Annotated in this window: 50 protein-coding genes, 1 tRNA gene and 1 pseudogene (1 of these 52 cut by a window edge); 24 read left to right on the top strand and 28 right to left on the bottom strand. The window is 59.1% G+C overall.

Translation table 11 applies throughout. From position 1 onward, the window contains the following. Positions 1-194: 194 nt before the first annotated feature. Positions 195-1187 (top strand): helix-turn-helix domain-containing protein, encoded by a 993-nt coding sequence (locus tag ACR0MV_RS20525; RefSeq protein ID WP_480703531.1) that lies wholly within the window; start codon positions 195-197, stop codon positions 1185-1187. Positions 1188-1301: 114 nt separating this feature from the next. On the opposite strand, the gene ACR0MV_RS20530 is transcribed toward ACR0MV_RS20525, so the two are convergent. The 5 genes from ACR0MV_RS20530 to ACR0MV_RS20550 are packed head-to-tail and all read right to left on the bottom strand — an operon-like array spanning position 1302 to position 7060. Continuing rightward, positions 1302-2309: an Ldh family oxidoreductase gene (locus ACR0MV_RS20530; RefSeq protein WP_480703532.1), complete on the bottom strand. Its 1008-nt coding sequence runs from the start codon at positions 2307-2309 to the stop codon at positions 1302-1304. Positions 2310-2321: 12 nt separating this feature from the next. After that, on the bottom strand, positions 2322-2951 hold the full coding sequence (locus tag ACR0MV_RS20535) for a DUF3726 domain-containing protein (RefSeq protein WP_480703533.1): 630 nt from the start codon (positions 2949-2951) through the stop codon (positions 2322-2324). After that, positions 2948-4636 carry a hypothetical protein gene (locus ACR0MV_RS20540; RefSeq protein WP_480703534.1) on the bottom strand — a complete coding sequence of 563 codons (1689 nt, stop codon included), beginning with the start codon at positions 4634-4636 and terminating at the stop codon, positions 2948-2950. The genes ACR0MV_RS20535 and ACR0MV_RS20540 overlap by 4 nt, the downstream gene beginning before the upstream one ends. Before the next feature lie 4 nt (positions 4637-4640). Further along, positions 4641-5615 carry a membrane dipeptidase gene (locus ACR0MV_RS20545; protein WP_480703585.1) on the bottom strand — a complete coding sequence of 325 codons (975 nt, stop codon included), beginning with the start codon at positions 5613-5615 and terminating at the stop codon, positions 4641-4643. Next, positions 5615-7060, bottom strand: a complete 1446-nt coding sequence (locus ACR0MV_RS20550; RefSeq protein ID WP_480703535.1) for an aldehyde dehydrogenase family protein — start codon at positions 7058-7060, stop codon at positions 5615-5617. Before ACR0MV_RS20550 ends, ACR0MV_RS20545 begins: the two co-directional genes overlap by 1 nt. Positions 7061-7159: 99 nt before the next feature. On the opposite strand from ACR0MV_RS20550, the gene ACR0MV_RS20555 reads away from it, so the two are divergent. After that, a complete protein-coding gene (locus ACR0MV_RS20555; protein WP_480703536.1) occupies positions 7160-8032 on the top strand; it encodes a LysR family transcriptional regulator in 873 nt (290 codons plus the stop codon). Positions 8033-8285: 253 nt separating this feature from the next. Continuing rightward, complete coding sequence (locus ACR0MV_RS20560) at positions 8286-9104, top strand: DUF2189 domain-containing protein (protein ID WP_480703537.1); 819 nt, start codon at positions 8286-8288, stop codon at positions 9102-9104. Between the two features lie 347 nt (positions 9105-9451). On the opposite strand, the gene gph is transcribed toward ACR0MV_RS20560, so the two are convergent. Next, the gene (gene gph, locus ACR0MV_RS20565) at positions 9452-10126 is read right to left on the bottom strand and encodes a phosphoglycolate phosphatase (RefSeq protein ID WP_480703539.1); all 675 of its coding nucleotides are present in this window, start codon (positions 10124-10126) and stop codon (positions 9452-9454) included. Between the two features lie 220 nt (positions 10127-10346). Between gph and hemP the strand changes: the two genes are divergently transcribed. Both hemP and ACR0MV_RS20575 read left to right on the top strand, forming a co-directional pair. Then, complete coding sequence (gene hemP, locus ACR0MV_RS20570; protein ID WP_082637147.1) at positions 10347-10514, top strand: hemin uptake protein HemP; 168 nt, start codon at positions 10347-10349, stop codon at positions 10512-10514. Further along, a complete protein-coding gene (locus ACR0MV_RS20575; RefSeq protein ID WP_480703540.1) occupies positions 10511-10987 on the top strand; it encodes a hypothetical protein in 477 nt (158 codons plus the stop codon). Before hemP ends, ACR0MV_RS20575 begins: the two co-directional genes overlap by 4 nt. 51 nt (positions 10988-11038) lie before the next feature. Here the strand turns inward: ACR0MV_RS20575 and ACR0MV_RS20580 are convergent, their stop codons facing one another. From ACR0MV_RS20580 to ACR0MV_RS20610, 7 genes and pseudogenes are all read right to left on the bottom strand, one after another. Continuing rightward, positions 11039-14104 (bottom strand): aminotransferase class III-fold pyridoxal phosphate-dependent enzyme, encoded by a 3066-nt coding sequence (locus tag ACR0MV_RS20580; protein ID WP_480703541.1) that lies wholly within the window; start codon positions 14102-14104, stop codon positions 11039-11041. Positions 14105-14116: 12 nt separating this feature from the next. Beyond that, a pseudogene (locus ACR0MV_RS20585) lies at positions 14117-14992 on the bottom strand (NAD(P)-dependent oxidoreductase); the annotation flags it as partial. Positions 14993-15087: 95 nt separating this feature from the next. Next, positions 15088-15477, bottom strand: coding sequence for a Cu(I)-responsive transcriptional regulator (gene cueR, locus ACR0MV_RS20590; protein ID WP_170427336.1), 390 nt, complete (start codon positions 15475-15477; stop codon positions 15088-15090). Beyond that, complete coding sequence (locus ACR0MV_RS20595; RefSeq protein ID WP_480703543.1) at positions 15474-17942, bottom strand: heavy metal translocating P-type ATPase; 2469 nt, start codon at positions 17940-17942, stop codon at positions 15474-15476. The genes cueR and ACR0MV_RS20595 overlap by 4 nt, the downstream gene beginning before the upstream one ends. Positions 17943-18039: 97 nt before the next feature. Continuing rightward, positions 18040-18201: a hypothetical protein gene (locus tag ACR0MV_RS20600; protein WP_170427334.1), complete on the bottom strand. Its 162-nt coding sequence runs from the start codon at positions 18199-18201 to the stop codon at positions 18040-18042. Between the two features lie 43 nt (positions 18202-18244). Beyond that, positions 18245-18865, bottom strand: a complete 621-nt coding sequence (locus ACR0MV_RS20605) for a pyridoxamine 5'-phosphate oxidase family protein (RefSeq protein ID WP_480703544.1) — start codon at positions 18863-18865, stop codon at positions 18245-18247. An 11-nt stretch (positions 18866-18876) separates the two neighbouring features. Further along, positions 18877-19341, bottom strand: coding sequence for a nuclear transport factor 2 family protein (locus ACR0MV_RS20610; RefSeq protein ID WP_480703545.1), 465 nt, complete (start codon positions 19339-19341; stop codon positions 18877-18879). A gap of 299 nt (positions 19342-19640) precedes the next feature. Here ACR0MV_RS20610 and ACR0MV_RS20615 point away from each other — a divergent pair, with 299 nt between their 5' ends. Together ACR0MV_RS20615 and ACR0MV_RS20620 are read left to right on the top strand one after the other, a co-directional pair. Then, complete coding sequence (locus ACR0MV_RS20615) at positions 19641-20204, top strand: TetR/AcrR family transcriptional regulator (RefSeq protein ID WP_480703547.1); 564 nt, start codon at positions 19641-19643, stop codon at positions 20202-20204. Between the two features lie 126 nt (positions 20205-20330). Next, the gene (locus ACR0MV_RS20620) at positions 20331-21488 is read left to right on the top strand and encodes an acyl-CoA dehydrogenase family protein (protein ID WP_170427330.1); all 1158 of its coding nucleotides are present in this window, start codon (positions 20331-20333) and stop codon (positions 21486-21488) included. A 90-nt stretch (positions 21489-21578) separates the two neighbouring features. On the opposite strand, the gene ACR0MV_RS20625 is transcribed toward ACR0MV_RS20620, so the two are convergent. Then, on the bottom strand, positions 21579-22469 hold the full coding sequence (locus ACR0MV_RS20625) for a LysR substrate-binding domain-containing protein (protein WP_170427329.1): 891 nt from the start codon (positions 22467-22469) through the stop codon (positions 21579-21581). Positions 22470-22565: 96 nt separating this feature from the next. On the opposite strand from ACR0MV_RS20625, the gene ACR0MV_RS20630 reads away from it, so the two are divergent. Genes ACR0MV_RS20630 through ACR0MV_RS20645 form a run of 4 tightly spaced genes read left to right on the top strand, consistent with a single transcriptional unit; the run spans position 22566 to position 28291 of the window. Further along, entirely contained in the window at positions 22566-23732 is a 1167-nt protein-coding gene (locus tag ACR0MV_RS20630) for a pyridoxal phosphate-dependent aminotransferase (RefSeq protein WP_480703548.1), read from the top strand. Between the two features lie 24 nt (positions 23733-23756). Then, positions 23757-25949, top strand: a complete 2193-nt coding sequence (locus ACR0MV_RS20635) for a dehydrogenase E1 component subunit alpha/beta (protein WP_480703549.1) — start codon at positions 23757-23759, stop codon at positions 25947-25949. After that, positions 25946-26980, top strand: coding sequence for an ACP S-malonyltransferase (locus ACR0MV_RS20640; RefSeq protein ID WP_480703550.1), 1035 nt, complete (start codon positions 25946-25948; stop codon positions 26978-26980). The genes ACR0MV_RS20635 and ACR0MV_RS20640 overlap by 4 nt, the downstream gene beginning before the upstream one ends. A gap of 39 nt (positions 26981-27019) precedes the next feature. Further along, a complete protein-coding gene (locus ACR0MV_RS20645) occupies positions 27020-28291 on the top strand; it encodes an NAD(P)/FAD-dependent oxidoreductase (RefSeq protein ID WP_170427325.1) in 1272 nt (423 codons plus the stop codon). 2 nt (positions 28292-28293) lie between these two features. On the opposite strand, the gene ACR0MV_RS20650 is transcribed toward ACR0MV_RS20645, so the two are convergent. Further along, the gene (locus tag ACR0MV_RS20650) at positions 28294-28995 is read right to left on the bottom strand and encodes an SDR family oxidoreductase (protein ID WP_480703551.1); all 702 of its coding nucleotides are present in this window, start codon (positions 28993-28995) and stop codon (positions 28294-28296) included. A gap of 103 nt (positions 28996-29098) precedes the next feature. Between ACR0MV_RS20650 and ACR0MV_RS20655 the strand changes: the two genes are divergently transcribed. The 6 genes from ACR0MV_RS20655 to ACR0MV_RS20680 all read left to right on the top strand — a co-directional run bounded on the left by ACR0MV_RS20655 (position 29099) and on the right by ACR0MV_RS20680 (position 37237). Beyond that, a complete protein-coding gene (locus ACR0MV_RS20655) occupies positions 29099-29950 on the top strand; it encodes a LysR substrate-binding domain-containing protein (RefSeq protein WP_480703552.1) in 852 nt (283 codons plus the stop codon). A 106-nt stretch (positions 29951-30056) separates the two neighbouring features. Beyond that, on the top strand, positions 30057-33269 hold the full coding sequence (locus ACR0MV_RS20660; protein WP_480703554.1) for a reductive dehalogenase: 3213 nt from the start codon (positions 30057-30059) through the stop codon (positions 33267-33269). A 129-nt stretch (positions 33270-33398) separates the two neighbouring features. Continuing rightward, positions 33399-34265: an FAD binding domain-containing protein gene (locus tag ACR0MV_RS20665; RefSeq protein WP_170427321.1), complete on the top strand. Its 867-nt coding sequence runs from the start codon at positions 33399-33401 to the stop codon at positions 34263-34265. Continuing rightward, the gene (locus ACR0MV_RS20670; RefSeq protein WP_170427320.1) at positions 34262-34741 is read left to right on the top strand and encodes a (2Fe-2S)-binding protein; all 480 of its coding nucleotides are present in this window, start codon (positions 34262-34264) and stop codon (positions 34739-34741) included. The genes ACR0MV_RS20665 and ACR0MV_RS20670 overlap by 4 nt, the downstream gene beginning before the upstream one ends. Further along, positions 34741-36999: a xanthine dehydrogenase family protein molybdopterin-binding subunit gene (locus ACR0MV_RS20675; RefSeq protein WP_480703556.1), complete on the top strand. Its 2259-nt coding sequence runs from the start codon at positions 34741-34743 to the stop codon at positions 36997-36999. Before ACR0MV_RS20670 ends, ACR0MV_RS20675 begins: the two co-directional genes overlap by 1 nt. After that, positions 36992-37237 (top strand): MoaD/ThiS family protein, encoded by a 246-nt coding sequence (locus ACR0MV_RS20680; protein WP_170427318.1) that lies wholly within the window; start codon positions 36992-36994, stop codon positions 37235-37237. The genes ACR0MV_RS20675 and ACR0MV_RS20680 overlap by 8 nt, the downstream gene beginning before the upstream one ends. Here the strand turns inward: ACR0MV_RS20680 and ACR0MV_RS20685 are convergent. After that, positions 37234-37938, bottom strand: a complete 705-nt coding sequence (locus tag ACR0MV_RS20685) for a lysophospholipid acyltransferase family protein (protein ID WP_480703558.1) — start codon at positions 37936-37938, stop codon at positions 37234-37236. The two genes, ACR0MV_RS20680 and ACR0MV_RS20685, sit on opposite strands and share 4 nt — an antisense overlap. A 143-nt stretch (positions 37939-38081) precedes the next feature. Here ACR0MV_RS20685 and ACR0MV_RS20690 point away from each other — a divergent pair. The 3 genes from ACR0MV_RS20690 to lptF all read left to right on the top strand — a co-directional run bounded on the left by ACR0MV_RS20690 (position 38082) and on the right by lptF (position 39938). Continuing rightward, positions 38082-38157 (top strand) — tRNA-Trp (locus ACR0MV_RS20690). 307 nt (positions 38158-38464) lie between these two features. Then, positions 38465-38608: a hypothetical protein gene (locus ACR0MV_RS20695; protein WP_170427297.1), complete on the top strand. Its 144-nt coding sequence runs from the start codon at positions 38465-38467 to the stop codon at positions 38606-38608. Between the two features lie 193 nt (positions 38609-38801). Continuing rightward, positions 38802-39938, top strand: a complete 1137-nt coding sequence (gene lptF, locus ACR0MV_RS20700) for an LPS export ABC transporter permease LptF (RefSeq protein ID WP_480703560.1) — start codon at positions 38802-38804, stop codon at positions 39936-39938. Here lptF and ACR0MV_RS20705 read toward each other — a convergent pair. After that, positions 39929-40765, bottom strand: a complete 837-nt coding sequence (locus ACR0MV_RS20705; RefSeq protein ID WP_480703562.1) for a LysR family transcriptional regulator — start codon at positions 40763-40765, stop codon at positions 39929-39931. The two genes, lptF and ACR0MV_RS20705, sit on opposite strands and share 10 nt — an antisense overlap. Before the next feature lie 101 nt (positions 40766-40866). Between ACR0MV_RS20705 and ACR0MV_RS20710 the strand changes: the two genes are divergently transcribed. Next, positions 40867-41457: an HD domain-containing protein gene (locus ACR0MV_RS20710; protein WP_480703563.1), complete on the top strand. Its 591-nt coding sequence runs from the start codon at positions 40867-40869 to the stop codon at positions 41455-41457. Here ACR0MV_RS20710 and speB read toward each other — a convergent pair. The 10 genes from speB to ACR0MV_RS20760 form a co-directional block, all read right to left on the bottom strand. Beyond that, positions 41454-42296 carry an agmatinase gene (gene speB, locus ACR0MV_RS20715; protein WP_480703565.1) on the bottom strand — a complete coding sequence of 281 codons (843 nt, stop codon included), beginning with the start codon at positions 42294-42296 and terminating at the stop codon, positions 41454-41456. The two genes, ACR0MV_RS20710 and speB, sit on opposite strands and share 4 nt — an antisense overlap. Further along, on the bottom strand, positions 42293-43462 hold the full coding sequence (nspC, locus tag ACR0MV_RS20720) for a carboxynorspermidine decarboxylase (RefSeq protein WP_480703566.1): 1170 nt from the start codon (positions 43460-43462) through the stop codon (positions 42293-42295). Before nspC ends, speB begins: the two co-directional genes overlap by 4 nt. An 88-nt stretch (positions 43463-43550) precedes the next feature. Beyond that, positions 43551-44774: a saccharopine dehydrogenase family protein gene (locus ACR0MV_RS20725; RefSeq protein WP_480703567.1), complete on the bottom strand. Its 1224-nt coding sequence runs from the start codon at positions 44772-44774 to the stop codon at positions 43551-43553. Positions 44775-44799: 25 nt separating this feature from the next. After that, positions 44800-46689, bottom strand: coding sequence for a biosynthetic arginine decarboxylase (speA, locus tag ACR0MV_RS20730; protein WP_480703568.1), 1890 nt, complete (start codon positions 46687-46689; stop codon positions 44800-44802). A gap of 100 nt (positions 46690-46789) precedes the next feature. After that, positions 46790-47875: a DUF1513 domain-containing protein gene (locus ACR0MV_RS20735; RefSeq protein ID WP_480703569.1), complete on the bottom strand. Its 1086-nt coding sequence runs from the start codon at positions 47873-47875 to the stop codon at positions 46790-46792. 3 nt (positions 47876-47878) lie between these two features. Next, positions 47879-48889 carry an imelysin family protein gene (locus tag ACR0MV_RS20740; RefSeq protein ID WP_480703570.1) on the bottom strand — a complete coding sequence of 337 codons (1011 nt, stop codon included), beginning with the start codon at positions 48887-48889 and terminating at the stop codon, positions 47879-47881. Positions 48890-48892: 3 nt separating this feature from the next. Continuing rightward, complete coding sequence (locus ACR0MV_RS20745; RefSeq protein ID WP_480703571.1) at positions 48893-50350, bottom strand: di-heme oxidoreductase family protein; 1458 nt, start codon at positions 50348-50350, stop codon at positions 48893-48895. A 43-nt stretch (positions 50351-50393) separates the two neighbouring features. Next, positions 50394-50879, bottom strand: coding sequence for a bacterioferritin (gene bfr, locus ACR0MV_RS20750; RefSeq protein WP_170468789.1), 486 nt, complete (start codon positions 50877-50879; stop codon positions 50394-50396). Beyond that, on the bottom strand, positions 50827-51120 hold the full coding sequence (locus ACR0MV_RS20755) for a (2Fe-2S)-binding protein (RefSeq protein ID WP_480703572.1): 294 nt from the start codon (positions 51118-51120) through the stop codon (positions 50827-50829). The genes bfr and ACR0MV_RS20755 overlap by 53 nt, the downstream gene beginning before the upstream one ends. A 70-nt stretch (positions 51121-51190) precedes the next feature. After that, positions 51191-52465 carry an imelysin family protein gene (locus ACR0MV_RS20760; RefSeq protein ID WP_480703574.1) on the bottom strand — a complete coding sequence of 425 codons (1275 nt, stop codon included), beginning with the start codon at positions 52463-52465 and terminating at the stop codon, positions 51191-51193. A 239-nt stretch (positions 52466-52704) separates the two neighbouring features. On the opposite strand from ACR0MV_RS20760, the gene ACR0MV_RS20765 reads away from it, so the two are divergent. Then, positions 52705-53226, top strand: coding sequence for a ZrgA family zinc uptake protein (locus ACR0MV_RS20765; RefSeq protein ID WP_480703575.1), 522 nt, complete (start codon positions 52705-52707; stop codon positions 53224-53226). Between the two features lie 26 nt (positions 53227-53252). Here the strand turns inward: ACR0MV_RS20765 and ACR0MV_RS20770 are convergent, their stop codons facing one another. Then, positions 53253-54152, bottom strand: coding sequence for a LysR substrate-binding domain-containing protein (locus tag ACR0MV_RS20770; RefSeq protein ID WP_480703577.1), 900 nt, complete (start codon positions 54150-54152; stop codon positions 53253-53255). 93 nt (positions 54153-54245) lie between these two features. On the opposite strand from ACR0MV_RS20770, the gene ACR0MV_RS20775 reads away from it, so the two are divergent. Next, entirely contained in the window at positions 54246-55766 is a 1521-nt protein-coding gene (locus ACR0MV_RS20775) for a trimethylamine methyltransferase family protein (protein ID WP_480703578.1), read from the top strand. A gap of 118 nt (positions 55767-55884) precedes the next feature. Further along, a protein-coding gene (locus tag ACR0MV_RS20780; protein WP_480703579.1) for a GcvT family protein crosses the window boundary here: on the top strand, positions 55885-57079 show its 5' portion. It continues 1256 nt past the right edge of the window; only the first 1195 of its 2451 coding nucleotides appear in the window; the start codon lies at positions 55885-55887; the stop codon falls past the right edge of the window.

The following is a 57079-nucleotide window of genomic DNA, read 5'->3' on the forward strand; positions in this document are numbered from 1 at the left end:
CCCCGTCAACCGCGTCGACAACGCATATGGCGACAGAAACCTAATCTGCACATGCCCACCAATGGACGCATACCAAGAAGCCGCTGAGTAAACCTCGGTGCAAACAAGGCCCCGCCAAGCAATTTGGCGGGGTTAACCAACAGCAGCAGGGAGTTCCTTTTCCGGCGCTGAGCAAACCGGAAGTGTTGAATGAAATGAGACACTACGTCGTACAAAATGATCGCTCAGACAAGGCTGAGACCTTTGCCCCGGTGTCCGAACGTATTCGGCACATTGATGTCATTGTGCGAAACGGTGCCGACAAAGCGTCTGCTGAAATCGTCAAAGAATTCTACCGAGCTTTGAACAGCCTGACAGAAAACGACACTTACATCGTTAACGTGCGTAGTCTGGCCGAGGACAAGGTTGGTGGACCGCTTTATTGGGCGGGGCGAACGGCGATCTTCTGGGGTGATCTTGAGCATAACTGGGGTCTTGAAGGTGAACACAAGGTTTGGACCGCGCAGGTTTTGAACCTGGCACCCCGAACTCTTCTGGTCGGAAGTGCCGTCATGCTGTTGGCACAACCCGGGCGTTCTGATCGCCGGGTCGCGGCAATACACCCATGTTTGGAGCCTGCCGCTTCAGAATTGGGAATAACAAATTGCGGTGCTTCCACACATATGTGCCCGAAAGGCCGTCTGCATAGTGCGAACTCTCGCATCAGCTCATTAAGGTTGCTGGCTGCGCTGGTTGCGTCGGATCACGGTGAGTATCTTGCAGATGAATTGCGCAGATATGTCGGACTGGAAGAGCCGCGGCAAGCGACAGAAAGCCAGATTGCAAATCGGCTGATCCGCAGGGCCAATGGGGATGAACTGGTCACTCTTACCTTGGCGATCATGTCGGAGAACATCGAAGAACCACTGAGCATCTCTGATCTGTCAGAAAAAGTTGGGACGTCGATCCGACAGCTGCAAAGAAGGTTTCAACTCAGGACAGGTGCCAAGCTTTTGGGGTCGTACAAAGAGCTTCGGTTGGAAAGGGTTCTGAGCCTGCTCAAGCACACGGATATGCCCTTGGTGGAGATTGCCGCTGCAACTGGTTTTTCTTCCCGGCCAGCGATGGCGCGCGCCTTTTTTGATCACTACAGATCCAGACCCGAAGAGAGCAGGAAAAGGCGCTATCTTGGCAGCGCGGCCAACTAGAAAACCGGGCCGCGCTGTTGGTACGCGTTCTAGGTAACGCGCGACCGGCACATTCAGATCAGGTGCTCAAACCGCCGTCGGCGCGCCAATTCGCGAACCCACCTCGGTGTTGTTTCACAAAATGCTTTCAATTTTGGCGAGTGTTGCGGAGTTAACAGCGACACCCTGCACGCGCGCTGCAAGGCGTTTGGCACTTCGCCCGTCGCCCGGCAAATGAGAGCCGTCTTGCGCGCGGATCGCCGCAACCAGGCCGGAAACTCCGGTCTCAAACGCGCCTTGCGCCGTCGCGCCGGGGTCTATCGCGATGAAAAACTGCCCCGTTTTTGGCGGACCACCTGCCGTACCCGAGAAGGGTGAGGCGTTGATGCCCAGGGTGGCTCCTGTCAAAGCAGCGGCCAAAAGCTCGACCATCAAAGCAACGCCAACGCCCTTGTAACCGCCCGAAGGGGCCATCGAGCCCTTCAGTCCGACCTCGGGATCAGTGGTTGGGTTGCCGTCGGCATCCAGTGCCCATCCGACCGGGATTGGTTTGCCTTCGCGCGCGTGTTTCATAACCTCACTTTTCGCGATTGTACTGGCACTTTGGTCGATCAGCAGCGCAGGCTCACCGTCCGGTCCGGGCGCGGCGACGGAAAACGGATTGGTGCCCACGACAGGTTTGGACCCGCCGGACGGCGCGATTGAGGCGGGCGCGTTGGTGAAACCAAGACCAACCAGCCCGGCCTGCGCCAGCCGATAGGTGTGATACCCCAAAACGCCACAGTTATAGCTGTTTTTGATAGCCAGAACCGCCACGCCTTGTTCACGCGCGGCAGGGATCAGGGCTTCGAACCCTTTGTCGATAGCCGCATGCGCAAAGCCTGTTGCCGTATCGACGGTCACAACACCCGGTTTGGGACGGGCTAGAACGGGCTTGGCCAATCCATCGACCTTGCCGCATTGGACATGCTCACAGTAGATCGGGATGTAGGCCAGACCATGGCTTGCAACCCCATCTGCTTCAGTCGCCGCCGTGGCTATCGCCAACGGTCTGGCATTCTCCTCCGAGGTGCCGGCCGCCACCAATGCGCGGAAGGACAGGTCTTCGATTTCGGCGAGTGTCAGGGTTCGGGTGTCGGTCACGTGCGTTTCTCTTCAGTCATTGTCGGAAAGCCCGGCACCTGCCCCAAGCAGGCGGGATTCCTCGGTTGCAGGGGCGTATGTGCGGTGGGCGAATTGGTTCAGAACCGCCCAGTCATCCGCGTTCGGATGCGCACGGGTTTTCTGTTCGCGGGGCAAGCTCTGCGTGGCAGTTTTCGAGATGATGACCCTTTGCGCCTTTTCCGGGAAGCTGCCGGGTGACGACAGGTGTGTGCCATCTGTCACGGCGTGCATATCGTCGAATTCGATTTGCAGCGCGCATTTCTGAATGCGGGCTGCGTTCGACACAAAGGGCAGCAGCAGGGCAGGGGCAGCAACCCGCTGCATTTTGATTGCACCGGCGCCCTGAGTTTGGGCGGTGTCAGATAGCAACGGGCCAACCGAAAGAGGGCAGAGGTCGCCCTCTGCATGCCACAAGTCATCCAGATTGTGAGGCCGATGAGAGGCAGGGTCCGCTGCAAATCCAAGAGCCAGAAGCCGCGCCAGCGTCTCTACGCCGTCCAAGCCTTGCGCGCATAACCAACGTGTCGCTTTGCCCGCTTCTTCGGCCTGCCCCCAGGAGTATCCCGCGCCACGTGTGGCGCGTTTGGCGGTGGCCTCGATCTCGTTCAATGACAAATTCATGCCGTAACCTGCGGATAGACCCAAAGATCAGCGTTTTCGCTGGTCAGTTCTTCGGGGTACGGCGCACCGGAATACATGCAGATTCGGACCCAGCGGTCGGAACGTGGATCGAAATGCGTCGCGCCAAAGAACGATAGCTTTGCGCGTAACATGTCGATGGGCAGCACCTTGTCGCTGATCGTGTTGTCACGGATTTCGCCATAAGGTGCGGTTCTGGCCACCTGAGCGCGCCGGATCGTATGTCGGTGCTCCGGATGGCGCAGCAGGAATTCAGCCACCGATTTGGTGCCCTCCCACTCACTTAAAGCCGAATAGGCGGCAGCGGCATCGCGCGCAGGGGCCAAGGGTTGTTCATAATCCTCAATGGGTTCCTCGAACCTTTCCCCCATGCGGGGTTCAAGCTTTTCTTCCGATACGTACCAGGCACGGGCGCAGTTTTCGGGCGCTGCCCAGTCCAGATCGAGGGCCCAGTCGTGCGTATTCCGGATCAACTCGCGCACTTCCCCAATGGGCATTTTCCCATCGATGACAAATGCCTCGGATCGGCTGTCCGCCATGCAACCCGCCAAGCCGTCCGCAAGGTCTTCGTAAGGTTCAAGGATCAACGAGGCCAGATATTCCTGACCTTCTTCGGAGAGCGCTGTTTCTGACCAGTTGATCAGCGCGTCCCAAGGGTAAGCCTCGGCCAGTCCCTTTGTCGCCAGATAGCTGGAAATCGCGTGCAGGTCGGCGTTTAGATCCGCAAGCTTGCTAACCTGTATCGGATGCTCGGATCGCCACCAAGAAATCGAAAGCTGGCTGCGCTGAAAAAGCTCTTGGAACTTGTCGATCTCAGCAGGGCTGGCGATTTCAACGGACCGAACGCGGGCCAGCGCCTCTTCCCGTGCCATCACCCAATTGTTGAACAGAACAGGGTGGTTGACGATGAACGGAGCCATTCCGAGGCCGGTGGAGTTCCCGATCCCCAGCCAGCGCGCGATATCCGGATCCAGCTTGGCGGTGTGATCGCCACCCTTCACGGCGGCCATATGCTGGACAAGGTCCCGCACAAAAGTCCGCGTCAGATAGACTGATAACATCTCGACCTGAAAAGGGGCCTGTGTTTCAGGCCGGTCCGCAACCTTTTCGCGATCAGCGGCCCCGAACTTGCCCGACCCGTAAACGGCCGTTGTACGCATCAGGTAGCCGACCTGATAGATCTGGTTCAAATCAGGTTGCTGCCCTGCTGCCAACGCGTCCACGACATGTTCCCACAGCCGGACCGAGCGGTTGGCGCGGGACAAGGACAGCTCGGTCTCGCTGACGCGGCCAGCCTCTTGCAAGGGTACATTTTTGGACAGTCGCTCTATGTCGGCCTTGGTGGGGATCCCGTCAAAGAGTGCAAAAGTCGCATCCCATGCATCGGCAATCACACGATCCGAGCGTTTTTCCGGGGGCAGGTCATGAGCGAATGCCACCAGTGAGTATGCCCGGTCCGGCCCCTGCGCCGTGTAGACCGCTGTGCCAACACCCGTGTCATCAATATCAAAAACCGGGCGTGAGAAAGACCAGTTCTCGCGCGCCATGCGGCGGGTCAACTGGCGCATGAAACTCAGCCGACACTGATGAAACGATCCAAGCCGCGACAGCCGCATGACATTTGCGGGGTCTCGCCTTTCGATCCGTGTCTGCGTCTGTGCTTCCATTTGGTTACCCTTGCGCGACAAAATTTTCGGCAAAGAACCTGTACCAGTTCCCACCCATGATCCCGGCGACTTCGTCGTCATTCAGGCCGGTTGCACGCAACCCACTTTCGATATTCCCAAAGTCCCGGTTGTCCCGGAACCATGCTGGCATTGGCGGGAAGCCTGGATTGCTGGCTGACCCCTCGCCATAGTCGATCTGTTTGGTCCAGCGCCCGACACGCATCCATTCGACCACGCTGTCAGGCTGATCCTGACACAAGTCCGTACCGATCCCGAGGTGTTCTGCGCCATATTTCTCGGCCGTCCGTGCGATCATTTCGCAAAAGCTGGTCAGCGTGCAGCCCGACTTGTCCTTCAGGTGATGAGGATAGACCGAAAACCCCAACATCCCACCGTTTTCCGTGACCGCCCGGATCACCACATCACGCTTGTTGCGCAGGGCAGGGGCCCAATCGTGCGGGTTCGCATGAGTGATCGCGATCGGGCGTTCGGACAGTTCAGCCGCTTCGATGGTGGATCGGTCCCCCGAATGACTCATATCCACCACAAGCCCGACGCGGTTCATTTCTTTGATGACTTGGCGACCCATGCGGGTGATGCCGGTATCTTCGGCCTCATAACAGCCAGTGGCCAGCAGAGACTGGTTATTGTAGGTCAGCTGCATGAACCGGGCACCCAGTGTGTGCACGATTTCGACCAGTCCGATGTCGTCTTCGATCGGCGATGGATTCTGGAATCCAAAGAATACAGCCGTGCGCCCGGTTTCGCGCGCTTTGTCGATATCGCTGGCCCAGAGACCCTTCATGATCAGGTCCGGGTATTGCTCGAACCATCTGTTCCACTGCTCAAAGTTCAGGACGGTTTCACGAAAATTCTCATGATAGGCGATTGTGACATGGATCGCGTCCACGCCACCTTCACGCAATTGCCGAAAAATCTTTTCGGACCAGTTGGCGTATTGCAGCCCGTCGATCCGCATCACATCGGGTTTCCGGCGCTGATATAGGCAGTTTTCACCGTGGTATAGAACTCGGCCGCGGCCTTGCCCTGTTCACGCGGGCCATACGAGCTGTCGCCGCGCCCACCAAACGGCACATGATAGTCAGTCCCGGCAGTGGGCAGGTTCACGGTCACGACCCCGGTGCGCGCGTTGCGGCGGAAATGCGTGGCACGGGCCAGACTCTGGGTCACGATGCCCGATGTCAGGCCGAAATTGGTGTCGTTAACGGTGGCGAGTGCCTCATCATAGCTGTCGACTTTGATGACCGAGGTCAGCGGTGCGAACATTTCTTCACGATTGATGCGCATCTGGTTCGTGGTGTTCAGGAACACGCCGGGGCTCATGTAATAGCCGTCATGGGGCATGTCCAAACGCTGTCCGCCGCAGGCCAGCTCTGCCCCTTCGGACTTACCCAGATCGACATAGGCCAGGTTTTCCGCAAGTTGCTGCGCGCTGACGACCGGCCCCATCTGGGTGCCCTCTTCCAGCGCGTGGCCCACTTTCATCGCTTGCGCGCCAGCCACCAGTTTTTCAACGAAAGCATCGTGTATGGCAGAATGAACCACCAGCCGCGACGAGGCGGTACATTTTTGGCCGGTGCCGCCGAATGCACCACCCAAGGCCAGCGTTACAGCAAGGTTAAGATCGGCGTCATCCATTACGGCCAACGCGTTTTTCGACCCCATCTCCATCTGCACCTTGGTCAGGTTTTGAATGGCCGCCGCCGCGATGCCCTTGCCAACCGGAACAGAGCCGGTGAACGAGATCGCGTTGACCTTGGGGCTTTCCACCAGCCTTTGCCCGATGGACCGGCCGGACCCCATGACAAGGCTGAAGAGGCCTTTGGGGATATCCTGACGGTTGATGATCTCGGTCAGGGCCACAGCAGAAGCCGGAGTGATGTTGGCGGGTTTCCAAACCACGGCATTGCCATAGCAAAGCGCCGGAGCGATCTTCCAGGACGCGGTCGCTGTCGGAAAGTTCCAGGGGCTGATAACAGCAACAACGCCGACCGCCTCGCGCCGCACATCGACTTCGATGTCTGGGCGTACCGAGTCCGCGTTCTCTCCTATCTGGCGCAGACACTCGGCGGCGTAATAGGTAAAGAACTGCCCGGCGCGATAGACCTCTCCCTTGCCTTCGGCCAGTGGTTTGCCTTCTTCGCGACTAAGCAGAGTGCCAAGTTCTTCCGCGCGCGTCATCAGCTCGTTGCCGATGTTCATTAAGACTGCCTGCTTGCGTTCCAGTCCGTAGGCCGCCCATTCGACCTGGGCTATGCGGGCCTGATCCAGTGTCGCTTCCAGCTGATCTGCGCTGGCCTGTGCGAAATGACCGATCAGGTCGCTCAGGTCTGACGGGTTTCGGTTTTCGATCTCGCTTTCGCCAGCGACCCATTCGCCAGCGATCAGGTTTAGTTTGGTCACAATAGGCCCCACGACAAAGCTAGTTGCGGGCACAATGGACTCTGACTGCAATATCAGTCAAACTCAAACAAATTAACTCAACTTCAGAAAATCTGAAATATGGCAATCAAGATCGAAATGCTGCGCTGCTTTTGTGCCGTCGCGCAAACCGGCAACCTGTCCGAGGCCGCTGACCGCCTTGGTCGAACGCAATCCGCAGTGTCCATGACCCTGAAACACTTCGAAAGTCATCTGGGCAAAAAGCTGTTCGTCGGAGAGCGAAAGAACCACCTGTCCGCTTTGGGCGAGCAAGTGTTCGAGATGTCCCAGAGGCAGGTGCGCCAGTTCGACCAGACCGTGCAGTCCATCGAGGCCACGGCCCATTCCGCCAACGGCCTGATCCGCATCGCATCTGTCCCGTCGGTCGCTGCACTGGTATTCCCGTCAGTTCTTGAGCATATGACCCAGCGGTTTCCCGGCCTCAAGGTCGAGTTGCGGGATACAGACACGCAACAGGTTTTGGACGCTCTTGCCGAAGGAAAAGCGGATCTGGGGATCGTGTCCGGGCTTCACCCAATGAAAGGCGTCCAGACGATCCCCTTGTTCGAAGATCAGTTTGGTCTGGTTTGCGCCGCTGATCATCCCCTCATCACAAGGCCCGAGCCGCCGACCGTAGAGGATGTAATAGCGTCTTCTTTCGTTAGAAATGCCTTGTGCGACCTGATCCAAACCCCAAGTTTTGTTCAGGCGATCGAAGATGCGGATGTCACCATTCACAACACGCACTCGCTGATAACGATGGTCCGCACCGGTAAATGGGTAACGATATTGCCGCAAACCGTCGCGCGTTTCATCCCGCAGAGCACCGCGTTCCGGGCTTTTTCTGACCTGCCCGACAAGCGGCAGGTCTATCTGTGCGTCAAGGAACGTCCTCGTTTCCAGGACCAGATAGACGAGTGCAGCGCGTTCATTCTGAGCAGAAAGCTGGTCTGAACGCGTAGGATACCCCTTTTTGTAAGGCGGTCGATCTAGGTTTTCGTTCCATGTTATGATGCATATAGCCCCCGTGCCGTTCGCTGGAGGAAGCTTTTGCTCCCACTCGAGATACACTTGCAGCGCTTTTGACCTGCCTTAGCTACCTCTTGTCGATATGCCCTTGTTGATGCACACTTATACCAGAGGAGGGATGTCTGCCTCATTCCGGGCTCTGTTGGCAGACGGACCGGCGCTTTGGGAGGAGTGCGTGATGACATCCAAGACTGCAGGCTCCAAACCACCAGACAATCTGACGCCGCAACGGAATACCATTCCCGAGGTCAACAGAGTTTCGGCGGATGACATTACCGCCTCTTTAAAAGCGGGCTTCTCCGACTTTCTCGCCCGCCCGGTCATGAGTGGCTTTTTCGGATTGTTCTATGCGGCTTTTGGCCTGCTGTTTGTGTGGGTGCTGGTCTGGTTGGGCAAGATTTGGATGATCATCCCGGCCGCAGTCGGCTTCCCACTGGTTGCGCCCTTTGCGGCGGCAGGCCTTTATGAAATGTCACGCAGGTTGCAAAACTGTCAGAGTTTCGGCTGGTCAGACATCCTGACTGTCATGGCCGATCAGCGCAAGCGCGAGATGGGCTGGATGGCATTTGTCACCCTGTTCATATTTTGGGTGTGGATTTACCAGGTCCGGCTGTGGCTGGCGATCCTGCTGCAGGATGCGTCTTTTTCAGATTTCGGTGGGTTCATGCACACAGTGTTCTTTACCCCCAAGGGCTGGACTTTCCTTACAATTGGCACCGGCATCGGCGCGTTCCTGTCGTCGGTTCTGTTTTCGGTAACGGTAATCGCAATGCCTATGCTGCTTGATCGAGAAACAGATTTCGTTTCGGCCATGCTCACATCCATTCGCGTGGTCACCGAAAGCCCGGTTGTCATGCTTCTGTGGGGGGCGATCATTTCGGTCACCATGCTATTGTCGATGGTGCCAGCGTTTCTGGGCCTGATCTTTACGCTGCCAATCCTGGGCCACAGCACATGGCACCTTTATCAACGGGCCGTGCCGCCAGTCGAAAGCTGATTGACGTTCAAACAGTGATCCTGTGAGGGTTTGCGGCTTAGGCTCTGATGATTCCGATGGTTGGTACGCGGAAATGTGCCTGGTTTTCCGCCTCAATCCGGCTGATTTGTCACGAAACTGTCAGGTTGAGCCGTTAGCCCTGTGCTCGGGTCGAAAAAAATCGCTCTTTTTCAATCGTTTGAAACGGCCTACGGGAAACCCCCAATTCCTTCGGGCGAAGCGATTCATTAACTTCGAATCATCCAAGGAATTACTGCGGACAATACCACTTTTCCCCGTGAGGGGCTGGCTACTTACCCCCTCGGCCGGCCCCTCAATAACCCCCCGACATGATACCGAGCCGACGCTTAGGTCTGTGTTTCCAGCTGATGCACTGCCGTACGCACCAGTGCGGGTAATTCGTGGGTGTCGCTGTAACTGTGGGTATGAGGGATCTCTGCCAACGGCGTTTTTCGGTACCCTTCGGAGAACAACAGGAATGGTACTTTGGCCCGGTCGGCGGTTTCTGCATCGACTTCGCTGTCGCCCACATACAGGCGCGGGCCTGCGGACGTTACCGCATCGAAACTGGCAAACAGCAGCTTAGGGTCCGGTTTGCGCACCGACAGCGTGTCGCCGCCAAACACAGTGTCGAAATGATGCGCAAGGTCCAGTGCCTCAAGAACGTGACGGGCGGGGCCTTCGGGCTTGTTTGTGCAGATACCAAGAACACAGCCCATTTCGCGCAGTTGCGTCAGCGCCTGTTGAACGCCGGGGTAGGGAACAGTTTTGTCGCTGGAAGCCGCGTTGTAGTGCGCAAGTGTCAGCTGGGACAGTTCGGCGTGGCGTTCCATTGGCAGGTCACAATGTTCTATGACGCGCGCAACCAGATTGGGCAAGCCCTTGCCCACGAACTGTTTGATTGTGTCTTGCGACAATGGTGCGGTGTCGACGTCCTGCAACATCCGGTTGGCCGCTGCGGCGATATCCGGCAGGCTATCGATCAGCGTGCCGTCCAAATCGAACATGATAGTGGCGGTCATCACAGTCCTCGCAAAGTACCTGCGTCGGACCTAACCCGCTTGTTTTCGTTACGCAATCACCTGCGACACCGTGATGTTTTGTATTGGCCTTGACATACCTGACTAAATTAATCAGATTACCTGAAAGACCCCCGCAGCCAACCCAATTCGGGTCAGCCAAACATTTGAAAGCGCGAACGAAACAAGGCCTTTCGCCCGAGAACCCATTGGAGTTGTCCTGATGAATGTGCAGAACCCGAATCCCAGCCAGTCCTACGCGGTGTCCATGCTTCCGGCTCATAAGGCCGAAGATCTGACCAAGGGCGGCAATCTGGCCCATATCGAGTTGGGTGACCAACTGTACACCCTGCGTATCACGCGTGCCGGCAAGCTGATCCTGACGAAATGAGCACACCTTCCTCGCGCGGCGGGGCTGCGGTTGGGCGTTTGTCCGACCTTGGTCCGATTGAAGCTGGTGCCGTGATGTACCTGCGGCTTTGGAGTGAAAGCCCCAAAGCCCGTGCGGATGCGGCCAGCGATTTCGAGATTGCGCTTGGCTTGGATCAGGGGCGTGCCGCCATGATGACGCTGGACCGCCTCTGCGGGCTGTGCGCCCATCACGGTCGCCGCCCTCTGGTGCGTCATGGGCTGGGCTGTTCCTGCCTTGGAGCGGATGAGAACTGTTTTGCGCAGATGATCGCTGCCGCATCCGAAGGTGCCCGCGAAGACGCAATGATGATGGCTTCACTGATCGTTCGGCCGGATTACGCTCCGGCTCTGGCATCTTTGTCCGAGGAGATGGGTATGGTGCTGCGCCGCATGACCGCGTCGGTGCCACTGTCGACGACCGGCCACAAGTCCCCCTCTGCCGTGCTGCACTGAGCAGCGCGCAGGTACAAAACCCCGGCACCCTCGGGCCGGGGTTTTGTCATTTCAGCAGCACCCGCAGCCCGCGTGATGATGATCGTGGTCGCAGACCGGGGCAGGGGCGTAATCGCCAACTTCGGACAGCACTGCGCGTAGCGTCGATAGGATCATGTCGACGTCTTCGGCTTCGATTGTCAGGGGTGGCCGGATTTTCAGGATGTTGTCCTTAGGCCCTTCGCTGCCGATCAGAATCCGATGATCGCGCATGCGGTTCTTGACGTATTTGCAGATTTCGGTGCTTTCCGAGCTATCCGGATTGATCAGTTCGACCCCGACAAAAAGGCCCATACCCCGCACATCGCCAACGCAGGCAAAATCGGATTCGATCTGGCGCAGCCCATCCATCAGACGTGCGCCCATAACCCGGGCATTGTCCTGCAATCCTTCGTCATCGACAATATCCAGAACTTCCTTCCCGATCCGGCAGGACAGGGTCGAGCCGCCGAAGGTCGAAAAGAATTCGATCCCGTTGTCAAAACTTTCTGCAATGGCCTTGGTTGTGACCAGAACACCCAGCGGATGGCCGTTTCCGATGGGTTTGCCCATGACAACGATATCCGGCAGCGCGCCTTGGTGTTCAAATCCGAAATAGTATTCACCCAGACGACCAAGGCCGGTCTGCACCTCATCGGCGATGCAGACGCCGCCTGCTGCCCGGATTTTTTCGTAGACTGCGGGCAGGTACCCCTTTGGCGGAATGATCTGACCGCCGACGGATGGGAAGGTCTCGGCTATGAAACCGGCGAGGCCGTGGCCTTTGGCCTGCAACGCGGCGATTGCGGGGTCCACCAGATCTGCAAACTTGTTCGCGCGTTCCGCATCACCGCGCTTGAATGACCCGCGATAGTCGTCGGCGACCTCGACCAGTTCGACCCAATCGGCCTGACCGATCCCGCCTGGTTTGTTGAATTTGTAGGCCGAGATCGCAACAGCCGCGTTGGTATTCCCGTGATAGCCGTGGTCCGGCGTCACGATCCCCTTGGCCCCTGTATGGGCGCGGGCCAGACGCAAGGCTAACTCATTGGCCTCGGTGCCGGAATTGATGAAGAAACAGACCTCGAACTGGTCTGGCAGCTTGGACAAGACTTTGTCGGCAAAATCCGTCTGCGCCGGGTGCAGATAGCGCGTGTTCGAGTTCATGCGCTTAAGCTGGTCCGCCGCAACGGCCTGAATGCGCGGATGCGCATGGCCCACATGCGGGACGTTGTTATATGCGTCCAGATAGGGCCGTCCCCATTCGTCGAACAGGTGATGCTTCCAGCCACGCACCAGCATGACCGGATCGTCGTAGGTCAGGCTGAGATTCCCACCGAAATGGTCATGCCGCCCCTGCAAGATCGCGTGCTTATCGGTCGGGCGATAGAACACCTTGTCGTCTGGCAGGTTCAGCAAAGCCGCGGGGTTGGGGCAAACAGCGTGCCACAACTCCATCTCATCCGGGTCGCCAACACCGGGCCAGTCGTTCTGCATACCGTCGGTTGTCAGGGCCAGCTGGAAATGCACATGCGGGGCCCAGCCGCCATTTTGCGTGGCGTCGCCCAGCCGTGCGAAGGCCGCGCCCTGCGCCACCGGGTCGCCCGGCTTCAGGCGATCGCAGACCTCGGGGTCGAGATGGCCGTAGAGCGTATAAAACGGATCACCCTCGGGTGTTTCGTGGTGCAGAATCACCACGCCGCCATAGTCCAGATGCGCATCACGGTTTTCGACGGCCTCGACCCGGCCGCTCACGGGGGCATGCAGCACAGTTCCGGCTGGGGCGAATACATCCACGGCCAGATGAACCGTGCGACGGTCCGATGCCTTCCAAGGCCCTTTGCGGAACGCCGGCTCGGCATAGATAAGGCGGGGTTCGTTGTAGTAGCCCAGCCAGAGGCCCTCTCCGAATTCCTCGCCCACGCGCGCGGCTTCATCCAGCGGCATGTGGAACGGGTTCTGCGGCCAGGTCGAGTTTTCGACTGACAGCGATCCCATGGGAACTTCGCTAAGGTCCTGATCGAACATCTCAGCGAACTGACCGCGATGCTCGGACAGGTAGGCGTGGATGCGTTCAGCCCCGTCAGTCACGGGCAACCCACATGCCGCACGCAGCCGAGCGGACATCAGGCTACCATTGACCGCATCGTTCTCAAGAAACCGCCATGCCGGGGCCTGGCTGATGGTCACGTAAGGATCATCAGGGTTCTCGGCTGCCATCAAGGTCGAGTTCACCACGGACACAGCCAGCCGCATGCGCAGCAGGGGCCAGATCAGATCAACCTCGTCAGCCCGCAACCGGTTGGCCGCGTGATAGCCGCGTACCAAAGCGGTCAACGCCTGTTCGGGTTTTGGATGGTCCAGCACGATATACGCCCCGGCAATCGCCAGATCGCAGATGCGCGGGGCGGCACACATATCGCCCAGATCAATCAGACCCGAGATGGTCTTACGCTGCCCAAGCTCGCCCTCGACCAGGATATTGTAGTCATTGGCATCATTGTGGATGGCCTGTTTCGGCAAGCCAGCCAAACGATCTGAGATCGCTTGAAAATCCGCAGAAATTTCTGACAGCAATGCACGCCGCGTCGGGTCGGTAATGGCGTCCAGTTTGTCAGCGACCCAACCCGCCTGGGTCAGATCCCATTTAAAGTCCGGACGGTTCAACCCTTCGTGCGTGAACCGCTCTAGCGCTCGGTCAGTCGCGCCCAGAACCCGGCCAAGTTTCAGGATCAACTCGTCCGACTTCGGTGCAGCCTTGGCATAGCACTGACCGGGCAGACACTCCAACAGCCACACCAGCCGGGGCTGACCGTCCTGATCAGGGATCTCGGGCAGCACAGCGCCGTTGAGATCGGGGTGCACTGCGGGAAAGGGCAGCCCCGGAGCCTCAAGCGCGATATGCTTCAGCGCCTCGACCTGAAGGTCAATCAGTTGGGCTTCGCAGCCAGGTCGCATGACTTTCAGCACATAGTCCTGCCCATTGGTGGCGCGGACCAGAAAGTTCAGGTCATATTCACCGTCCAGTCGGACCAGCTTGGCCTCAAGCCCCCAATGGGCGCGCAGGGCGAGGGCCCAGAAATCTGTCAGCTCAGCCATGGGGCCACCTCTTTAGTCCAGTGCGCGCAGGCGTTTAAACAGCGAGGACGTATCCCAGCGCCCGCCGCCTTGTTTCTGTACGTCTTTGTAGAACTGATCGACCAGAGCGGTAACGGGCAGCGAGGCGCCGTTTTCGTTGGCAGTATCCAGACAGATGCCAAGGTCCTTGCGCATCCAGTCCACCGCGAACCCATAGTCAAAGTGATCGTCCAACATAGTTTCATGTCGGTTCACCATCTGCCAGCTGCCCGCCGCGCCCTGGCTGATCACCTCGACCACCGCACGTCCGTCCAAGCCTGCTTTTTCGGCGAAATGCATCGCTTCGCTGAGGGCCTGGACCAGGCCCGCGATAGCGATCTGGTTGCACATTTTGGTCAACTGACCCGCACCGCTGTCGCCAATGCGGCGGCAGATCTTGGAATAGACCTGCATGATCGGGTCGGCCGCATCGTAGGCGGCCTGATCGCCACCGCACATGATCGAAAGAACACCATTCTCCGCGCCTGCTTGTCCGCCTGAGATCGGAGCATCGACAAAAGCGATGCCTTGCTTTTGGCCAGCGGCATAAAGCTCGTGGGTCACCCTGTCGGACACGGTGGTGTGATCGACAAAGATGGCACCGTCGCCCATGCCGTTGAATGCGCCGTCGTCGCCGGTACAGACCATGCGCAGATCGTCGTCATTGCCAACGCAGGCCATGACGAATTCAGCACCTTGAGCCGCCTCGCGTGGGGTCGCAGCCATCGCGCCGCCGTGTTCGGCGACCCAGGCCTCTGCCTTGCTTGCGGTACGATTGTAGACGGTTACCTCATGACCTGCGGCTTGCAGGTGACCGGCCATGGGATAACCCATAACGCCCAGACCAAGGAAAGCGACTTTTGCCATTTTGTGATCCTCTCTGCTGTCCGGTGCATTGCTGGTATCAGCAGGCCGGAATGTTTAGCAGAGACAAACCAAAGCGGCGGCCAAAGGGCAACCCCGTGTCACGCCTTGCCGCCCAAATCCTGCAGGATTGGACAATCGGGCCGGTCATCCCCGGCACAGGCGTCGATCAGGTGGCTCAGGGTGTCACGCATGGCGTTCAGGTCCGCAATCTTGGCCTCGATCTGAGCCATGTGCGCGCGCGCGACCTTTTTGACATCGGCGCTGGCGCGGGTTTCATCCTCATACAGCGCCATCAGGGTGCGGCAATCTTCGATGGTAAACCCCAGCGCGCGGGCTCGACCCAGAAAGTTCAGCTTGTGGACATCCTGACTGCGAAACCTGCGGTATCCATTGTCATCGCGCAGCGGTTTGACCAGGCCGATATCTTCATAGTAGCGGATCGTCTTGGCTGGCAGGCCGGTCTGGTTTGCAACGTCTCCGATATTCATGAGGTCACCGTTTGGCTGGAGTGGTTGTGCGTGTCCTCGGGCAGGCTGGCCCGAACCCGGCGCAACCGCAGCGCGTTGGAAACGACAAAGACGCTGGACAGAGCCATCGCCCCAGCAGCCAGAGCCGGGGACAGCAGGTGGCCGCCAAACGGGTACAAGACACCTGCAGCGACCGGGATCAACAGGATATTATAGCCGAAGGCCCAGCCCAGGTTCTGCTTGATGTTGCGCATGGTTCGGCGGCTGATCTCGACGGCGTTGGCCGCGCCGCGCAGGTCACCCGACATCAGAACGACGTCAGCGGTTTCAATCGCCACATCGGTACCAGTTCCGATGGCAATGCCAGTGTCCGCCGCCGCCAGAGCCGGGGCGTCGTTGATGCCATCCCCGACAAAGGCCAGCGTCCCGAACTGGTCCCGCAATGCGTTGATCGCGGCCAGCTTGCCATCCGGCAGGACCTCGGCTGTGACATGGTCGATGCCCAGTTTCTCGGCCAAGGCCTGGGCCGTGCGCGCGTTGTCGCCTGTGACCATCGCAAGGGTCAGCCCCATCGCATGCAACCGCTCCAACGCTTGTTCGGTGCCCGGCTTGATCGGGTCTGCCACCGCAAGCATCGCGGCAGCCTGACCGTCAATTGCGACGAACAAAGGCGTGGCCCCTTCAGCCGCGCGCTGTTCAGCCTCGACGTCCAAATCAGTCAGGGAGATACCGTTTTGCTCCATCAGCTTGGGCGAACCGATCAGAACGTTGTGCCCTTCGACCGTGGCCTGAACACCAAGGCCAGTGAGCGACTGGAAGCTCGACACCTCCGGCAGTTTGGATGGACCAGCGCGGGTGATCGCGGTGGCAATGGGGTGCTCTGATCGCGCCTCGACAGCCGCCGCCAGTCGCAGCACCTGATCGCGGTCAAAACCGTTGGCCGTGGTGACGCTCTCTAATACAGGTCGCCCGAGGGTCAGCGTCCCGGTCTTGTCCAATGCAATCACCTTGGACTGTTGTAGCTGCTGCAGAGCATCCCCTTTGCGGAACAGTACACCCAGTTCAGCCGCCCGCCCGGTGCCCACCATGATCGAGGTCGGCGTGGCCAGACCCATGGCACACGGGCACGCGATGATCAGAACCGAGACTCCTGTGACCAGCGCCAGCGGCAGGGCGTGTGCCGGGCCAAAGATTAGCCATGCTGCAATGGTTAGCAGGGCAACCGCGATTACGGCTGGTACAAATCGCGCGGTGATCCGATCGACAAGACCCTGAATAGGCAGCTTCGCACCCTGGGCCTGCTCGACCATTTGAATAACCTGCGCCAGCACCGTGTCTGCGCCAACACGCAACGCGCGCACCCGCAACGCGCCGGTGCCATTGACCGTTCCGCCCACGACCTGATCAGACGGTGCTTTGCCGACCGGAACGGGTTCGCCAGTAATCATGCTCTCATCGACATAGGATGTGCCGTCCAGCACTTCTGCGTCTACTGGAACGCGCTCGCCAGGGCGGATTTGCAAAAAATCGCCCACCACGATGTCCGAGATTGGGCGATCTATGAACGTGCCGTCCTGCTCCACACGCGCCGTCTTGGGTTGCAAGCCGACAAGCTTGCGGATCGCGGCCCCGGTTCGCCCCTTGGCGCGCGCCTCCATCACACGACCTAGCAAAATGAGGACAACGATGACCGAGGCGGCCTCGAAATACACATTGGCGCTGCCGGCGGGCAAAATCTGCGGAGCAAACGTTGCGACGACGGAAAACAGGTAAGCCGCACCGGTCCCCAAGGCGACCAGTGCGTTCATATCCGGCGAACCACGCAGTAGTGATGGAATGCCTTTGGCGTAAAAAACGCGCCCGGGACCAAACAAGATGACCGAGGTCAGGGCGAACTGGATCAAGTGACTGGCTTGCGTGCCAATCGTGGCCTGAACCCAGTGATGGAACGCCGGGATCATATGCCCGCCCATCTCAAGAACGAAAACGGGCAGAGCGAGAACCGCGGCAAAGATCGTCGCCCGCGTCAACGCGGTTGCGTCCTTTGCTTGCGCATGATCCATCTGAGCGCTGGCCACGCGTGCGGGATAACCGGCAGCAGTGGACAGATCAGCCAGCTTTTGCGGATCGGTCGCGCCATCGAAAAATGTGACTTGCGCGGTTTCTGTTGCAAGATTGACCTGGGCATCAACCACTGCTGGATCGGTGCTCAGGGCCTTCTGAATCTTTGCCACGCACGAGGCGCAGTTCATTCCGTCGATCTTCAATGTCGTTTGTGTCGTCGCGGCCGGATAACCGGCGTCATTCAGGGCGTCCGTCAACGCGCGGATTGGCCCCTCATGTGTCACCAGCGCGGTTTCCGTGGCGAAGTTGACGGCGGCATCTGCCACCCCAGGTGCGGCCCGCAATGCAGTTTCCACGCGTCCCACGCAGGACGCGCAGGACATGCCCGAGATTTTCAGTTGTGTTGTGTGTGGCGCAGCCATGCGACTCAATCCAAATGTGGTTCTGGCCCTTACATGGGGGTTCCAGTCACAGGAAGGTCAAGAGCTTTCGCGCATTTTCCGGGCTCGCGCGTCGGTGTCACCTGTTGGCAAAGGTCTGTAGCAGGAGCGAGTTGTAGGTCTCAGGTGGCGGAGGCCTGACGGCCTCGGGCGAGGCGAAGAACCCAAGCATCAATGCCGCAGTGGTCAGTGCAAAGCCTGCCAAAACAATACCGGCCATATTCAGTGTGGAACGTATCATGGGGAAAGCCCTTGTTCGGAATAGGTTGAGTGTTGAAAAGAGGTCAGGATCGATTTGCCAGTTCCTGCTTTAGACGCTCGTTTTCCGCCTGCAGTTGCGCCAGTTTCTGCCCCAACTTGTTCAGGTGCGGGCGAAGTTCGGCTTCGGTGAAACGCGGTGTGATATGCTGGGGACAGTTCCAATCCAGCCCTTCGATCCGGATGATGACCGCCCGTTCGGCCGGGGAGGCGGCGCCTTCGGGATGCAGGCTGGCTGCAGCTGCCTCGCCTTCCGTAAACTCGACCCGGCCCAAGATCTTCAAGCGGCGCTGGTTGGCGTAATCCATCAGGATCAGGGCGATCCGGTCATTCCCATCCAGGTTCCCGCGCGAGATGTATTGTTTGTTGCCCGAGAAATCGGCGTAACCGATTGTCCGAGGCCCCAGAACCCTTAGGAAACCGACCGGACCGCCGCGATACTGCACATAAGGCCACTCGGTTTCCGACACGGTAGACTGATAAAACCCGTCTTGGGCCTCGATAAATGCTTTTTCGGCCGCGCCAATTTCATGGCCCTGCTGTGGGCCACCTTCGATGAACTTGGAATACGTCTTGGCGGACCCCATCCGTTCCTGATGCGCACGGACAGCAGGGGTGAAGGTCAGTTCGGAAAAGGCGCGAGGCATGGTGTGTCCTTTCAAAGTCCCAGATCAGACAGGCCGGGATGGTCATCAGGGCGGGGGCCTTGCGGCCAGAAAAACAGTCGCTCGGTTTCGGCGATGGGAAGGTCGTTCAGTGATGCATGACGCTCGGCCATGCGGCCGTCTTCTGCAAAACGCCAGTTCTCATTCCCGTAGGATCGGAACCATTGACCGCTGTCGTCCCGCCATTCGTAAGCATAGCGCACGGCAATGCGATCTCCGGCATAGGCCCACAGCTCCTTGATCAACCGATACTCCAGCTCTTTGTTCCACTTGCGGGTCAGAAAGGCGTGAATGTCGGCGTGACCACTTAGGAACTCGGCCCTGTTTCGCCATTGGCTGTCGTCGGTATAGGCGGGGGTCACTACATCAGCGTCGCGGCTGTTCCAGGCGTTCTCGGCCATGCGCACTTTTTGCGTGGCAGTTTCCAACGTGAACGGAGGGAGAGGAGGGCGGGTCATGCGTAGGTCTTTCAGGTAAGTGTGGCCGCCATCAAAGCGATAGTCAGCAAAAGGGGGACGTATTGTGCAGGGAAGGGTCTGACGCGGCGTCTCATGGGATCGCTCCAATGTTTACTGATCGGTACATCTTGCCTGGAAGGTGTACTGATCGGTAACCTTTTTCAAGTATCATTTCGAAAATTCCTCGGACAATTAAGTGGCTGAGGAATTTTGATATATAAAACAGTAATTTATGGGATCATGTTGCGGCCGTTCATTCGACGCATTATGTACCGATCAGTACATTAAGGAGCCGAATCATGCGCCCGAACAAACGTGACGAGCTTGTCAGCAAGGCTTTGGAGGTCTTCTACCGGGATGGATTCCACGCGACTGGAATGGATAAACTGGTCGTCGAGACGGGCGTGTCCAAAACGTCGATGTACAAACATTTTCGCACCAAAGAGGATCTGATCCTTGCAGCCCTTCGGCTGCGGGACGAGAACTTTCGTACGTGGTTCATGCGCCGGGTCTCTGAACTTGCCGATACGCCCGCCGATCAGTTGGTCGCCAGTTTCGATGCGCTGGGCGAATGGTTCGAAGAAGACGGCTTTCGTGGATGCATGTTCATCAAAGCGGGTGCTGAGTTTCAGGAAAAGTCTCACCCGATCCACCTTCAGGCGGCCGAGCACAAACGCCTGATCCTCGATTTCTATACGAATCTGGCGCGTCAGGCCGGTGCGCGAAACCCCGAAGCCTTGGGGTGCCAATTGCTATTGCTGAAAGAGGGTGCAATCGTCACGGCCGTTCTGGTCAAAAGCTGTGATCCGGCCAAAGACGCCAAAGCAGCTGCACGCGTCTTGCTGGATTCGGCACTTAGTTGACGCGATGACAACGTGCCAGAGTGGCGCGGTAGGCAAAAAAGACGTTGCGTAGCAATCCTGTGCGCGGGTTGGTTTGAAAGGTCTCCAAAGCTACCCTGATCAAAATCAGACACGGGAGAAACCAACATGTCGCTATTCACGTCGACCGCAAAATGGGTCACCGAAGAGCACCAGATGTTTGCTGAAATGGCCAACCGGTTCATGGACGATGAACTTGTGCCGAACATTGAGCGCTGGAACCAGAATGGCGTGGTCGATCGCGATTTCTGGAACAAAGCCGGAGAAATGGGCCTGATGGCCGGCGCGATCCCTGAGGCGTTTGGCGGCGTGGGCGGCGGCATCGGGTTTGACGCGGTCACGCTGTACGAGCAATCCGCGCGTGGTGATGCGGGCTGGGGCTTCGGCATTCAGTCGATCGTTGTCCATTACCTGACCGCCTATGGCAGCGAGGATCAAAAACAGAAATGGTTGCCGCGTCTGGCGTCCGGCGAAATGGTCGGTGCCTTGGCGATGACTGAACCCGGAACCGGCTCGGACGTGCAGTCTATTCGTACGACGGCGGATAAGGACGGGAACTCATATCGTTTGAATGGGTCCAAGATCTTTATCACCAACGGTCAGACTGCGGATTTGATCCTTGTGGCCGCCAAAACGGACAAGACCCAGGGGTCCAAGGGCGTGTCGCTGATCGCAGTTGAAACCGAGGGGGCCGAGGGGTTCCGGCGGGGCCGCAATCTCAAGAAACTCGGCATGAAGGCCAATGATACGGCCGAGCTGTTCTTTGAAGACGTCAAAGTGCCCATGACCAACCTGATCGGTCCGGAAGAGGGGCAGGGCTTTTATCAGATGATGAAGCAGCTGCCTTGGGAGCGTCTGACGATTGGCATCATGGCGCTGGGCGCAATTGATTTCGCGATTGCCGAGACCGTAAGATACACACAGGAACGCAAGGCCTTTGGCCAACGTGTCATGGATTTCCAGAATACGCGTTTCAAACTGGCCGAGTGCAAGACCAAAGCTGAAGTTCTGCGCAGCTTCGTCAACGACTGTGTTGCGCAGCTTGAAGATGGAACGCTGGATGCCGCGAAGGCCTCGATGGTCAAATACTGGGGGTCCGAGGTGCAGAATGAAATTATGCATGAGTGTCTGCAGCTGTTCGGCGGCTATGGCTTCATGATGGAGTATCCGATCGCCCGCCTTTATGCCGATGCGCGTGTCCAGATGATCTATGGTGGCACCAATGAGATCATGAAGGAGCTTATCGCGCGTTCGTTGGACACGTAACACGGCGTAGGCTCCCGCCCGTCGTCAACGTTTTTGTAAAACGTCTCCTTCCGTTGGGCCGGGCAGTTTCATACGGGTCGGGGAAGAGCCTCAGGCCGTGCTCAATTGGTTCTGCAGCCAAGTCCGAAAGGACTTCAACGGCTCAGAAGCCGGTTTTGATTGCGGCCAGACAAGATAAAACTGCCCCAGACTGACGCGCGGCCCGTCCCAGGCGGGGACCAGCCGCCCGGTTTTTAGGTCTTGCTCGATCAGGTAGCTGGGCAGCAACGCCGCGCCCAGCCCGTGGATTGTGGCCTGAACCATTGTCGAGAACTGATCGAACAGCATACCGCGCATCCCCGAGACATCGCGCCCCTGTTCCGCGAACCATCGCTCCCACGCATCCGGTCTGGTTTCCAGATGCAGCAGAGGGGCCGTCATCAGCCAGTCCAGCCCCTCATCCTGTTGGGGCAGTAAATCTGGCGCGCAGACCGGCAACACCTCTTCTCGCATAATCGGCATGTAGTGCACACCGGGCCAGTCTTTTTGACCAAAGTGGATGGCGGCATCAAAATGTTCGGTATGGAAGTCGAAAGGTTTGAGGCATGTGCTCAGATTCACAGTCACTTCGGGGTGGTGACGGGCAAAGTCCTGCAGTCGTGGGGCCAGCCAATGCATACCAAAGGCGGGCAGGATCGACAGGTTCAATGACCCGCCGGTCGGGTTCGCCTTCAGCTTCAGCGATGCCTGCGCGAGTTGGTTCAAAGCAATGCGAGCCACCTCGACATAGTCTTTCGCAGCGGGCGTCAGGTGCAGTCGCATCTGATTGCGCTGGATCAGCGCGACGCCCAATTGTTCCTCCATGGACTTGAGCTGACGGCTGATTGCGCTTTGGGTCAGCGACAGCTCTTCAGCGGCAGCCGAGGCGCTGCCCAGGCGGTCGACCGCCTCTAACGCCAGCAGAGAGGGGATCGAGGGCAGAAACCGGCGGGGTCCAATCATATGACTAATCCTCATACCTTTTGCATGGAATATCACTGGCATTTGTTCCGCGCCAGCCCGATACAGAGGCACGGGCCACAGCGTGGATTTGGATCAATGGCACAAGCTACCAGCACCAAAGATTTTCAGCGCGCAGAGCGGCTGCAAGGCATCGAGTTGTCCGAGATCGTCCGTATCTCGGAACACGCGGCGCGTCTTCGCGCGCAGGGCACTGATGTGATCGCGCTCAGCACCGGTGAACCAGATTTTCCGACGCCGGATCATGTGGTCGAGGCCGCGAACAGGGCTGCTATCGAAGGTCAGACCCGTTATCCCGCAACGGCAGGAACCCCAGCTTTGCGCGCGGCAATTGCGGCAGAGGTCGGTTTGCAATCGGAAAACATCATCGTGTCGACAGGGGCCAAGCAGGTCTTGTCCGGCGCAATGATGGCTACTCTTAACCCCGGCGACGAGGTAATCGCCGCCGCGCCGTTCTGGACAAGCTATGCGGATATGGTCAGGCTGGCGGGCGGCATTCCGACCATCCTCAGCTGCCCGGCAGAACAGGGTTTCAAGCTAAGCCCGAACCAGTTGGAGGCCGCGATCACCCAGCGTACTCGTTGGCTGTTGTTGAACACGCCGTCCAACCCTACGGGTGCTGTGTATTCCAAAATGGAACTGCAGGCGCTGGGGGACGTGTTGAAAAATCACCCGCAGGTCTGGGTGATTTCAGATGAGATCTATCAGCACCTTTCGTACGTGCCCTTCACGCCATTTGTGCAGGCGGTTCCCGAACTGGCGGATCGCACGCTGACTGTGAATGGTGTGTCCAAGGCCTATTCCATGACGGGCTGGCGTATTGGCTGGGGTATCGGGCCGGTGCCCTTGATCAAAGCGATGATTGCTGTTCAGGGGCAAATCACATCGGGCGCGTGCTCGATTGCTCAGGCCGCGGCGTTGGAGGCGATCACAGGCCCACAGGGCTTGCTGTCCGAGCGGCGCGACGCAATGCGCGCGCGCCGGGATTTGGTTGTGGAGGGGCTAAACCGGGCCGGGCTGGAATGCGCTGTTCCGGAGGGTGCGTTCTATGTCTTTCCCAAAACGCCGAAAAAAATGCCCGTGGACCACGAATTCTGCCGTTATCTGCTGGAAGAAGCAGGTGTAGCTTTGGTGCCCGGGCGGGCCTTTGGAATGCCGGGACATCTGCGGCTTTCTTTTGCCTATGCGACGGAAAGCCTGCAAGAAGGGGTGCGCCGTATCGCGGACGCCACCGCAAAACTGTAATCCTAAGAAAACCGGGAAAACCCAATGGATCGCGCTCAGATCGTTCACGAAAACTTCCTGACCCGGGTCGCCAATCGCGACTTTCCGAATGGTGCGAGTCCCCGCCCGGGGCTGAGTAACACTGATGCGGTATCGCTGTACCGGTCACAAGTCCTCAGCCGGGCTTTGGACCGGACCAGCCGTGCGATGCAGAAGGCGGGGCAGGGGTTCTATACCATCGGCTCTTCAGGGCACGAATGCATGGCCGCGGTTGCCCATGCGTTGCGCCCAACGGACATTGCTTTTCTTCATTACCGGGATGCGGCTTTCCAGATTGCGCGGGCGGAGCAGGTGCCGGGACAGCAGATCGCGTGGGACATGCTGCTGAGCTTTGCTTGCTCGAAAGAGGATCCAACCTCGGGCGGACGTCACAAGGTGCTGGGGTCCAAGGCGCTGACGATCCCGCCGCAGACCTCGACCATTGCCAGCCATCTGCCCAAGGCAGTGGGTGCGGCCTATGCGCTGGGCGCGGCCCGGCGGCATGATCCGGAACACCGCGAGTTGCCCGAAGACGGGATCGCGATGTGTTCATTCGGGGACGCCTCGGCCAACCACTCCACGGCACAGGGTGCAATCAACACGGCCGGGTGGACTAGCGTGCAATCGACACCGCTGCCGCTGTTGTTCGTGTGCGAGGACAACGGCATCGGCATCTCTGTCAAAACCCCGAAAGGCTGGATACAGGCGTCGATGGAGCATCGCCCGGGGATCAAGTATTTCCAGGCCAACGGTCTGGACATCTATGAAACCTTTTCGGTCGCGGAGGAGGCCGCAGAATACGTCCGGAACCGCCGCAAACCGGCCTTCCTGCATCTGAAAGCCGTGCGCCTTTATGGCCACGCCGGTGCGGATGTGCCGACCACCTATATGTCGAAGTCCGAGGTTGAGGCGGACGAGGCCAACGATCCCTTGCTGCACACTGTACGACTACTGGATCAAGCCGGGGCGTTGACGCCGGATCAGGCGCTCAAAATCTATCAGGACACCTGTGATCGCACGGATCGGATCGCCGCCGAGGCCGCCACACGCCCGCATCTGGCCAATGCGTCCGAAGTGATGGCCAGCCTGATCCCGCCGAAACGGGCCTGCAAACCCACCAACGGCCCCAGCGCCGAGGCCCGCGCCAAGGCGTTTGGCAGCGATATGCGCGCGATGGAGGACCCTCAGCCCATGAGCCGCCTGATCAACTGGGCGCTCACCGATCTGATGCTGGAGCATGGTGAGATCGTGTGTATGGGCGAAGACGTCGGTCGCAAGGGCGGCGTCTATGGTGTGACGCAGAAACTGCAGCAGCGCTTTGGTCAGGATCGCGTAATCGACACTTTGCTGGACGAACAATCCATTCTGGGGCTGGCGATTGGAATGGGCCACAATGGTTTCGTTCCAATCCCCGAAATCCAGTTCCTCGCCTATCTGCACAATGCCGAGGATCAGATCCGGGGCGAGGCTGCAACCCTGCCGTTCTTTTCGAACGGGCAGTTCACCAACCCGATGGTTCTGCGGATTGCCGGGCTTGGGTACCAGAAGGGGTTTGGCGGGCATTTCCACAATGACAACTCGCTGGCTGTTCTGCGCGACATTCCCGGCGTGATCATTGCCTGCCCCTCGACCGGTTCGGACGCGGCGCAGATGCTGCGTGAATGCGTGAGATTGGCGCGGGAAGAGCAGCGGGTGGTTGTATTCCTGGAACCGATCGCCCTGTACCCGATGCGCGATTTACACCAGCCGCAGGACGCAGGTTGGATGACCACCTATCCCTCGGCGGATCAGCGGATTGGTCTTGGCGAGGTTGGCGTGCATGGTGACGGCACCGATCTGGCAATCGTCACCTATGGCAACGGTCATTACCTTTCGAAACAGGCCTTGCCCGAGCTGGAAGCCGCCGGGGTAAAGACGCGTATCATCGACATGCGCTGGCTGGCTCCCTTACCGGTCGAAGCGCTGCGCGAGGCGACCAAACCCTGCGCGAATGTCCTGATCGTTGACGAATGTCGACGCACCGGCAGCCAGTCCGAGGCGTTGATGGCGTTATTCGTTGAAGAGACGCCCACCACTCCAATCGCGCGCGTCGTGGCCGAGGATTGTTTCATCGCAACCGGCCCGGCCTATGCGGCTCCGTTGCCATCGAAAGACGGGATTTTTGCGGCTGCGCTGAAACTGACCGGAGGCCGCTCATGACCCGCAAAGCCGTTGTTATCTGCCCGGGGCGGGGAACCTATAACAAGCCCGAGCTTGGCTACCTGCATCGCCATCACGCACAACGCATGGACCTGTTCCAAAGCTTCGACGCCATCCGCGCCGAGGCCGGGCAAGAGGCTGTCACCGTCTTGGATGGGGCCGCGCGGTTTACGGTGTCCAAGTACTCGAAGGGCGACGTTGCCTCACCCCTGATCTACGCGGCGTCCTTGGCAGATGCACAAGCGCTGGCCGAGGATATCGAGGTTGTCGCGGTCACCGGCAACTCGATGGGCTGGTACACTGCTCTGGCCGCGGCTGGTGCGCTGTCCGCTGAAAACGGGTTCCGCGTTGTGAACACGATGGGCACGTTGATGCAGGATCACCTGATCGGTGGCCAGTTGGTGTATCCCTTTGTCGGTGACAATTGGACGAACGATGCTGCCCGCAAGGCTGAACTGCTGGCGGATGTCGCACGTATCAATGCGATCGAGGGTAAAAATCTGGCGCTGTCCATCGATCTGGGCGGTATGTTGGTTTTGGCTGGCAACGAAGAAGGGCTCAAGGCTTTCGAGGCATCGCAGCCCGCCGTGCAGGATCGATTCCCCATGAGGCTGCCGAACCACGCGGCGTTTCATACGTCCTTACAGGCCCCGGTCGCCGCCGAGGGGAGGGCGCGGCTGAGCGCAGAGCTGTTCGGGCAGCCACAACACCCTCTGATCGATGGTCGCGGCAAGATCTGGTGGCCCGGGGCGACGGATACGCAGGCGCTTTGGGACTATACGCTGGGCCATCAGGTGACCGAGTCCTACGACTTCACTCGCGCGATCCAGACCGCTGCGCATGAGTTTGCGCCCGATCTGTTCATCGTAACTGGCCCGGGTGCGACCTTGGGCGGCGCGGTGGCGCAATCCCTTGTTCTGGCGAACTGGCGTGGCATGGGTAACAAGGCTGATTTTCAAGCGAAACAGGATGCGCAACCCTTCCTGATTGCCATGGGGCGCGAGGATCAAAGAGCGCTTGCAACCGGCTGACACTGCCCTGATGATCCGCGCAATTTCAAGGAGCGCGACGTGAGCGACCACAACCAGTCCCTTTGGCTGAACACATGCCGTGAACATGTCGAACCCAGTGTTTCTACCGGCGATATCACTGTTGATCTGGCGGTGATCGGTGGTGGTTACACCGGCTGTTCTGCGGCCCTGACTGCGGCCAAAGCTGGTGCTTCGGTCTGTCTGCTTGAAGCGCATGACATCGGTCACGGTGGCTCGGGCCGCAATGTAGGGCTGGCGAATGCGGGGCTGTGGTTGCCGCCCGTTGATATTCGCGCACATCTCGGCGACACGGTAGGGGATCGGCTGATTGACCTTTTGGCTGCTGCCCCATCGGAGGTGTTCAGCCTGATCGACCAGCATGGGATAGACTGCGAACCCGTGCGCAACGGAACTCTGCACTGTGCGCATTCGGCTGCGGGTCTTCGGGATCTGAAGGCGCGCCATGCGCAACTCAGCGCAGCTGGTGCACCGGTTGAGTTGCTGTCTGCAGAACTGACAGCGCAGCGAACGGGCAGCGCGGCCTTTGGCGGTGCTCTCTTCGACCCGCGCGCCGGGACCATCCAGCCATTGGCATATGTGCGTGGATTGACCCGTGCCGGGATCGAGGTTGGCGCGTCAGTTTCCACGCAAGATCCGGTTCTGTCCATGCAGCAGATGGATGGAACCTGGGAGGTGAAGACTGCTCGGCGCACAGTGCGCGCCAAATGGGTCATTCAGGCGACCAATGCCTATCACCGTGATCTGACCGCATCGGCCCCCGCTTATGTGCCAGTCTATTATTTCCAATATGCCACGGCTCCATTGTCCGATAATCTGCGCGCCAGTGTTTTGCCGGGGGGCGAGGGGTGCTGGGACACAGACCTGATCATGACCTCGTTCCGAATGGATCAAGAGGGGCGGTTTATCATCGGTGCCATGGGTGATCTGGATCAGGCAGGCGGCGGGATTCACAAGAGCTGGATCAAGCGCAAACTGGCACAGCTATATCCGCAACTGGCCGATCAGCCATTGGTCGATGGGTGGCATGGCCGCATCGCCATGACGTCAGACCACATCCCGAAGATTACGCAGATCGGTTCCAATGCTCTGTCCGTTCATGGATTTTCGGGGCGTGGAATCGGGCCAGGCACAGTCTTTGGCCGCCTTGTTGCCCAAAGTCTGTTGCAGGGCGACCCAAGCCTTTTGCCGGTGCCCGCAGTCCCAGAGTATCAGGAAAAGTGGATAGGGCTGCGCCGCGCCTATTTTGAAACCGGCGCGACGCTGACCCATTTTGTCAAAGCGCGGTTCTGAGGTCAGACCGCGCGGGTGATGCCGCCATCGACCCGGATATTCTGCCCGGTTATATAGCCGCCGCCGTCTGACGCCAGCATGGCCACGACCGAGGCGATCTCGTCATAGCTGCGCCCATACCGACCCAGCGGGATACGCGACCGGAATTCCTCTTTCTCGGGCAGGCTGTCGATAAAGCCCGGCAAGACGTTGTTCATGCGAATATTGTCTGCTGCGCATTGGTCCGAGAACAGCTTGGTAAAGGCAGCAAGGCCAGCACGGAATACGCCCGACGTGGGGAACACCGGATCAGGCTCGAACGCGGCGAAGGTCGAGATGTTGATGATCGATCCGCCGCCTTGCGCCTGCATGATCGGAGTCACCAGCCGTGTCGGCCGGACGGCGTTCATGAAGTATACATCCATGCCGGTGTGCCAGTCCTCATCCGTCAACTCCAGGACCGGAGCACGTGGCCCGTGGCCCGCCGAGTTGACCAGCACGTCGACGCGCCCCCAATGGGTCATCGCCGCGTCGACCAGTTTTTGCAGATCGTCCGTTGACTGGTTCGACCCGGTGACACCAACGCCGCCAAGCTCGTGCGCCAGAGCTTCGCCCTTGCCGGACGATGATAGAATGCCAACCTTGAACCCGTCAGCGGCCAGTCTCCGGGCGGAATCCGCGCCCATACCGCTGCCGCCTGCCGTAATCAGCGCTACTTTGGTCATGTGAAGTCTCCATGTTTTGGTGAATACAAGATGGGCTTTGGGCGTTTGATTGACCAATCAGTTCTGCTGGCCGTATGCTGTAGAAAAACTACAGGGTTATGTGATGACGGCTCTTCCCCCGCTGAACGCACTACGAGCGTTCGAAGCCGCGGCACGGCATCTGAATTTCCGGCTGGCGGCCGAGGAATTGAGCGTCACGCAAGGGGCCGTTGCCCAGCAGGTGCGCGGACTTGAGGCGCGGTTGGGTGTGCCGCTTTTTGACCGCTTGCCGCGTGGCCTTGCTCTGACCGAGGCAGGGCGACGGTTTCATTCTCCGTTGCGCAAGGCATTTCGCCTGATTGAAGGTGCCGTTGAAGACCTTTCGGGCGAAAGCCAGATCACCATTTCCGTAACGCCCAGCTTTGCCTCGAAGTGGTTGGTGCCCCGCCTTCCTGACTTTACCCAAAGCCACCCCGAGATTGCCGTCCAGGTCGATGCACGCGAGCGTTTGGCCGATTTTCAAAGCGACGGAGTGGATATCGCCGTGCGGCAAGGGCTGGCCCCGTTCGGGTCGGGGGTGACCGCGGTGCCACTGTTTTCCACTGGGTTCGTCCCAGTCTGCAGCCCTGAAACCGCGGCGCGCATCACTCGGCCTGCTGATTTGGCACAGCACATTCTGCTAAACGACACCCATGGTCTGTGGCCTTTGTTTCTGCAAAGGGCCGGGGTTTCAGGCAAACCTAAGATGATGAGCTTTAGCCAGAGCAGCCTCGCCATCGACGCGGCCGTGTCGGGGCAGGGCGTGGCCCTGGCAAATGAGCCATTGGTTTCCGCCTTGTTGGATGCGGGGCAACTGGTGCGCCCGATCCCGGACGAGCTGGTTGAAGATCTTGGGTTTTACATCGTCACACCCAAGCAACCGCGCCAACCAGTGCTGGTGGCGCTGATGAAAGACTGGTTGTTGTCGCAGGCTTGAGGCCTGCGCAACTTATTTAGCAGTCACTGAAATTCTCATCTCACCTTAGGAATGGAATTGCCGCCCGCAACGCGTTAGGTGACTGTGAGGCAACAGGAGGTGCGCGATGGGGATCCGCTTTTTCTCGGACAAGAACCGGCCGGTCCATATGGGCTCTTATCCGCTGGAGCGCTTGGCGCGGCAAAGCGCCATGCCGGATTTGTCTGGTGTGAGGCCGATGCCAAAGCTCGACTTTCACCGCCCAGATCGGCCCGAAAGCATCGTCAATGCGATGGGTGAGTTTCAGGCAATGATGGACACAATCCGGGATGGGTTTGTAAACCCGGTGCTATCCGAGATTCCGGCCAACCCGGCAGAGCGGGCGAACCACCTAAAGGCTTTTGGCTACTTCAACGACGCGTCGATGATGGGCTGCGGGCCATTGCCGGCTGCGGCGATGCTGTCTGAGCCTCGGCGCAACCCAGATATTGAACGTCTGGCGCACGCGCTGAAGACTCGGCAGACCAAGACGCTGGCGTCCGGCATCGACCTGATCATGGCCGATCTGAAGGAAAGTATGGAGGCCGCGCCCAGGCCCATGACGTCGCATCGCCATGTCATTGTTTTTCTGTACGAATACAACCGCGACCCGACCCCGGATGAGCCAGGAGCGGACTGGATCTTGGATGCGCAGGATCATCGCGCCTGCCTGCTGGCCACCGAGAACGCGGTGGTGATTGCGAATTACATCCGGCTTTTGGGGTTTGATGCCCGTGCGCATACGGCCATGTCATCCGAGGTGGATCTGGGCAAACTTGCAGTGGCGGCGGGGTTGGCCTCGGTCGAAGGGGGCGATGTTGTCGCGCCGTGGCTGGGGAAGCGGTTTGGTTTGGCGGCGGTCACGACCGAAATGGAGATCGCGCATGATCAACCCCTGCAACCCATGGCGCAACAGCCTTGGTTCCGCACGCAGGGTCCTGCGTGGTGGTTGGGTAAAGGTTTTGCCAAGAACGCCCTGAACCGCGATCCCTATGCAAAGCGTCGCTATACGGACGGCGCGCATCCGTTCGAACGGCTCAAGCGCGTCGACGACCCGACCACTTACATCGACGAAGAGAACGTGGCCCGGGTGCCAAAACGCGCGGATATGTTCGCGCGCGCTCAGTTCGGTGACATGGGCAAACCGCTGCAGGACGCGGCCAAAGGGGGGCACTACGTCCGGAAATCCGCGCCAAGCTTCGCGCAACGTCGTTTGCTGGGTGCGTTTGTTCTGTTGCAAGACGGGGCCAGCGCGGACGATCCGCACCAGACGGACGCCGCGCGGAACGCTGCGAACATCAAGGCCGCGTCTTACTTTTTGGGCGTCGATGCCGTGGGCCTCAGCCGCTGCCCGGAATGGGCGTGGTATTCCCACGATGCAACCGGAGAAGAGATCAATCCGCCACATGATCAAGCCATTAGCATGATCATCGACCAGGGCTATGAGACGATGGAGGGCGCAAGTGGAGACGACTGGATCAGCGTCGCTCAGTCCATGCGCGCCTACCTTCGGTTTTCCCTGCTGGGCGGCGTGATCGCGCAGCAGATCCGAAACCTCGGCTACAAGGCGCGAGCGCACACGGTGATGGATGGCGAGGTACTGCAGCCACCCCTTTTGCTGCTTTCGGGACTGGGCGAGGTCAGCCGGATCGGCGAGGTCATCCTGAACCCCTATCTCGGCCCGCGCTTGAAATCTGGTGCGGTTACAACTGACATGCCGATGGCGCACGACAAGCCGATTGATTTCGGCCTGCAAACGTTCTGCGAAAGCTGCAACAAATGCGCGCGCGAATGCCCTTCCGGTGCGATCACTGCCGGGCCTAAGCTGATGTTCAACGGCTATGAAATCTGGAAATCCGACAGCCAGAAATGCGCAACTTATCGGGTCACCACACCGGGCGGCGCGATGTGCGGACGATGCATGAAAACCTGCCCGTGGAACCTCGAAGGTATCTTCAAGGAACGCCCTTTCCGTTGGGCGGCGATGAACATTCCGCAAGCCGCCCCTGCGCTGGCCAAACTGGATGATGCCGTCGGGAATGGCGGACTGAATGACACCAAGAAGTGGTGGTGGGACATTGAGCTGCAGCCGGATGGGGCCTATTACCCCAGCCAGCATCCTTTGAACCGGCGCGATCTGCAAACCGATCTGGATTTGAAGTACGAAGACCAGACGCTGGCCGTTTATCCTGCCTATCTGGCCCCGCACCCATGGCCCTATCCCTTTGCGATGGATCGCGAAGCCGGGATTGCGGCTTATCAGGCGATGGTCACTGCGGACGAATACAAGGCCTGCAAAGCGGCTGGGGATTTGTCTGTCATCCATCGCTACACCATCGCGGGCGACGCTCCTGTTATGCGCGTTGCGTTGACCAAGGTCGACAAAATGACTGCGGATGTAACCAAGTACGAGTTCTCGGCGCTCAATGGCGCGCCGTTGCCGGACTGGACAGCCGGTGCGCATCTGGACGTTCTGGTCGCGCCCGAGTTCCTGCGGCAGTACTCTATGTCTGGCGATCCCTCTGATAACTCGGTCTATCAGATCGGTGTCCTGCGCGAGGATGAAGGGCGCGGCGGGTCAGCTTTGCTGCATCGAATTTTCAACGAGGGGCGCAAAGTCTTCATTTCGAAACCAATCAACCATTTCGAGCTGGACGAGCGTGCGACAAAGACCCTCCTGATGGGCGGCGGCATCGGCATCACGCCGATGATCGCGTTTGCGCATCGGCTGCACAGCTTGGGAAAACCGTTTGCGTTGCACTATTCTGCCAGCACGCGGAACAGCGCCGGGTACCTGGATGATCTGGCGGCAATGCCCTGGGCGGATTGCGTTCACTACCATTTCTCGGACGAGGGCACGCGCGCTGATCTGGATGGGATTTTGGCAGACTACCAAGAGGGATGGCACGTATACACCTGCGGGCCGGATCGCTATATGGACGGGGTCATCCAAGCGGCGGAGCGGCAGGGATTCCCCGAAGAGGCGCGGCATCTTGAGTATTTCTCGGTTCCGGAACAGCCCGAATACGAAAACCATCCCTTCACCCTGAGGCTGGCCAAAACCGGCCGGGACCTGACCGTGCCAGCGGACAAAGACGCAGCGCAGGTTTTGAACGAAGCCGGGATTCACGTGGACGTAAAATGCGCAGATGGCATTTGCGGCGTCTGCAAATGCGCTGTGATTTCGGGTGAGATCGAACATCGTGATTTTGTTCTGTCGAACAAACAACGTGAAGGAGCGATCATCCTATGTCAAAGTCGTGCAGCCGAGCCAGATGGGGTGATCGAAGTCGACCTCTGATCCGAGGTCTGAAAACGACTTCGTGAAACATCAAAATTGGTCGTTCCAGCCATGGACGCCGGGTGACGGCTGCACTAACGTCCACTCCGAACCCCAGTGAACCCTGATCAACAGGTGCGAGGTATTTTCATGGATTATCACAGCCCCGCCAGTTTCGCCGAGGCATCGGCCTTGGCTGCGAACGCAACGGGCATCACACGCTTTCTGGCCGGCGGCACAGATGTTCTGGTGCAGCTGCGCTCGGAACTGGTGACACCCGATACGCTGATCGACATCAAAAAGATTGATGGCGTCAGCGACATCACCCGCAACGCCGACGGCAGCTGGACGCTGGGCGTCGCCGCCACTGGTGCCGAGATGAGCGAGCATCCCGAACTGAGCCGCGACTGGCCCGGAGTGGTTGAGGCAATGGACCTGATCGGCTCGACCCAGGTCCAGGGTCGCGCGACGCTGACTGGCAACCTGTGCAACGGCTCTCCGGCTGCGGATTCGGTTCCAGCAATGGTTGCCGCGGGTGTGACCGTAACGGTGACCGGACCGGAAGGTACTCGCGAAGTTACGGTTGAAGATATCCCGACCGGCCCCGGCAAAACGTCGCTGGGCAAGGGTGAGCTGATCTCGGCCGTCAACATCCCCGCACGTGGCGAGAACGGGGGCGACGCGTATCTGCGCTTTATCCCGCGCACCGAAATGGACATTGCCGTTGTCGGCGTTGGTGTGAACCTGCGTCTGGACGGAGACACCGTCACCGAAGCGCGCGTATCTCTGGGTGCAGTGGCTCCAACCGTTCTGTTGGTCGAAGACTGCGCGAAGGCCATTATCGGCAGTACGTTGGATGAGGCCGCGCTGGACGCGCTGGCCGCTGCGGCATCCGCCGCTTGCAACCCGATCGACGACAAACGCGGCACGATCGCATTCCGTACCGAGGTCGCTGGCGTTCTGGCCAAGCGCGCTGCGAAAATTGCCTATGCCCGTGCCAAGGGAGAAGACGTATGAGCAAACTCCACGTATCCACCACCGTGAATGGTGACGCGGTCGAATATCTTTGCGACCCGCGCGAAACCCTGTTGGATTGTCTGCGCGACAAGCTAAACCTGACCGGCGCGAAAGAGGGCTGCGGCACCGGTGACTGCGGCGCGTGCTCGGTCTCGGTCGACGGTCGTCTGGTCTGCTCTTGCCTGATGCTGGGCGTTGAGGCGGATGGCAAAAGCATCGAAACCGTCGAAGGTATTGCAGACGGTGACGTTCTACACCCGCTGCAGAAGAAGTTCATCGAACATGCCGCCCTTCAATGCGGTATCTGCACCCCGGGCATTCTGGTTGCGGCCAAGTCGCTGCTGGAGAAAAACCCCAACCCGACCGAAGAGGAAACCCGGTATTGGCTGGCAGGCAACCTCTGCCGCTGCACCGGTTATGACAAGATCATTCGTGCCGTGATGGAAACGGCGGAAGAGCTGCGGGAGGCTTCGTAATGGCACTCGACGATCGTAAATCGGAATTCACCTTTGTTGGTACACGCCCGAACCGCCCGGATGGTTTGGACAAGGTCACGGGCCGCGCCAAGTTTGGGGCAGATATGTCGGCCCCCGGTATGCTGCACGGCGCTGTGCTGCGCTCACCCCACGCACACGCGCGGATCGTGAAGATCGACACCTCGAAAGCCGAAGTGCACAAGGACGTCAAAGCCGTCGTCACCCGCGCGGATTTCTCGGATCAGGTCGAGTTCAAGCCGGGTCTGGAGGGCGAGTTCTGGAATGTTCTGGAAAACGTCATGGCTGGCGAAAAGGCTCTGTATGATGGCCACGCGGTTGCAGCAGTTGCAGCGACATCGGCCTTGGCGGCGCGCGATGCGCTAAAGCTGATCGAGGTCGAATACGAAGTGCTGCCGCATGTCACCGATGTGGACAAGGCGATGGCCTCTGACGCTCCGGTTATTCGCGAAGGCGCGGCGGATTACTCCGTGCCCGAGGGTATGCACCCGAACGTCGTCCGCTATCACGAAAGCGGTCACGGTGATGTTGAGGCCGGTTTTGCCGAGGCGGATCTGGTCATCGAAGACAGCTTTGTCACCGAAGCAACCCACCAAGGTTACATCGAACCGCACGCCTGTCTGGGCATGCTGGGCAATGACGGCAAGGGTGAGCTGTGGTGCACCACGCAAGGCCACTGGATTGCGCAGAAAACCTGCGCCGCGCTTTTGGGCATTGAGACCTCGCAACTGCGCGTGACCGCGTCGGAAATCGGTGGCGGTTTCGGTGGTAAGACCACGGTGTTTATCGAACCCGTCGCACTGGCGCTGAGCCGCAAGGCCAACCGTCCGGTCAAGATCGTGATGTCCCGGTCCGAGGTTTTCCGCGCCACCGGCCCGACCGCTTCGGCCTCGATGGACATCAAGATCGGGATGAAGAAGGACGGCACCATCTCGGCAGCCCAAGGCGTGTTCCGCCTGCAGGGCGGAGCCTTCCCCGGTGCGCCGGGCGATATGACCGCCATGTGTGCCTTCGCGCCCTACAACCTGACGAATGTCAAGCAAATCGGCTATGATGTCATGTCGAACCGCCCGAAACAGGCCGCATACCGCGCGCCGGGCGCGCCGATGGGTGCATTCGCCGTTGAATCGGTGATCGACGAGCTTTGCAAGAAGCTGGGCCTCGATCCGGTCGATGTACGCCTGAAAAACGCCGCGCATGAAGGCACCAAGGCCAGCTATGGCCCGCGTTATGAGCGGATTGGCCTGGTCGAAACGCTGGAAGCTGCCAAGGCGCATCCGCATTACACGGCCCCGCTGAAACCGGGGCAGGGGCGCGGCATTTCCTGCGGGTTCTGGTTCAACCACGGAGGTGAAACGTCGGTGTCACTGTCGTTGTCCGAGGATGGCTCGGCCCAGCTGATGGTTGGTACGCCGGATATCGGCGGTTCGCGCGCGTCTATGGCGCTGATGGCGGCCGAGGTGCTGGGCATCCCGTATGAGAACATCCGTGTGACCATCGCCGATACCGCCACGCTTGGGTATAACGACGTCAGCCACGGTTCGCGCGTGACCTATGCCTCCGGTCTTGCGACCATCAAGGCGGCCAAGCACGCGGTCGAAAAACTGTGCGAACGTGCGGCGGCCAAGTGGGGCATCCCGGTGGACGCGGTGAAATGGGAAAACGGCTGCGCAGTGCCTTCGGGCCCCAACGCCGGTGATTTCGACCCCATGCCGCTGGGTGACATCACGGCAGACATGGGGTCGACCGGTGGGCCGATCTCGGGCCATTTCGAAGCGACGCCAGAAGGTGCGGGCGTGTCCTTTGGAACCCATATCGTCGATGCCGAGGTCGATCCCGAAACCGGCAAAACCAGCATCACCCGCTACACGGTCATTCAGGACGCCGGAAAGGCGATCCACCCGACCTATGTAGAAGGTCAGTATCAGGGCGGTGCCGCGCAAGGTATCGGCTGGGCGCTGAACGAGGAATACATCTATGGCGATGATGGTCGCCTGCAGAACTCGATCTTCCTCGACTACCGCATCCCGGTCGCCAGTGACCTGCCGATGATCGACACGGTGATCGTCGAAGTCCCCAACCCAGGCCATCCGTTCGGTGTGCGGGGCGTTGGCGAAACCGGAATCGTGCCGCCGCTGGCCGCAATCGCGAATGCGGTTTCCCACGCGGCGGGTGTGCGGATGCGCCAACTGCCCATGTCGCCGCCGCGCATTCTGGCCGCGCTCAAGGACAATGGTTGAGGTTCACCTCTGGTCTGGCCTCCGGTCTTTGACCGGGGGCCAGCAGGTGGTTGAGGTCGAGGCTGAAACCACAGGCGATCTGCTGCGTGCGCTGGTGCGCGCGCACCCGCAGTTGCAAGGCCCGATAGATGCGGGCGTGTCGATTGCTATTGATGGCCGGGTTATCGCGACCGGCCTAACCGAACCGATCCCGGAAGGCAGCGAGGTCTACCTAATGCAGCGTCTGAGAGGCGGTTAGTTTTTGGGCGACCAAGGCTCGCGTCCGACCATTAGGTCGGCTTCGGCAGTGATGTCGTTCATATGATTTTCAAGGCTTAGGCGCAGGGCCTCGATCTGTTCCTCTGTCGCTTTGCGCGGAACGGTTTCTGTCCACTCCCGACATAGGAAAACGCCTTCGTTCCGCCAGGGGCGCGGCATCAACAGGCGGTCCCAGGTTCCGGCCTCGCGCCCATGCTTGGCCGAGTAGGTGATCCCGAAAATCCGCTTGCCGGACGTTCGCGCCCAGATCAGCGGAACGGTCGATGACACCCGCTCAGGTCCGCGCGGACCATCTGCGGCGATCCCGATCGAGATCCCCTGCTTCATCTTGCCCAGAACCTCTCGCGACAATGCCACGTGCCGCTTGTGGCTGGACATCGCGATCGTATCCATACCGAACAGCTTTTGAACACGACCCACCATGCTGCCAGCGCGAGCTGCGGATGTAATCGAACAGATGGGCGCCTTGTCCAAGGGAAAGAAGTAGGGAGATTGAGCCAGACGCTGGTGCCACAACACCACAATGACCGGCTCGCCACTTTCCGCCAACTGGTCCAATTCCTCGTACCCGATGCGTTGCCAGCGCGTGTTGCGATTGACCCATCGGATGTAGCTGGCAATGCGCCGTGCCGCCCAGTTCAGCAGGGCTTCGCTGTCAGCAATCTTTTTGCGGATACTCACGGATCGGGTCCCTTATTCTGGCCAAACCGTGTCTTATAGAACTCAACGCAGTGCGCAACTTGTTTGTGGGGCGGATTAGTGGGCGGGAATCTGAAAAAGCCTCTTGAGTCCGCCGCGCGGCTGGCATATCTGAGGCGCACCTTAGGGGTATAGCTCAGTTGGTAGAGCGACGGTCTCCAAAACCGTAGGTCGCGGGTTCGAACCCTGCTGCCCCTGCCATTCCTCCCAAGAAACAATGAACCCGGTTGTTGCCGACAGTTCTCAATTGTATGGGCGCACCACAGCTGGCAGTTTCATAGGTTGCAATCGGGCCAAGAGGGGCAGGCGTGCGAGGATTTCTGAAAGAATAGGCGCCTTTGTGAGCTTTGCAGAACGCATGCAGCGTGCTGACCCGAAGGTTAACCCTACATGAACACGGCGTTTTTACTTGATTTATCAACTTTGTGTCAAAATACTGGCAAAAGTTTGGTGGCATGGTGATGTCGAGTGAAAGGTTGTTTTGATGGCGTATGGCGAAGAAGCTGAAATGACAGAAGACCAAAAGAAGTGGGCTGAATGGACGATGGAGCCCAAGAAGCGTAAGCTGAAACTAACCGACTATGCGTCTGTTTTGGTGATCGCTGCGTCCGTTGTTGTTGTGACTGGTGCCCATCACTACCTGACCTTCTAAATGGTTCTGAAATAAAGAATTTTGAGTGACACCCGCCTCTCACGGCGGGTTTTGTATTTGATCAGGTTCACAACCGCATCTTGCGCGAACGCCCATTCGTTCCGCGCCTTGCGGACAAAGGATCAATCCCGGTTTCCTACGTCGTTGGAATGGCATATGGTCCTGCCCACAACGGACAGGCGGAAGAGGGTTCATGTCGCGCTTTGATGGTTATTTCCTGCGGCAACTGCTGATTCTGTTCGGCTTCTTCACCCTTGTTCTGGTGGGTGTCTTCTGGATCACCCGGTCCGTCAGCCTGTTTGATCGAGTGATCAGCGGCGGACAATCCGCGATGGTGTTTCTGGAATTCACCGCTCTGACCCTGCCGACCCTGATCCGGACCGTGATGCCAATGGCCGTGTTCGCCGCGGCTGTGTACGCCACCAACCGCCTGAGCCGCGAAAGCGAGATGACGGTGATGTTGGCCACCGGATCCAGCCCCTGGAGACTGGCGCGCGCCGTGTTCGTGTTCGGCATCCTGACCGGTCTGATGATGGCGGCCATAAGTGTTTTTCTGCGCCCGGCATCGGTCGAGCAATTGGAGCAACGACAGGCCGAAGTTGCCGGAGATGTGACCGCTCAGCTGTTAAACGAGGGCGAATTCTTGCATCCCACGCAGGGCGTAACGGTTTACATCGGAGAGATTGCCCTGGACGGCACACTGTCCGAAGTATTCGTGTCCGACCGCCGCGACGAAACAAACCCTGTCAGTTACTCCAGCAAGACAGCCTATCTGGTCAATAGTGGCACCGGCATTCACCTGGTGATGGTGGACGGTATCGCCCTGCGTCTGAATCAAGAGGGCCGGACTTTGTCCTCGACGCTGTTTCAAGATGCCTCATACGACATTTCCGACCTGACGAATTCGGATACGATCACCCGCCGCAGCCTCGAGGCAATCCCGACCTTTGCGCTTTTGGAAGACCGGGAAGCGATCATGGAGAATGAGTACTACACCGAGGGTGAGTTGATCGACGAACTGCATCAGCGGTTTTCATGGATTGCTATCTGTGTCGCAGTGGCAATGGCCGGATTCTCGACATTGATGCTGGGCAGTTTCTCGCGGTTCGGTCTGTGGCCGCAGATATTCGGGGCTTTCGTTATCCTTGTCCTGCTAGAGGGCGTTCGGGGATTTGTTTCGCCGGTTGTAATCGATGATCCTGACCTATGGTTTTTGCTGTACCTACCAGCAATCATCGGAATTCTGATTTCCTGCCTGTTCCTGCTGATTGCCGGACGTCCTTTGGTCCGTAGCCGCCGTGGGGCGAATGGCACGCTGTCTCAAGCCTGATCTGTGCTGCGCAGATCGCTGAGGCTGGCAGCTACGTCCTCGAACGCGTCGCTGTCCCGTCGGGTCACAAGGTAAAGCGGCAGCATCAGGTCCAGCGCCCCAGTCACAGGTTTCAGCTGGCCTTTCTCCATGTGGTCCCGAATGACATATTCGGGGAAATACCCTGTTCCGCCCCGCCTTAGGACATAGCGCAAACCCATCATGCAATTGCCCAGAAAGACTGTTTGGGCAGACGCTTTACGCGCTGCAGATCGCACGTGGTCCTGATAGACCTCACCCAGCTCCAGGTTAACAAAAATCGGATCATTTCCGACCTCGGGTGTTTCGACCAACAGTAGGCGTTCCGGGGCGAGCTCTTGATGCAGAACACGCGGATCGGACGGTTTCTCATGCGTCAGGGCCGCGTCCAGCACGTGGGTTGCCACTGCTTCGACCATGTTCAGGTCGTGATCGTAGTTCAGGGTCAGCAGCAACTGTCCGTGGCGCTGTTCGTAACGTACCGCAAGATCGACCAGCAACGGATCCCAGACACTCAACTGGGCACCCAGGCGCAAGGCGACGCGGTTTTGCGTCTGCCCCAGCAGATCGCGTGAGGCAAAGGACCAAAGCGACATCATCTGTTCCGCATATGGGCGAAACTGCCGACCGAACTCGGTCAGATTGGTGCCGCCCGCGCCGCGCGTGAACAGCACTTTGCCCGTTTCCTCTTCGATCAGGCGTATGCGGGCGCTGACTGCAGTCTGTGTCACGTTCAGCCGGCGCGCCGCGGCGTGGAATCCGCCGGTTTCGGCAACGCATAGAAATGTCTCAAGAGCTTTGATTTGCATGTCGAAAACAATTTTTGATCGCAATGATAAAATCAATTCATTTTTTTGAGCGGTGGAATTTGGTCTATATTCGACCCAGCAGATCAGCGCGAGGAACGACCATGCTGGACAAAAGCCACAAACCGACCTGGACTAGTTTTGAAGAGGCGACCAAAGCCGATTGGGACGCCGTTATGGAATACGAAGAGGCGTACAATGCAGCCCTGCCAGACCGTATTCTGGACGCTATTCGGTCGCTGGACGAAGACTGGACGCCATACCCTGTGAACCGCTACCAGCACAGCCTGCAAGCCGCGACGCGGGCATATGAGGATGGGGCGGACGAAGAGATCGTCGTTGCCGCCCTGATCCACGATACGGGCGATATTCTGTCCCCCTATAACCATGGTGAGCTGTCAGCGGCGATGATGAAGCCCTATGTCAGCGAAAAAACCTATTGGATTCTAAAACACCACTGTGTGTTTCAGGGGTACTACTACAACCACCATTTGGGTGGGGACCGGAATGCCCGCGACAAATATCGCGACAGCCCTTATTGGGAGGACTGCCGCTATTTCTGCCATGAATACGATCAAAAGGCGTTCGACCCGGACTATCCCACCAAGCCGCTAGAGTTCTTCGAGCCCATGCTGCGCCGCGTCTTGAACAAGGGCGAGGGGCATATGGAGCTGAACGAAACGGCCGAGGGTTAACAGGCGGCCATCAGGCGGTAGACTATCTGTGCGGCGGTGAAGTCCCAAGCGGCATTGCCGTCCGGGGCCAGTTCGACGACGTCGAAGCCGACGCACTTGCGGCCCTTGAGCGCGTGCTCGACCAGCCGTAGCGCCTGATAGTATCCCAGACCACCAGGAACGGGCGTACCTGTCGCAGGCATTTGTGATGGGTCCAGGCCGTCGACGTCAAAGCTGACATAGACCAGCTCGGGGAAATCCTCGGGCAGGTCGACCGAATGGATGTTACCGGTCACCAATTCTTCGGCATCCACGTGGAAGACGTGATTGTTCAGACGACTTTTTGCTTCTTCGGTCGAGAACGCACGGACGCCGAACTGGGCCAGACGGATGCCCTCTTCGGCCAGCAGGTGCATGACCGACGCGTGCGAATGCTTCTCACCCTGATACGCGTTGCGCAGGTCGGCGTGTGCGTCGATCTGAACGATGCCAACGGGCTGGTTCAAAGCGCGAGCAACACCCACCACGGCACCGTAGCTCAGTGAATGCTCTCCACCCAGGGTCACCGGTACCTTACCTGCGCGGACGGCGGCTTCGGTGCGTTGGGCGAGGCGATCCATAACCTCGGGCAGGGGCCCCGCGCAGTCGAGTGGGTCTTCGGTAAAGATGCCTTCGACGCAAGGCTCGGCGTGGCCGGTGATCCGTTCCAGTTCATTGCTGGCTTCAATGATGGCCTCGGGGCCCTTGGCGGTGCCGGAACCATATGAAACCGTACGTTCCAGAGGGACAGGGATTACGCGAAACCGGGCATCCTCGGTGCGCTCGGATGCGGTCAGTTCACTGTCTAGGAAAATGCTCATGAGAGTCTGTCCTTAAAGTCGTCGTAGCCGAACTGTTTGATGATCTTCAGTTCGTCGGTTTCGCTGTTCCACAATGCGATCGTCGGTAAAGGCACGCCGTTGAACGTATTCGTTTTGACCATTGAGTAATGGGCCTGATCAAGGAAGGCAAAGCGCTGGCCGATCTCCAGCGGTTGGTCCCACGTGTAGTCCCCGATCACGTCGCCTGCCAGGCAGGACGGACCGCCAAGTCGATAGGTATGGCCTGCGTCAGCCTCATCCATCAGGGCGGGGCGATAGGGCGCTTCGATCACGTCGGGCATGTGGCAGGTGGCCGAGATATCGGTGATCGCGAGGGTCATGCCATTGGTTGGAAGGTCGAGGATTTCGCCAACCAGAATTCCAGCGTCCAGCGCCACGGCTTCACCGGGTTCAAGATAGACGTCGACGTTGTGCCGTGTACGGATCGTTTTGATAAATTCGACCAGCCCGTCGCGGTCATAGTCATCGCGGGTGATGTGGTGGCCGCCGCCGAAATTCAGCCATTTGAGTTGATCGAGAAACGGTTTCAACTTGGGCTCGACCGCAGCCCATGTACGTTGCAGCGGTTCGAACCCCTGTTCGCAAAGGGTGTGCATGTGCAAGCCGTCAACGCCGGTCAGGGCCTCAGCGGTCAATTGGCTGACTGGCGTGCCAAGGCGAGAACACGGTGCGCAGGGGTCGTATTTTGGGATCTCGCCCTCGGAGTGTTCCGGGTTGATGCGCAGGCCCACCTTAACGCCCGCAGTCTGGGCCTTGGTCAGGAACCGGTCTTTTTGCGTCGGAGAATTAAAGATGATGTGGTCGGACAGGGACAGGATTTCGTCCATATCGGCGTCCTTGTACCCGGCGCAGAAGGTGGCGACCTCTCCGCCGTATTCCTCGCGGCCAAGCCGCGCCTCGAAGATGCCCGATGCGCAAGTGCCGCCAAGGTGCTGGCGGACCAGCGGGGCAAGTGAGAACATCGAGAACGCCTTGAGCGCGCTGAGGACATGCGCGCCTGATCGGTTGCCGACATCAGCCAGGATGCTCAGGTTCCGTTCGACGGCCTTTTCGTCAACGACGAAGCAAGGTGTAGGTACGCGGTTGAGGTCGAAGCTGCGGAAGGCTCCGGCATCTCCGGCTTGGGTGGTCATCATGTCGGACATGTCAGGCGCCTCCGATTGTGGAGAAGCCGGGGGGCGCTGCCCCCCGGACCCCCCGAGGTTTTTTTTAGCCAGATGAAGCTAAAGCGGATCAGAAGTCGACGGGTCCGTCGAGCTCATGCACTTGCCACGGCAGGCCGTGTTCATTGAGCATGTCCATGAAGTTGTCGGGATCGAGCTGTTCCATGTTCCACACTCCCGGCTCGGTCCAGTTGCCTTTGAGCACCTGTGCGGCACCGATCATTGCTGGGACACCAGTGGTGTAACTGACGGCCTGGCTGCCGACTTCGGCGTAGCATTCCTCGTGATCACAGATGTTGTAGATGTAATAGGTCTTCTCGCCGGAGCCGTCCTTGGCCTGACCCGTGGCGATGTCGCCGATGCAGGCCTTGCCCTTGGTTTCCGCGCCAAGATCGCCGGGATCAGGCAGCAGGGTTTTCAGGAACTGGATCGGGATGATTTCTTTGCCGTCGTGCATCACGGGGTCGATGCGGGTCATGCCGACATTTTCCAGCACTTTGGCGTGGGTGATGTAGGCGTCGCCGAAGGTCATCCAGAAACGGGCGCGCTCGATCTCGGGGAAGTGGGTGCTGAGGCTCTCCAGTTCCTCGTGATACATCAGGTACATGTTCTTGGGGCCGATGGCGGGGAAGTCGAATTCGACCTTGTGGGTCATGGCGGGGGAGTGTTTCCACTCGCCGCCTTCCCAGTGGCGGACTTCGGCCAGCACTTCGCGCAGGTTGATTTCCGGGTTGAAGTTGGTGGCGAATTCCTGATCGTTGCTGCCGCCATTGGCGTCCAGCACGTCGATCTGACGGATCGTGTCCAGCTTGTGTTTTTTCAGCCATTTGGCGAACACGCTGGTCACGCCCGGATCGAAGCCTGAGCCGAGGATGGCGGTCAGGCCGGCCTCTTTGAACCGCTCCTGATAGGCCCATTGCCAGTGGTACTCGAACTTAGCCTCGTCCTCTGGCTCATAGTTCGCGGTGTCGAGATAGTGGATGCCGGCTTTAAGGCACGCGTCCATCAACACCAGATCCTGATAGGGCAGGGCGAGGTTCACAAGGATTTCCGCGCCGGTCTCCTTGATCAGCTTGACCGTGTCCTCGACCTTGTAGGCGTCCAGCTCGGCGGTCGCGATATCAACGCCCACGCGTTCTTTCACCGCCTTGGCGATGGCGTCGCATTTCGATTTCGTACGGCTGGCCAGCGTGATCTCGGTAAAGATATCCGAATTCATCGCCATCTTGTGCACTGCGGCGTGGGATACGCCGCCTGCGCCGACAACCAGTGTTTTTCCAGTCAAAGAACCCATGGGGGTAATCTCCTCTCACAGGGGGTTATTCGTAATAGGTGTAGCCGTTGATCGAGTCGCGGTAGGCGCTCATCAGGGTTTTGCGGTCCTTGGCTTTCAGAGTACCGGTCGAGATCGCCTCGTCCACCATTTTGCGGAAGGCGGCGACGCAGTCCTGCGGGTCGAACTCGACATAGGACAGGACCTGGCTGATTGTGTCGCCCTCTTGTTCGTGCAGCAGGTCAAAGCCTCCGTCGGCACGCAGGTCGATCGTGACGACATTGGTGTCACCAAACAGGTTGTGCAGATCGCCCAGAGTTTCCTGATAGGCACCGACAAAGAAAACGCCCATGAAGTACTCATCTTCGTCGGGCAGGGAATGCACTGGCAGGCTAGGCGAGACGCCGTCCGCCAGAATGAACCGGTCGATCTTACCGTCGCTGTCGCAGGTGATATCGCTTAGCACCGCGCGGCGGTCTGGCGTTTCGTTCAGGCCCTGCAGCGGCACGATCGGGTGAAGTTGGTCGATGGCCCAGACGTCCGGCAGGGATTGGAACAGCGAGAAGTTGCAGTGATAGATATCGGCGACCTTTTCAAGCTGATCGTCTACATCCGTTTCCAGATCATCGCTGGCGGCCAGCGATTTGAGGCGCGCCATGAGCGACAGATAGATGCGTTCCGCGCGGGCCATCTGGCGCAGGTCGACATAGCCGCGGCGAAAGAGGGCGCGCAACTCGTTGCGGTAAAAGGTGGCGTCGTTCCAGCACTCCTGCAGGCGATCTTTGCTGAGGTAGCTATGCACCGCAGCCAGGTCGGCGACCATGTGGTGATCGTCCGCTTCCACCTCGGGGCCGTTTGGCGCGTCGTAAAGTGTGCTTTCCAAAACGTTGAAAACCAGCATCGACGACGTCGCCACGACCGCACGCCCGCTTTCGGTGACCAGCGTTGGGTGGTCGATTTCAGCCTCATCCATCGCGTAGGCCACGGTTTCGACCACATTGGCGCAGTATTCCTCGACCGTGTAGTTGATCGAGTTTTCGGCGGCCTTCTTCTCGCCGGTATAATCCACACCCATACCACCGCCGAGGTCCAAATGGCTGAGCGGTACGCCTTCGCGGGTGAGTTCGGTGTAGTAGCGGCACGCCTCGCCCACCGCGCGGCGCACGTCGTTGACGTCCTGCACCTGAGAGCCCAGATGCGAGTGCTGCAGCTTGAGGCAATGCAGTAGGCCAGCCTCTTTCAGCTTGTCCACGGTCGCGACCAGCTGATCCGTGTTCATGCCAAAGGCCGAGCGGTCGCCCGAGCTTTCCTCCCACTTGCCGCTGATCTGGTTGGTCAGTTTGACCCGTACGCCGATCAGAGGTTCGATGCCCAGCTCGTTATAGACCTCGATCACCGTGTCCGCCTCTTTCGGGCTTTCCAGAACTATGACGGTGTTGAACCCGATCTTGCGGCTGAGGATGGCAAGCTGGATAAACTCGGCATCCTTAACGCCATTGCAGACGATTAGCGCTTCGCTGGCAAGACGGTGCGCCAGTGCGACCACTAATTCGGGCTTGGATCCGGCCTCGAGCCCGTAGTTGTACTTCTTGCCAAACTCGACAATCCGGTCCACAACTTGTGCCTGCTGGTTCACCTTGATCGGGAATACGCCGCGATAGCTACCTTTGTAGCCTACGCGTTCAATTGCATCGCGAAAGCTCTCGTTCAGATGCGCGATTTCATGTTCCAGATAAGACGACACGCGCAGCACCATCGGAGCCTTGATGCCCCGGTCGTCCAGATCACTTAGAATGCCGGGCAGGCTGATTGCGTCGGTCTCGGGCACCATGGGGTTGCGCAGACCGATCTCGCCCTGCTCCGTCACCTCGATGAGGCCTTTGCCCCATTTCTCAACCCCGTAGATGGAATGCGGTGCGTCGGGCGTGTGTTTCAATCAAGTCTATCCTTCGCGAGAGGGTGCCAGTTTCGCGCCCGCCAATACGGCAGCAATTCGATTCTTCCAAGTGTAATCTATGTGACGGGAAATGGGGAATTCAGGCTGCAGCGCGAATTGGAATCAGGTGGTTGTCCCATTGGCAATCCGAGCGGGTTGCGATTTTGGCCCCGGTGGCCGTTAGCTGCCCCACAACACCGGTGCCTGTAGTGAACACAAAGCCGTTCGGCCCAGTTCCCAGGCCGCAGACGTCATCCAGCGGGAAGGCCTCGACAAGCTGGCCATCCGATACACGGAATTGATGCAACGCGTTGCCGCGCGGGCAGGTGATGGCAACGGTATCTCCGGTATCAGAGAACGCGATGCTACCGGCATAGCCCTGCAGCGTGCTTTGATCTGCTTCGGGCGCGCTGAGCAGTTTGGGCTCATCACCCCGCTGATGTAGACCCAGCAGTGGTGGGCGTTGCGATGTGTCGCCCTGCCACTGCATGGCGAACCCGACCAGCCCGTCGGCGCGCACGGCCAGGTGACGGATCGAGTTCTTGTGCAAGGCCCGCGGCAGTGCGACCTGCTCTAATACTTCGCCTGACTGATCCAGATAGGTCAGGCGAGGTTGCATGACGGGCAGGTTCAGCTTGGTCCGGCCTGTGTCGGGATGGGTTTCGATCCCGCCATTTGCCACGACCAGCGTCTTGCCATCAGGCATCAGGCGCATATCATGCGGCCCGACCCCGCCAGAGGAGAACTCGGTGATCCGCTTGTAGTCTTCGGTATCCCAGACGCCTATCACGCCTTGACCAGATTCAAAGTCGTTTTCTGTGGTGAACAGCCGTGTTCCATCGGTCGAGAACACGCCGTGACCATAGAAATGGCGGCCTGTCGGGGCCTCTAGTTGCGCGATTTGAGTGCCGCTGGCGCATTCAATGATGATCGCAAAGGTCCCCGGGCGGCGCGCAAACGCCACGGCCTGCGCGCGATGAGGGTGCGCTGCTGCAGCGTGACCCCGCGCGGGCAATGGCAGCGAGAACAGAATGTCGCCGCCCCGATCCAGTCCCGCAAGACGATATGACCCGTCCGGGAACAGCGCAGCGGCCAGGTAATCTGGCGCGCCGATTGCCGACCAACCGCGCATCGGCGTTAGGCTGGCTGCAGCCAGTCCTGCCAGAAAGTGTCGGCGGCTGGTCATCGCTCAGTCCCCGTCCAATGAGTTGAACCCGGCGCTGATGCCCAGTGTCGGACCCAGTTCGGTCGAGGCGATGGCACGAATGTCCTTGATGGACTGCTGCAACGCTTCGATACGGAAGCGTCCTTGCGCTGTAGCTACCGCCTCAAAGGCCGGGTCGTCCAAAGACTGCGCCCGCTCAATGGCGGCGGTAAAAGCATCATCCATATCAGCCGCAATGTCGGGGTGGTCCGCCGACAAACGCGCGGCAAGATCGCGCAGAGCTGTCAGGGACAACTCCACATGGCGCAGCGAACGCTCGGACCGTCGGGCCTCGGCCCGTTTCGGGCGCGGGCGGTCAAAGGTTCCCATTGGGCGGCCAAGACGGGTTTCTGCCGTGAACTCGAGGCCCGTGATCAGGGCCTTGTAAAGCTCCTGCATGGCTTCGTTTTCGGATCGGTACGGGCTGGTTTCACCAGGAGATGTCAGGTTCGCAGCATACCCCTCCCAATCCGCATCGATTGCGCGTGCGTTGAGGTTGATGTCCTCGGCCATCGCCTGGATCAGCGCGCAGCGGTAGTCTTCGCTGCCCAGTTGGAAAAACTGCGGGTCATAGAGCATCAGCTCCAACGCGAAAAATCCCCGCCCTGCCACGGATGTTTCGGCAAAAGCCTCAGTAGATCGGATCGCGGTGTCTTCGGTGGAGATAAGCCCTGTGAGCGCTTTGGGCGTGAAGCCTTTGGTGGCGGGCCAAAACGCCAGTGCAAACGCGCGGTCCTCGGCCTCAGAAGGTCCGAAGCGCAGATGGCTGACATAAATCCAGTCATCAAATGCCGTGTGAAAGGCCGTGCGGAGCGTGGCCGACGTCGGATCGCAATCCGCTTGCGCTGTGGCCGCCAGTGCTTGGGTAGCTTCGGACAGGGCGGCATAGCCGGGCAGGATATGGGCGTTAACCGTATCGACCAGGATGGGCCCGCGGTCTTGGGCAAACGCGCCAAGGGGCCATGTCAGGGATAAGGCAAGTACAATGGCACGCATCAATCAAAGACTTTCCAAGAAACGGATCAGGGCATCACGGTCGGTTTTTGGCATTGCCACAACGGTGTCGCGGGCGGTCTGCGCCTCGCCCCCATGCCAGAGGATCGCCTCAAGCAGATTGCGCGCGCGTCCGTCATGCAGGAACTGGGTGTGCCCCGACACCTGCTCGGTCAAACCGATCCCCCACAGCGGTGGTGTGCGCCACTCGCGCCCGGTGGCGCGCGCTTCGGGGCGGTTATCGGCCAGACCTTCGCCCATGTCATGCAGCAGCAGGTCCGTGTAGGGCCAGATCAGCTGAAAGCTATGCTCGGGCCGGTCTTCCATGCGGTGGGTAACGAAGGACGGCGTATGGCAAGATGCGCAGCCGGTATCGTGGAACACTTGTTTGCCGCGCAAAACCTGCGGGTCGTCGACGTCGCGCCGGGCCGGAACCCCGAGGTTCTGGCTGTAAAATGAAACCAGATCCATTCCGGTCTGGTCGGACTCGAATACCCGGTCGTCCCCATCGCCGTGTGGGGAGTCGACGCATTCGACCTGGGCTGGGGTGCAGTCCCCGTAAGCCGCGGGGTAGAGGGGGTTTGAGATGCCAATATCCCCGGCAAACGCGGCTGCGGATTGTTCCATCACAGTCGGCATCCCAGCCTTGTGACCAAACCGCCCCATCATTGGGGTACCATATTCGATGGCCCATACGATGTTGGGGCGGCCCGAAATCCCGTCTCCGTCTTCATCTTCGGGGTCCGCATTTGCCAGCAGGTCCTGAACCGGGATCGCCTCGAGCAAACCCAATCCAATCATCTGCGGGGCGACGCGCGGGCTGAGCATCGCATCGGGGTGCAGCGGGCCATAACCCAGATCGGCGGCCCGGTAGATCGGACGCCTCAGGGTGACAGTCTCGCCATCGGACAGAGTGATCGGAACATCCTCATAGGTGATGTCCAGCCGGTACTCTGCGGCATGACCGGGCAGGGCAAGGTCTTGCATCTGACCGCCGTAATTCGGATCGGGCTGGGTGGCGATATAGTCCTCGATCTCGGCAAAGTCGGCGCCACCGGGGATCGAGACCCGCAGGAACATGGAAATGGCGTTGTCGTCGGGGCCATTCGGCGTGTGGCCGCGCCCGTCCTTAATGTGGCAGCGCTGGCACGAACGCGCATTGTAGAGCGGGCCCAACCCGTCTGAGGCCAGGGTCGAGGACGGAGAAGACACCCAGATTTTCTTAAACAGGCCGTTGCCCACCTTGAAATCCAGCTCTTGCTCGAAGCTCAGATTGCCTGACGGCTGCGAAAACGCATCGGCGTCTGTGCGCGCGCGAACGGTGGCGGCCCCGGCTGGAAGGTCTTCGAATGGTTGCGGCACGCTGAAATCCGTCGGCGCTGCGGTCACCCGCGCGATCCTGGCCTGTTCGTCTTGGGTTCTGGGAAGGGTGTTGACGTGCAGATCCTGCAGCTCAGCTGACATGGATTGGGTGGCCGCCAGGGCGGCCACCGTTAGCAGGGCGAGCTTACTCGCCTTCGTCCATTTTCGATGCGTTGAGTTGCGCATAATTGGCTTCGCCAATCCTTTCGTACAGGTCGAGCTGCGTTTCGAGGAAATCGATATGGCTTTCCTCATCGCGCAGCAATCCTTCGAACAGCGACATAGAGACATAGTCGCCTGCCTCGCGGCAATAGTCGCGCGCTTCGGCATAAAGAGCGCGGGCGTCCAGCTCTGCCGCCAAGTCACATTCCAGCGTTTCCTTGGGGTTTTGGCCGATCCTCAGCGGGTCGAGTTTCTGAAGGTTGGGGTGGCCTTCCAGAAAGATGATGCGTTCGATCAGCTTGTCCGCGTGCTCCATCTCTTCGATGGACTCTTCGCGGCTTTTTTTGGCCATGTGCCCAAGGCCCCAGTCTTCCTGGAGACGGTAGTGCAACCAGTATTGGCTGACTGCCGTTAATTCATGCCGCAGAGATTTGTTGAGGTATTCTATGACTTTGGGATCGCCCTTCATCTGCATTCTCCTGTGATACTCCGGTGCGCAACGCACGAAGCTGCATGGGGACTTTCAGATTATCGCTTGCGCGCATTGTGTCTAGGAAAAGGGGCATGCATCCGCCGCAATCCGCTGACTTTCCGAGCGCATGATAGATTTTGCCGGGCGTGATCACCGTGTCTGGGTCGGCGGTTCGCATCCAGTCGATAGCTGCGCGGATGTCAGTATCCGAGATGTTCGTGCAGTGGCATACGATCATGGCTGTCAGGCTTTTTCGTCCGGTTAGGGTAAGAGGCGACGCATGTCCGCCGCCTCTGCACTTCGGGGTCTTAGTGGAATACCGCGTTGGGGTTATCGAGGCTGTCCGATCCTTCGAATTCGATCTGATCCAGTTCCAGGGCGGTCACAATCCGTTCGATCGTTTTGGTCTGATCAACCAGGCCGTTCACGCCGCCCATGATCAGATCTTCGCCACCTTCATTGCCGCGCTCCAGCATCTGGTCATAGGCAAACCCAGCTTCCGCAGTCGATTTGATCTGACCCAGAGCCCGCATCGTTTTGGCCAGTTTGGCCTTCATCTCGGCATCCAGTGACGGGTCAGTTGCGATCACGAGGTCGGACAGCGACGCACCGCCAACCGGGGTGCCGTCGATACGAGTGTAATGACCCAGATAGACGTTCTCGATCCCAAGTCCGTCGTAGTAGTGGCTGTTGTGGGTGTTATCCGAGAAGCAGTCATGCTCTTCCTCGGGGTCGTTCAGCATCAGGCCAAGGCGCATACGCTCACCCGCCTGCTCGCCGTAGGACAGCGAACCCATGCCGGTCAGAATCGCGCTGACACCCGCGGTTTCGTTCGCGTTCAGTTCGGCGCGCGCTGCTCCGCCTTGTTTCCACTGGTTCGCCATCCATTCCAGATCGCTGACCAGCAACTCGGTTGCTGCGCTCAGGTACTGGGCGCGACGGTCACAGTTTCCGCCGGTGCAGTCATCGCCCTGAACGAAATCGGTGTAGGGACGGTTACCTGCGCCGGCACCGTGGCCGTTCAGGTCCTGACCCCACAGCAGGAATTCGATGGCATGATAGCCGGTGGCGACATTGGCCTCGATTCCATCTGCCTCGTGCAGGGTTTCGCCCAGCAACTCGGGGGTGATGGTGCTGGCGTCAATGGTCTTGCCGGACAGTTCGAATGACGGGTTGGCGATGACGTTCAGCGCGGCAAACTCGTTCTCATCGGTCGGGCCGTCATAAGAGGCGTCCACATAGTCGATCAGGCCCTCGTCCAGTGGCCAGGCGTTCACTTTGCCTTCCCAATCGTCCACGATCGCGTTGCCAAACCGGTAAACCTCGGTCTGCTGGTAGGGGACGCGGGCCGCAACCCACGCGGCGCGTGCTGCATTCTGGGTCGCGTCCGACGGATCGGCGATCAGGGCGTTCACAGCCGCTTGCAGCGATTTGGCCGCGATCAGACTGTCGTCATATTTGGCCTCGGCGATGTCCGCGTAGGTTTCCAGAACTTCAGCCTTCGAGGGTGGGGCGTCGCCTGCAACTGCGGCGGTCGCGAAACCTAAGGCCAATACGCTGGTGGCTGCAAAAAATTTGGTCATTGGGTGACACTTTCCAGTCAGAAAAATTCCAAACCGCCGCGGTTGCGACGCATTTGCGGCAAAACTGAGTGAAATGGTAAGTTAAGTCAACCTGAGTTTTATTGTCGGAATTAAATGCCGCAGTTTTACTGGGTCTATCCCCGAAATTAGCGAGTCAGCACGCACTCGGCTGCGATTGCACGGCATTTGAATCGGACTAGAATAAAATCTGTGATTCCTTGGTGGATGGTGTTTTGTCCATGAAATGCGCAGCGATTGCTTTGATCCTGACCCCGGCGGTTGCACTGACGCAAGTGCAGGGTGCCTCTCATGAGCACGGGGTGGGGCACTTGGATATCGCATTTTCGGATGAGGCTTTTTCTTTGTCACTCGCGGTGCCCGCCGCTGACATTGTCGGTTTTGAGGGGCCTGCCGAGACCGACAACGACCGTGCGTTGGTCGCCGTTGCGATATCTGACCTTTCAAAACCTCTGGGTCTGTTCGTGCCGTCCGAAGAAGCGGCATGTGTAGCCGTCTCGGCCAATGTCACCTTGTCGGGTGAGGGGCTGGGGCAGGACACGGCCAACACCTCTGCCGAGCAACATAGCGAGTTTCTGGCCGACTACGTGATTCAGTGTCAGGATATGGCCGCATTGGCGAGTATCCGGTTTGGCTATTTCGACCGGTTCGAAAATGCTCAAAAACTGATGGTTCAGGTGTCTCGATCAGGTGAGAACCTTGCGTATGATGTCACGCGCAGCCAGCCTGACCTTGGCCTGTAACTTGGGGTTCGTCCGAGCGCCCCAAATCACACCTTGCTGAGCATCCAGTCGCGAACGCGTTTCGCATTATCGACCAACGGTTTGTAGTCGGACCAGACCAGATAGAACCCATAACCGGTCTCCCAACTCCAATCCTCCAACGCTGTCAGCAACCCGCGTTCCGCCATCGGGGTTGTAAGATGACTCCACCCCAACGCATACCCTTCGCCTGCCAGAGTTGCTTGAAGTACCAGAGCATAATCGTTCAGCCTAAGACCGGAAACGGGCGGTTTTTGCGTGACGCCGAATGCATCGAACCAGTGGACCCAGCCGGGGCGTTCACGCGTCGGCTCTTCAAGGTGGATCAATCGATGCCGCAGCAGGTCTTCGACGTTGGCTGGCCGACCGCGCGTCTCAATCTCCACGGGGCTGGCGACGGGACACAGCACCTCGTTGGCAATCAATGCCGCGTTGCACCCTTCCCACGTTCCTTTGCCACGGCGAATGGCCAGACTGATGTTCTCGGCAACGATGTCGGGCTCGCGGTCGCTGGACTGCAGCCTGAGGTCAATATCCGGAAACGTTTGATGAAACTCCTGCAGCTTTGGCATCATCCAGAAGAAGTTGAACGCAGATGAGGCGTTCAAAGTCACATGGTCGTTTTTTGTGAATTGGCGCACGGCGTTGACCGAGTTTAGAATCTGATCGAATGAGCGCGAAACATCCGAGTACAGCTTGGACCCCGCCGAAGTCAGGACGATTTTCCGGTGCTCGCGATGGAACAGCTGTACGCCAAGCGCAGTCTCCAATTGCTTGATCGCCGCACTGACAGCAGGTTGTTTCACATTCATTTCATCCGCTGCACGTGTAATCGATTGCAGCCGCGCGGCCGCCTCAAAATATACCAGATGCTTTGAGGATGAGACTGTTTTCCAGAGCTGATGCATAAACTGTGTTTATCCAAAACATCACCTTTTTCAACCGTCACGAACGCATTTCAGCAGGCTAATGTTCTGGCCAAATGAATCGAGGAGTCCCCCATGGCCAGACGCGCCCGCGCCTCGCGCGACCGCCAAAGCGCCCCCGCCGGAGCCCCGGCATCGCCGTACATCCAGCGGCGCCTGAGCTATTTCAACCCGTTGAACGAAGAGGATCTGGTGCGCCTCGAAGCGCAGGTTGACTGGATCCTGGAAGACGTGGGTATTGCATTTCGCGACGACCCTGAGGCGCTTGACCTCTGGCGGTGCGAGGGCGCGCGGATCGAAGGCGACATTGTTCGCGCCGACGCAACGTGGATTCGGGGTCTGTGCGCGAAGGCCCCGGAAAAGTTCACTCAACTGGCCCGCAACCCAGAGCGATCGGTCGTGATTGGCGATGGTAACCAAGTGTTCGCGCCGGTTTATGGCGCACCTTTTGTGCGCGACCTTGAAGGTGGGCGGCGCTATGGCGACATGGATGCGTTCCAGAAACTGGTCAAACTGACCTATCTGCACCCCAATCTGCATCACGGCGGTTTCGTCACCTGCGAACCTTGTGACGTGCCGGTCAGCAAGCGGCATCTGGACATGATGTTTGCCCACATGACGCTCAGCGACAAACCCCATCTTGGCGCGATCACCGAGATGAGCCGCGCACAAGACAGCGTCGATATGGCCGAGATCGTGTTTGGCGCGGACGTCATGGACCAGAACTGCGTCATCATGGGCAACGTCAACACCAATTCACCCCTGTTGGTGGATCGTGTGGTGACCGAAGCGGCGCGGGTCTATTCCACCCGAGGACAGGGCATGATCGTGGTGCCCTTCATCCTGTCTGGGGCCATGGGTCCGGTCAGCACAGCCGCCAGTGTCGCGCAGGCCATTGCTGAGGCGATGATGGTCTGCGCCTACGTCCAACTACTGCGCCCGGGCGCGCCCTTTGTGTTGGGTAACTTCCTGTCTTCCATGTCTCTGAAATCCGGCGCGCCGACATTCGGTATGCCCGAGCCTGTGATGTCGAACTACGCAATCGGTCAGTTGGCGCGCCGCGCGGGCCTGCCGTTGCGCTGCGGCGGGTCGCTGACCGCCTCGAAAATCGAAGACGCACAAGCCGCATATGAATCCGCTGACTCCATGCATTCGACGATGTTGGCCGGTGCCAACTTTGTCCTGCATTCTGCGGGATGGCTCGAGGGCGGCCTGTGCACCGGGTTCGAAAAACTGATCATGGATGCGGACCGACTGGGCTCTTACCAAAAGGTTCTGAGTCAGGGACTGGATACCAGCGACGACGCTTTTGCGCGCGATGCCTATTCCGAGGTTGACGCAGGCGGTCACTTCCTCGGCTGCGGCCACACGATGCGAAACTACCAGACTGCGTTCTACGAGCCGAAACTCAGCGACAGCGAGAATGTCGAAAGCTGGGAAGAAGGCGGTTCCAAAGACATGCGTCGCCGCGCCTACGAGCGCTGGAACGCGATGCTGAACGAATATCAGCCCCCAGCAATGGATGAAGCCAAGAAAGAAGAACTGGCAGCCTACGTCGCTCGGCGAAAGGAAGAAATCCCGGATGCCTGGTACTGAACCAGCGATCCCTTCATCTGGCCAAAAATACCTTCGGGGGTGAATTGAGCCGCAGGCTCAAGAGGGGGCAGACAGCCCCCTTTCCCTAAACATCACGCACATGACACAGGACGTTCCCATGCCTGAAATTCAAAAAGACGAAAGCACCGGCGGCAAACAGCTTCCCTCTCATGCCAAGGTCGTCGTGATCGGCGGCGGGGTTGTTGGATGCTCTATCCTGTTCCACCTCGCCAAATTCGGTTGGAAAGACGTGGTCTTGCTGGAACGTGATGAGCTGACCTCCGGCTCCTCCTGGCACGCGGCCGGTCAGATCCATACGATCAGTTCGGACCCCAACATCTCGCGCCTGCAAAGCTATACGATTGATCTGTACAAAGAAATCGAAGAGACCTCGGGCCATTCCGTCGGCCTGCACATCACCGGCGGCTTCTATCTGGCCTCGACCAAGGACTGGTACGACTACCTCAAACGCGAACGGTCCAAGGCGCGCTATATGGGGCTGCATCAGGAGTTCATTACCCCGAAAGAGGTGGCCGAGCGTCACCCACTGATCGACCCGAAACACTATCACGCAGCGCTCTGGGACGATCAGGACGGCGACTTGGATCCCTCGGGCGCGACCTATGCCTTTGCCAAATCGGCCAAGGTGCACGGGGCGCAGTATTTCACCCACTGCGGCGTGACCGGAATGAGCCAGCGCCCCGACGGCAGCTGGGATCTGACCACACCGAAGGGGCAGATCAATGCCGAGTATGTGGTGAACTGCGGGGGCCTCTGGGCGCGTGAGGTTGGGCATATGTCTGGCGTCCACCTGCCGGTGCAACCGATGGAGCATCACTACCTGATCACGGAAAAGATCGACGCGGTCGCCAATCACGGCACGCGTCTGCCTGCCGGGATCGATTATGAGGCAAACATCTATTTCCGTCAGGAGCGTCAAGGCATGCTTCTGGGTACCTACGAGCCAAAAGGCACGCCGTGGAAGGTCGACGGCACGCCATGGGACTTTGGGCATGAGTTGCTGCAGCCTGATCTGGACCGCGTCGCCGACCGGCTAGAGATGTCGTTCGAGCGCATTCCGGCGATCGGCGAGGCCGGGATCAAGGATATCATCAACGGACCGTTTACATTTGGTCCAGACGGCAACCCGATGATCGGTCCGGTTCCGGGCATGAAGAATTACTGGGTCGCCGTGGGTGTCATGGCCGGCTTCTGTCAGGGCGGCGGCGTGGGTCTGACCATGGCGGAGTGGATGATCGACGGCGAACCCTCGATTGATGTCTGGGCCATGGATGTGGCGCGCTTTGGTGAGT

The sequence above is a fragment of the Ruegeria sp. BC3 genome (assembly GCF_056539265.1).

Bases quoted from the DNA above. Each gene is read 5' to 3' on its own strand.
- ACR0MV_RS20600 (WP_170427334.1), bottom strand. From the start codon at position 18,201: ATGATACGTTCCACACTGAATATGGCCGGTATTGTTTTGGCAGGCTTT.
- speB (WP_480703565.1), bottom strand. From the start codon at position 42,296: ATGAGCATTTTCCTAGACAGTGAACTGACCGCATCCGAGCGCACCGAG.
- ACR0MV_RS20605 (WP_480703544.1), bottom strand. From the start codon at position 18,865: ATGCCTCGCGCCTTTTCCGAACTGACCTTCACCCCTGCTGTCCGTGCG.
- ACR0MV_RS20770 (WP_480703577.1), bottom strand. From the start codon at position 54,152: ATGCATCAGCTCTGGAAAACAGTCTCATCCTCAAAGCATCTGGTATAT.
- ACR0MV_RS20640 (WP_480703550.1), top strand. From the start codon at position 25,946: ATGACCCGCAAAGCCGTTGTTATCTGCCCGGGGCGGGGAACCTATAAC.
- ACR0MV_RS20580 (WP_480703541.1), bottom strand. From the start codon at position 14,104: ATGGCTGAGCTGACAGATTTCTGGGCCCTCGCCCTGCGCGCCCATTGG.
- ACR0MV_RS20610 (WP_480703545.1), bottom strand. From the start codon at position 19,341: ATGACCCGCCCTCCTCTCCCTCCGTTCACGTTGGAAACTGCCACGCAA.
- nspC (WP_480703566.1), bottom strand. From the start codon at position 43,462: ATGTCCGACATGATGACCACCCAAGCCGGAGATGCCGGAGCCTTCCGC.
- ACR0MV_RS20745 (WP_480703571.1), bottom strand. From the start codon at position 50,350: ATGTCAGCTGAGCTGCAGGATCTGCACGTCAACACCCTTCCCAGAACC.
- ACR0MV_RS20620 (WP_170427330.1), top strand. From the start codon at position 20,331: ATGTCGCTATTCACGTCGACCGCAAAATGGGTCACCGAAGAGCACCAG.
- ACR0MV_RS20755 (WP_480703572.1), bottom strand. From the start codon at position 51,120: ATGATCGTATGCCACTGCACGAACATCTCGGATACTGACATCCGCGCA.
- bfr (WP_170468789.1), bottom strand. From the start codon at position 50,879: ATGAAGGGCGATCCCAAAGTCATAGAATACCTCAACAAATCTCTGCGG.
- ACR0MV_RS20760 (WP_480703574.1), bottom strand. From the start codon at position 52,465: ATGACCAAATTTTTTGCAGCCACCAGCGTATTGGCCTTAGGTTTCGCG.
- ACR0MV_RS20725 (WP_480703567.1), bottom strand. From the start codon at position 44,774: ATGGGTTCTTTGACTGGAAAAACACTGGTTGTCGGCGCAGGCGGCGTA.
- ACR0MV_RS20650 (WP_480703551.1), bottom strand. From the start codon at position 28,995: ATGACCAAAGTAGCGCTGATTACGGCAGGCGGCAGCGGTATGGGCGCG.
- ACR0MV_RS20675 (WP_480703556.1), top strand. From the start codon at position 34,741: ATGGCACTCGACGATCGTAAATCGGAATTCACCTTTGTTGGTACACGC.
- cueR (WP_170427336.1), bottom strand. From the start codon at position 15,477: ATGAATATCGGAGACGTTGCAAACCAGACCGGCCTGCCAGCCAAGACG.
- ACR0MV_RS20560 (WP_480703537.1), top strand. From the start codon at position 8,286: ATGACATCCAAGACTGCAGGCTCCAAACCACCAGACAATCTGACGCCG.
- lptF (WP_480703560.1), top strand. From the start codon at position 38,802: ATGTCGCGCTTTGATGGTTATTTCCTGCGGCAACTGCTGATTCTGTTC.
- ACR0MV_RS20740 (WP_480703570.1), bottom strand. From the start codon at position 48,889: ATGCGTGCCATTGTACTTGCCTTATCCCTGACATGGCCCCTTGGCGCG.
- ACR0MV_RS20555 (WP_480703536.1), top strand. From the start codon at position 7,160: ATGGCAATCAAGATCGAAATGCTGCGCTGCTTTTGTGCCGTCGCGCAA.
- ACR0MV_RS20525 (WP_480703531.1), top strand. From the start codon at position 195: ATGAGACACTACGTCGTACAAAATGATCGCTCAGACAAGGCTGAGACC.
- ACR0MV_RS20540 (WP_480703534.1), bottom strand. From the start codon at position 4,636: ATGGAAGCACAGACGCAGACACGGATCGAAAGGCGAGACCCCGCAAAT.
- ACR0MV_RS20710 (WP_480703563.1), top strand. From the start codon at position 40,867: ATGCTGGACAAAAGCCACAAACCGACCTGGACTAGTTTTGAAGAGGCG.
- ACR0MV_RS20630 (WP_480703548.1), top strand. From the start codon at position 22,566: ATGGCACAAGCTACCAGCACCAAAGATTTTCAGCGCGCAGAGCGGCTG.
- ACR0MV_RS20635 (WP_480703549.1), top strand. From the start codon at position 23,757: ATGGATCGCGCTCAGATCGTTCACGAAAACTTCCTGACCCGGGTCGCC.
- ACR0MV_RS20615 (WP_480703547.1), top strand. From the start codon at position 19,641: ATGCGCCCGAACAAACGTGACGAGCTTGTCAGCAAGGCTTTGGAGGTC.
- ACR0MV_RS20735 (WP_480703569.1), bottom strand. From the start codon at position 47,875: ATGACCAGCCGCCGACACTTTCTGGCAGGACTGGCTGCAGCCAGCCTA.
- ACR0MV_RS20695 (WP_170427297.1), top strand. From the start codon at position 38,465: ATGACAGAAGACCAAAAGAAGTGGGCTGAATGGACGATGGAGCCCAAG.
- ACR0MV_RS20595 (WP_480703543.1), bottom strand. From the start codon at position 17,942: ATGGCTGCGCCACACACAACACAACTGAAAATCTCGGGCATGTCCTGC.
- ACR0MV_RS20625 (WP_170427329.1), bottom strand. From the start codon at position 22,469: ATGATTGGACCCCGCCGGTTTCTGCCCTCGATCCCCTCTCTGCTGGCG.
- ACR0MV_RS20680 (WP_170427318.1), top strand. From the start codon at position 36,992: ATGGTTGAGGTTCACCTCTGGTCTGGCCTCCGGTCTTTGACCGGGGGC.
- ACR0MV_RS20655 (WP_480703552.1), top strand. From the start codon at position 29,099: ATGACGGCTCTTCCCCCGCTGAACGCACTACGAGCGTTCGAAGCCGCG.
- ACR0MV_RS20665 (WP_170427321.1), top strand. From the start codon at position 33,399: ATGGATTATCACAGCCCCGCCAGTTTCGCCGAGGCATCGGCCTTGGCT.
- gph (WP_480703539.1), bottom strand. From the start codon at position 10,126: ATGACCGCCACTATCATGTTCGATTTGGACGGCACGCTGATCGATAGC.
- ACR0MV_RS20765 (WP_480703575.1), top strand. From the start codon at position 52,705: ATGAAATGCGCAGCGATTGCTTTGATCCTGACCCCGGCGGTTGCACTG.
- ACR0MV_RS20535 (WP_480703533.1), bottom strand. From the start codon at position 2,951: ATGAATTTGTCATTGAACGAGATCGAGGCCACCGCCAAACGCGCCACA.
- ACR0MV_RS20545 (WP_480703585.1), bottom strand. From the start codon at position 5,615: ATGCGGATCGACGGGCTGCAATACGCCAACTGGTCCGAAAAGATTTTT.
- ACR0MV_RS20705 (WP_480703562.1), bottom strand. From the start codon at position 40,765: ATGCAAATCAAAGCTCTTGAGACATTTCTATGCGTTGCCGAAACCGGC.
- hemP (WP_082637147.1), top strand. From the start codon at position 10,347: ATGAATGTGCAGAACCCGAATCCCAGCCAGTCCTACGCGGTGTCCATG.
- ACR0MV_RS20670 (WP_170427320.1), top strand. From the start codon at position 34,262: ATGAGCAAACTCCACGTATCCACCACCGTGAATGGTGACGCGGTCGAA.
- ACR0MV_RS20775 (WP_480703578.1), top strand. From the start codon at position 54,246: ATGGCCAGACGCGCCCGCGCCTCGCGCGACCGCCAAAGCGCCCCCGCC.
- ACR0MV_RS20575 (WP_480703540.1), top strand. From the start codon at position 10,511: ATGAGCACACCTTCCTCGCGCGGCGGGGCTGCGGTTGGGCGTTTGTCC.
- ACR0MV_RS20660 (WP_480703554.1), top strand. From the start codon at position 30,057: ATGGGGATCCGCTTTTTCTCGGACAAGAACCGGCCGGTCCATATGGGC.